Origin of the sequence: Argonema antarcticum A004/B2 (assembly GCF_023333585.1) — a bacterium.
GTDB lineage: Bacteria > Cyanobacteriota > Cyanobacteriia > Cyanobacteriales > Aerosakkonemataceae > Argonema > Argonema antarcticum.
The window spans coordinates 1-50,193 of record NZ_JAIQZN010000054.1; the positions used below are offsets into that span (position 1 = coordinate 1).

50 protein-coding genes and 1 pseudogene are annotated in these 50,193 nt (G+C 43.7%); 37 read left to right on the forward strand and 14 right to left on the reverse strand.

Features of this window, described 5'->3' with window-relative positions; translation table 11 throughout:
- Positions 1-70 precede the first annotated feature (70 nt).
- The 4 genes from LAY57_RS21365 to LAY57_RS21380 form a co-directional block, all read right to left on the reverse strand.
- Positions 71-817, reverse strand: coding sequence for a hypothetical protein (locus LAY57_RS21365; protein WP_249068870.1), 747 nt, complete (start codon positions 815-817; stop codon positions 71-73).
- Between the two features lie 330 nt (positions 818-1,147).
- Entirely contained in the window at positions 1,148-2,200 is a 1,053-nt protein-coding gene (locus LAY57_RS21370) for a D-alanine--D-alanine ligase family protein (RefSeq protein WP_249068914.1), read from the reverse strand.
- A gap of 377 nt (positions 2,201-2,577) precedes the next feature.
- Entirely contained in the window at positions 2,578-3,165 is a 588-nt protein-coding gene (locus LAY57_RS21375) for an HD domain-containing protein (protein ID WP_249068871.1), read from the reverse strand.
- The gene (locus LAY57_RS21380; RefSeq protein ID WP_249068872.1) at positions 3,143-3,979 is read right to left on the reverse strand and encodes a TIGR03985 family CRISPR-associated protein; all 837 of its coding nucleotides are present in this window, start codon (positions 3,977-3,979) and stop codon (positions 3,143-3,145) included. Before LAY57_RS21380 ends, LAY57_RS21375 begins: the two co-directional genes overlap by 23 nt.
- Before the next feature lie 299 nt (positions 3,980-4,278).
- Here LAY57_RS21380 and LAY57_RS21385 point away from each other — a divergent pair, with 299 nt between their 5' ends.
- The 18 genes from LAY57_RS21385 (at position 4,279) to LAY57_RS21470 (ending at position 21,107) form a co-directional block, all read left to right on the forward strand.
- Positions 4,279-4,584, forward strand: coding sequence for a CRISPR-associated protein Csx3 (locus LAY57_RS21385; protein WP_249068873.1), 306 nt, complete (start codon positions 4,279-4,281; stop codon positions 4,582-4,584).
- A 19-nt stretch (positions 4,585-4,603) separates the two neighbouring features.
- A complete protein-coding gene (locus LAY57_RS21390) occupies positions 4,604-5,176 on the forward strand; it encodes a hypothetical protein (protein ID WP_249068874.1) in 573 nt (190 codons plus the stop codon).
- Positions 5,177-5,237: 61 nt separating this feature from the next.
- On the forward strand, positions 5,238-6,548 hold the full coding sequence (locus LAY57_RS21395) for a PDDEXK family nuclease (RefSeq protein WP_249068875.1): 1,311 nt from the start codon (positions 5,238-5,240) through the stop codon (positions 6,546-6,548).
- Positions 6,549-6,561: 13 nt separating this feature from the next.
- Positions 6,562-8,202, forward strand: coding sequence for a Cas10/Cmr2 second palm domain-containing protein (locus LAY57_RS21400; RefSeq protein ID WP_249068876.1), 1,641 nt, complete (start codon positions 6,562-6,564; stop codon positions 8,200-8,202).
- 3 nt (positions 8,203-8,205) lie between these two features.
- Complete coding sequence (locus LAY57_RS21405; protein ID WP_249068877.1) at positions 8,206-8,922, forward strand: RAMP superfamily CRISPR-associated protein; 717 nt, start codon at positions 8,206-8,208, stop codon at positions 8,920-8,922.
- Complete coding sequence (locus LAY57_RS21410; protein ID WP_249068878.1) at positions 8,919-10,607, forward strand: RAMP superfamily CRISPR-associated protein; 1,689 nt, start codon at positions 8,919-8,921, stop codon at positions 10,605-10,607. The genes LAY57_RS21405 and LAY57_RS21410 overlap by 4 nt, the downstream gene beginning before the upstream one ends.
- Positions 10,600-12,159 (forward strand): RAMP superfamily CRISPR-associated protein, encoded by a 1,560-nt coding sequence (locus tag LAY57_RS21415; RefSeq protein ID WP_249068879.1) that lies wholly within the window; start codon positions 10,600-10,602, stop codon positions 12,157-12,159. The genes LAY57_RS21410 and LAY57_RS21415 overlap by 8 nt, the downstream gene beginning before the upstream one ends.
- Positions 12,160-12,230: 71 nt before the next feature.
- Entirely contained in the window at positions 12,231-12,683 is a 453-nt protein-coding gene (locus LAY57_RS21420) for a DUF29 domain-containing protein (protein ID WP_249068880.1), read from the forward strand.
- The gene (gene csx19, locus LAY57_RS21425) at positions 12,680-13,240 is read left to right on the forward strand and encodes a type III-D CRISPR-associated protein Csx19 (RefSeq protein ID WP_249068881.1); all 561 of its coding nucleotides are present in this window, start codon (positions 12,680-12,682) and stop codon (positions 13,238-13,240) included. The genes LAY57_RS21420 and csx19 overlap by 4 nt, the downstream gene beginning before the upstream one ends.
- A 2-nt stretch (positions 13,241-13,242) precedes the next feature.
- Entirely contained in the window at positions 13,243-13,818 is a 576-nt protein-coding gene (locus tag LAY57_RS21430) for a Uma2 family endonuclease (RefSeq protein WP_249068882.1), read from the forward strand.
- Between the two features lie 33 nt (positions 13,819-13,851).
- Positions 13,852-14,310 (forward strand): DUF29 domain-containing protein, encoded by a 459-nt coding sequence (locus LAY57_RS21435; RefSeq protein WP_249068883.1) that lies wholly within the window; start codon positions 13,852-13,854, stop codon positions 14,308-14,310.
- Entirely contained in the window at positions 14,311-16,419 is a 2,109-nt protein-coding gene (locus tag LAY57_RS21440; protein WP_249068884.1) for a TIGR03986 family type III CRISPR-associated RAMP protein, read from the forward strand. It begins immediately after the preceding gene.
- 95 nt (positions 16,420-16,514) lie between these two features.
- The gene (locus tag LAY57_RS21445) at positions 16,515-17,135 is read left to right on the forward strand and encodes a hypothetical protein (RefSeq protein ID WP_249068885.1); all 621 of its coding nucleotides are present in this window, start codon (positions 16,515-16,517) and stop codon (positions 17,133-17,135) included.
- 199 nt (positions 17,136-17,334) lie between these two features.
- Entirely contained in the window at positions 17,335-17,955 is a 621-nt protein-coding gene (locus LAY57_RS21450; protein WP_249068886.1) for a hypothetical protein, read from the forward strand.
- Between the two features lie 5 nt (positions 17,956-17,960).
- Positions 17,961-18,158, forward strand: a complete 198-nt coding sequence (locus LAY57_RS21455) for a DEAD/DEAH box helicase (RefSeq protein ID WP_249068887.1) — start codon at positions 17,961-17,963, stop codon at positions 18,156-18,158.
- A 109-nt stretch (positions 18,159-18,267) separates the two neighbouring features.
- Positions 18,268-18,984 (forward strand): SDR family oxidoreductase, encoded by a 717-nt coding sequence (locus LAY57_RS21460; protein WP_249068888.1) that lies wholly within the window; start codon positions 18,268-18,270, stop codon positions 18,982-18,984.
- Positions 18,985-19,113: 129 nt separating this feature from the next.
- Complete coding sequence (gene hppD / locus LAY57_RS21465; RefSeq protein WP_338022461.1) at positions 19,114-20,295, forward strand: 4-hydroxyphenylpyruvate dioxygenase; 1,182 nt, start codon at positions 19,114-19,116, stop codon at positions 20,293-20,295.
- 89 nt (positions 20,296-20,384) lie between these two features.
- The gene (locus LAY57_RS21470; protein WP_249068889.1) at positions 20,385-21,107 is read left to right on the forward strand and encodes an HAD family hydrolase; all 723 of its coding nucleotides are present in this window, start codon (positions 20,385-20,387) and stop codon (positions 21,105-21,107) included.
- Positions 21,108-21,173: 66 nt separating this feature from the next.
- On the opposite strand, the gene LAY57_RS21475 is transcribed toward LAY57_RS21470, so the two are convergent.
- A complete protein-coding gene (locus tag LAY57_RS21475; protein ID WP_249068890.1) occupies positions 21,174-21,788 on the reverse strand; it encodes a CPP1-like family protein in 615 nt (204 codons plus the stop codon).
- A 561-nt stretch (positions 21,789-22,349) separates the two neighbouring features.
- Here LAY57_RS21475 and LAY57_RS21480 point away from each other — a divergent pair.
- The 3 genes from LAY57_RS21480 to LAY57_RS21490 all read left to right on the forward strand — a co-directional run bounded on the left by LAY57_RS21480 (position 22,350) and on the right by LAY57_RS21490 (position 25,492).
- Complete coding sequence (locus LAY57_RS21480; protein WP_249068891.1) at positions 22,350-23,072, forward strand: response regulator transcription factor; 723 nt, start codon at positions 22,350-22,352, stop codon at positions 23,070-23,072.
- A gap of 329 nt (positions 23,073-23,401) precedes the next feature.
- Complete coding sequence (gene iscB, locus LAY57_RS21485; protein WP_249068892.1) at positions 23,402-24,673, forward strand: RNA-guided endonuclease IscB; 1,272 nt, start codon at positions 23,402-23,404, stop codon at positions 24,671-24,673.
- A 72-nt stretch (positions 24,674-24,745) separates the two neighbouring features.
- Positions 24,746-25,492 carry a response regulator transcription factor gene (locus tag LAY57_RS21490; RefSeq protein ID WP_249068893.1) on the forward strand — a complete coding sequence of 249 codons (747 nt, stop codon included), beginning with the start codon at positions 24,746-24,748 and terminating at the stop codon, positions 25,490-25,492.
- Positions 25,493-25,510: 18 nt separating this feature from the next.
- Here the strand turns inward: LAY57_RS21490 and hemG are convergent, their stop codons facing one another.
- From hemG to LAY57_RS21505, 3 genes are all read right to left on the reverse strand, one after another.
- Entirely contained in the window at positions 25,511-26,941 is a 1,431-nt protein-coding gene (gene hemG / locus LAY57_RS21495; protein WP_249068894.1) for a protoporphyrinogen oxidase, read from the reverse strand.
- A gap of 130 nt (positions 26,942-27,071) precedes the next feature.
- Positions 27,072-27,296, reverse strand: a complete 225-nt coding sequence (locus LAY57_RS21500) for a DUF2811 domain-containing protein (RefSeq protein ID WP_249068895.1) — start codon at positions 27,294-27,296, stop codon at positions 27,072-27,074.
- Positions 27,280-27,489 (reverse strand): hypothetical protein, encoded by a 210-nt coding sequence (locus LAY57_RS21505; RefSeq protein WP_249068896.1) that lies wholly within the window; start codon positions 27,487-27,489, stop codon positions 27,280-27,282. Before LAY57_RS21505 ends, LAY57_RS21500 begins: the two co-directional genes overlap by 17 nt.
- A gap of 321 nt (positions 27,490-27,810) precedes the next feature.
- On the opposite strand from LAY57_RS21505, the pseudogene LAY57_RS36575 reads away from it, so the two are divergent.
- Both LAY57_RS36575 and LAY57_RS21510 read left to right on the forward strand, forming a co-directional pair.
- Positions 27,811-27,963 (forward strand): annotated as a pseudogene (locus LAY57_RS36575) (hypothetical protein); the annotation flags it as partial.
- The gene (locus LAY57_RS21510) at positions 27,899-28,078 is read left to right on the forward strand and encodes a hypothetical protein (protein WP_420839108.1); all 180 of its coding nucleotides are present in this window, start codon (positions 27,899-27,901) and stop codon (positions 28,076-28,078) included. The pseudogene LAY57_RS36575 and the gene LAY57_RS21510, both read left to right, overlap by 65 nt.
- 7 nt (positions 28,079-28,085) lie before the next feature.
- Here LAY57_RS21510 and LAY57_RS21515 read toward each other — a convergent pair whose 3' ends face one another.
- A complete protein-coding gene (locus LAY57_RS21515; protein ID WP_249068898.1) occupies positions 28,086-29,762 on the reverse strand; it encodes an HD domain-containing phosphohydrolase in 1,677 nt (558 codons plus the stop codon).
- A gap of 507 nt (positions 29,763-30,269) precedes the next feature.
- Between LAY57_RS21515 and LAY57_RS21520 the strand changes: the two genes are divergently transcribed.
- The 3 genes from LAY57_RS21520 (at position 30,270) to LAY57_RS21530 (ending at position 31,746) form a co-directional block, all read left to right on the forward strand.
- On the forward strand, positions 30,270-30,521 hold the full coding sequence (locus tag LAY57_RS21520; protein ID WP_249068899.1) for a hypothetical protein: 252 nt from the start codon (positions 30,270-30,272) through the stop codon (positions 30,519-30,521).
- 118 nt (positions 30,522-30,639) lie between these two features.
- Positions 30,640-30,804: a hypothetical protein gene (locus LAY57_RS21525; RefSeq protein WP_249068900.1), complete on the forward strand. Its 165-nt coding sequence runs from the start codon at positions 30,640-30,642 to the stop codon at positions 30,802-30,804.
- A 150-nt stretch (positions 30,805-30,954) separates the two neighbouring features.
- Positions 30,955-31,746, forward strand: a complete 792-nt coding sequence (locus LAY57_RS21530) for a pentapeptide repeat-containing protein (protein ID WP_249068916.1) — start codon at positions 30,955-30,957, stop codon at positions 31,744-31,746.
- A 417-nt stretch (positions 31,747-32,163) separates the two neighbouring features.
- Here the strand turns inward: LAY57_RS21530 and LAY57_RS21535 are convergent, their stop codons facing one another.
- The 5 genes from LAY57_RS21535 to rsmA form a co-directional block, all read right to left on the reverse strand.
- On the reverse strand, positions 32,164-32,517 hold the full coding sequence (locus LAY57_RS21535) for a XisI protein (RefSeq protein WP_249068901.1): 354 nt from the start codon (positions 32,515-32,517) through the stop codon (positions 32,164-32,166).
- Positions 32,505-32,921 (reverse strand): XisH family protein, encoded by a 417-nt coding sequence (locus LAY57_RS21540; RefSeq protein ID WP_249068902.1) that lies wholly within the window; start codon positions 32,919-32,921, stop codon positions 32,505-32,507. Before LAY57_RS21540 ends, LAY57_RS21535 begins: the two co-directional genes overlap by 13 nt.
- A 164-nt stretch (positions 32,922-33,085) precedes the next feature.
- A complete protein-coding gene (locus LAY57_RS21545) occupies positions 33,086-33,436 on the reverse strand; it encodes a DUF3082 domain-containing protein (protein WP_249068903.1) in 351 nt (116 codons plus the stop codon).
- Positions 33,437-33,506: 70 nt separating this feature from the next.
- Positions 33,507-34,451 carry a 4-(cytidine 5'-diphospho)-2-C-methyl-D-erythritol kinase gene (ispE, locus tag LAY57_RS21550; protein WP_249068904.1) on the reverse strand — a complete coding sequence of 315 codons (945 nt, stop codon included), beginning with the start codon at positions 34,449-34,451 and terminating at the stop codon, positions 33,507-33,509.
- 349 nt (positions 34,452-34,800) lie between these two features.
- Positions 34,801-35,619, reverse strand: a complete 819-nt coding sequence (rsmA, locus tag LAY57_RS21555) for a 16S rRNA (adenine(1518)-N(6)/adenine(1519)-N(6))-dimethyltransferase RsmA (RefSeq protein WP_249068905.1) — start codon at positions 35,617-35,619, stop codon at positions 34,801-34,803.
- A 158-nt stretch (positions 35,620-35,777) separates the two neighbouring features.
- Here rsmA and LAY57_RS21560 point away from each other — a divergent pair, with 158 nt between their 5' ends.
- The 11 genes from LAY57_RS21560 (at position 35,778) to LAY57_RS21610 (ending at position 49,589) form a co-directional block, all read left to right on the forward strand.
- Positions 35,778-37,607: a peptidoglycan-binding protein gene (locus LAY57_RS21560; RefSeq protein WP_249068906.1), complete on the forward strand. Its 1,830-nt coding sequence runs from the start codon at positions 35,778-35,780 to the stop codon at positions 37,605-37,607.
- 227 nt (positions 37,608-37,834) lie between these two features.
- The gene (locus tag LAY57_RS21565) at positions 37,835-38,572 is read left to right on the forward strand and encodes a TIGR00266 family protein (protein ID WP_476727020.1); all 738 of its coding nucleotides are present in this window, start codon (positions 37,835-37,837) and stop codon (positions 38,570-38,572) included.
- Between the two features lie 19 nt (positions 38,573-38,591).
- Positions 38,592-39,269: a TIGR00266 family protein gene (locus LAY57_RS21570; RefSeq protein ID WP_249068907.1), complete on the forward strand. Its 678-nt coding sequence runs from the start codon at positions 38,592-38,594 to the stop codon at positions 39,267-39,269.
- A 99-nt stretch (positions 39,270-39,368) separates the two neighbouring features.
- Complete coding sequence (locus LAY57_RS21575; RefSeq protein WP_249068908.1) at positions 39,369-40,064, forward strand: TIGR00266 family protein; 696 nt, start codon at positions 39,369-39,371, stop codon at positions 40,062-40,064.
- Positions 40,065-40,898, forward strand: a complete 834-nt coding sequence (locus LAY57_RS21580; RefSeq protein ID WP_249068909.1) for a M48 family metallopeptidase — start codon at positions 40,065-40,067, stop codon at positions 40,896-40,898.
- A 183-nt stretch (positions 40,899-41,081) separates the two neighbouring features.
- A complete protein-coding gene (urtA, locus tag LAY57_RS21585) occupies positions 41,082-42,404 on the forward strand; it encodes an urea ABC transporter substrate-binding protein (RefSeq protein ID WP_249068910.1) in 1,323 nt (440 codons plus the stop codon).
- 81 nt (positions 42,405-42,485) lie between these two features.
- On the forward strand, positions 42,486-43,646 hold the full coding sequence (locus LAY57_RS21590; RefSeq protein WP_249068918.1) for an ABC transporter permease subunit: 1,161 nt from the start codon (positions 42,486-42,488) through the stop codon (positions 43,644-43,646).
- Between the two features lie 666 nt (positions 43,647-44,312).
- Complete coding sequence (gene urtC / locus LAY57_RS21595; RefSeq protein ID WP_249068919.1) at positions 44,313-45,488, forward strand: urea ABC transporter permease subunit UrtC; 1,176 nt, start codon at positions 44,313-44,315, stop codon at positions 45,486-45,488.
- A gap of 77 nt (positions 45,489-45,565) precedes the next feature.
- A complete protein-coding gene (gene urtD, locus LAY57_RS21600; RefSeq protein WP_249068911.1) occupies positions 45,566-46,321 on the forward strand; it encodes an urea ABC transporter ATP-binding protein UrtD in 756 nt (251 codons plus the stop codon).
- Positions 46,322-46,530: 209 nt separating this feature from the next.
- Positions 46,531-49,170 (forward strand): ATP-binding protein, encoded by a 2,640-nt coding sequence (locus LAY57_RS21605; RefSeq protein ID WP_249068912.1) that lies wholly within the window; start codon positions 46,531-46,533, stop codon positions 49,168-49,170.
- A gap of 185 nt (positions 49,171-49,355) precedes the next feature.
- Complete coding sequence (locus LAY57_RS21610) at positions 49,356-49,589, forward strand: hypothetical protein (RefSeq protein WP_249068913.1); 234 nt, start codon at positions 49,356-49,358, stop codon at positions 49,587-49,589.
- Positions 49,590-50,193 lie beyond the last annotated feature (604 nt).

A 50,193-nucleotide genomic window follows, 5' to 3' on the forward strand; every position in this document is an offset into this window, starting at 1 on the left:
CCACAGAAGGCAGAGCGGATGAAACTCGAAGCCTACACTATATTTGGTACTCCGAATTAGTGTAGGTACTTCACTTAGGTTTTCTCAACAGCGAAGATAGAGGCTGACGTTTTCGCAAATCCATACTTTCTGCCAATTTGGCCTTTTTCCCTCTTTCCCTGGCGTTGTTTGGCAATGAGGGCTTACCCTGCGTAACAGGGGGTAAACCGCCGCCCAGAGAATCTGCTACAGCTAAACTTGAGGGAGCCGATCGTTGGGGCGTCTTGACAGCAGGAACGGCTCGACGAGGTGAAGAAGCCTTCTTTTGCTCTTGCCGATCGACTTGGCGTTGGGAGTTAGAACGCTGTTTGAGTGGCTTACGAAGCTTGCGACGCCTACGAGAGCCTTTTAGCTGTTTTAAGATTACCCAGGAGCCTGTAGCACAACCTAATGCGATCGCACCAAACAACCACGCGGTCGGATTGTTCTGACTTCGATCCTCTAGCACTGTGTTCTCAGTAGCCACAGAAGCATCAGCTTCTGATGCTTCTCCTTTTTTTACATCACCGGGGTTAGTCAGACGGAGCATGGCAACGCTACCTGCCAATAGAATTGTTGCCAACAGGGCACTCCATACCAGTAGGGGACGTTTCTGAATCAGTTGCAGCAGGGGATTAACGCGAGTCGGTGGCGTGGTTTTTTTCCCTTGCCGATCGAGATTCCCTGTCCTGGGCCGCGATGATTCCTCCCCCACTCGCGCCGGTTCAGCACCACGCTGCCGTTGCGTTGCGGTTCTTAACGGGGGTGTTTGCTGCTGTGCAAGTTGGTTTTTTGCCATACCCACTCTTTAATACCTACACCTTATCCTCACAACGATTGTATGCGCTCGTGCAAAAGGTAGGCAACCATTCTAAGACGTATAACAAAAGTCAGTCATTCAAAAGTCACTCATTCAAATGCTTGCTGTGAATTGGTTCTGGCGTTTTAAGATGTCCTAATAGCCTTGACTGCTGCTATATAACACGGGGCATAGACTATATGTTAAATTTTGACCATTTTTGGCTCTTTCGGAGTTGTGATGCTTTTGTTGAAAAAATCACATTTTTATGCCTCTGCTCCTCTGCTCCTCTGCTCAAATAGCATAGTAAATCAGGAATAGCCCGTTTTTTCACGACTTATGCCGTTCTAACGCTGCTTGAATTAACTTGTCCGTTAATTCTGGGAAAGAAATACCGCTATGCGCCCATAGTTGAGGATACATACTCGTGGACGTGAAACCTGGTAAAGTATTAATTTCGTTAATCAAGACTTCGCCTGTCGCTTCAACGTAGAAGAAATCCACTCGTCCCAGTCCGGCTGCATCAAGAGCGACAAAAGCTTTTACGGCCATCTCTTGAATCTGAGCAGCGACATTTGGCGGTATATTCGCTGGAATGAACAAATCTGCTTTGCCTTCAGTATATTTAGTTTCGTAGTCATAAAAATCACTATTATAAGTAATTTCTCCAACTACAGAAGCCTGTGGGTTATCGTTACCCAAAACAGCGCATTCCACTTCCCGCGCTTGAACTCCTGCTTCTACAATCAGACGCCGATCGTAACTAGCTGCATTATCTAGCGCTTTTTCCAGTTCAGTGCGCGATCGCACTTTGGCAATACCCACCGACGAACCCAAATTAGCAGGCTTCACAAAACACGGATAACCCAACTTTGCTTCAATTTCATCGCATAGTTTCGGGAAAACACAAGGATTAGACCAAACCTGAGATCTGTTAATTGCCATATATTTTACCTGCGCCAATCCAGCGGAGGCAAAAGCTGTTTTCATAGCAATCTTATCCATACCCACAGCAGAACCCAATACCCCCGAACCGACAAAGGGAACTTGCATCAAACTCAGCAATCCCTGAATCGTACCATCTTCACCATTTGGCCCGTGTAAAATTGGGAACCAGACCTCCACCGATTCAGCTTGGGTGGGAAACTGCCAAAGATTTCCGTCGCTGGCAAATTGCTGGGGAACACCTGAATCCAGCACCTGTTGTGCTTTTTCCCCACCTTGCCAAAGACCATCTTTTTGAATGTAAAAAGGCAGAACTTCGTATTTATCGGCATTTTGTTCTGATTTAAGCGCTTTTGCGATCGCTTTTGCCGAACTGATGGAAACTTCGTGTTCTCCCGATCGACCCCCAAACAGCAGCCCCACTCGCATCTTATTCACCATTGATACCTCTGACACTCCTCTTCGCAGCTAGCCTATCACACCCGGAAAGTACCTCATACGGAATTCGCAACAATTATCCCCTTATTCTCTCCCTCTTCTTCTTGGCGTTCTATAGCGCTATCGCGCATGGCTAAAGCCTGACGGCATGAACACGCTAAGGCGTCTTGGCGGTTCGTTAAAAAGGGGGTAGTTAGCCCGGATTTGGTATCATATCATGTCCTTTAGCATCCTTATTGCATAGTAAGGACGGGTTTAGCTAGGATATTTATGAGCAGCAGAGTTTTTCTATAAACCCGCCCTACAAAACCTCAAACTATATGATAACGATGCGTAAGGACATCATATCACTCACCTGAAAAGCGCTGTAGCTGTTTTCAACTAGCAGCCTGAGTATCAAAACTTTCTAATTCCAATACTACTTTTTCAAACTCTTGCAACATCCAATGACGATCGCACTCACGATAAATTGGCAACAAAGCGCGATAAAACCACAAAGTTTGCTCTTTTCCAGCTTTAAACAAAGTCCAGACTCGCTCGCCATATTGATGCAATGAAGCCAAAAGAGAACGAGCATTGTGCAATTTATCTGCTAGAGAAACGAATCGAACGGAAGGCGAACTCACTTGCAATTGACGCAGATAACGTTGTTTGCGTTCCATCCAAGGTGGTTTGGGAATTACTTCCGATTCAGTGCAACCTTCCACAATCGCGAGAACTTGTGCCCCAAATTGATGGAGAATTTCTGATTTAGTTCGATCGCCTCCACGATCTTCCAAGCTGTCATGTAATAGAGCTGCGATCGCATCTTCTTCATTTCCCCCCGCTTCTAATACCAAAGCCGCCACAGAAAGCAAGTGAGCAATATAAGGAGTGCCATCAACTTTGCGAATTTGGTCGGCGTGCAAGTTCGTGGCATAAACTAAAGCATCTGCAAATTTCTCAGTCAGAATTGGTGTTTTCATCCTCATTAAACTCCTGTAAATACAATTGTGCTTCTGCTGCTACTTCCCGCGCTATTTTATGGCGTAACTCCCAAGGTAAAAGCACTTCACCTTTAGGTCGCCAAGAGCGCAAGCGTAATTCCACATTTGTATCGCCATCGCGATAGTATGCTTTGTAATAAGCATCTTCACGAGAACGACAACCAATCGCTTTTAATAAACTATGCTGCTGGTTTAAGTTGGGAGTTTGTTGCTGTATTAAGCCGATAGCTTGCTGATAGCTGATGGATTGAAATGTTTCATGGCGAAAAGTCTCTCGAATGTAGCGACGAGCGAAAGAGCGATCGAATCGTAATATCATCCACTTGGGTTCGAGGTAAAAATCAAATCCCCAAGCTGCGGCAATTTTCTCTTCAATTTCCTCTGGTTGAGGTAACTGTTTGGGATAAGACTGACGCAAACAGCGAGGCAAATTAAGATTCTCCCATTGCAAAGGCTGCATCCGTATAATGCGGTCTAAGCGATAGTTGTACCACTCACCTTGTTGAGTGGGAGTTTCACCGAACGCACAGAGATATATTGCTCGTTGTACATAGTAGATACTAACGGGATAAACAATACATTCAACCTTTTCTCTTACTCTGGCACTTTGATAAGTTAATTTCACTGGCGGAACCGGGTTTTGTTCCCACAGTTTTCTTAATTGATATTGCCAATCATCTACTAAATCGATCGTACTTTTGGGAATTACATAATCTAGGTGTAAAAAAAACCTTTGTACGCCTCTGACCTCTCGCGAGTGATTTTGGGCAATATTTGCCAGTTCTGGATGCAAAAAATTAAAGGAATATTGACTGGTTTTTATGGATTCTGATTCGCGATCGTTTTCGAGCGGATACTGAGGAAATTGAGAGACGCGGTAATAGCGTTGTTCTCGATATTCCAGCCAGCAGTAGGTTTTGCTTGAGGGAACCCCGCGCCAACCATTGCAGGAGGGGGATATAGGGCCGATCGCGAAACAGGGAAGCCGACATCATCGCTACAGAAGAAATTTAATTTTAGTTTAATTTTATTGGAAAAAGCCGCTTCCAGTCAGGTAGTATGATGGGTTTATTCGTGAATCCAATTCCCACCATGACTACTTACAAAATCGAGCTAGAAGGCGATGTGCTGAAAATAAACTTTGGCGAACCCGCCCAAAATGACCAAATTGTGCGCGATGCAGCCGCCCGGTTGGATGAAATGACGACAAACGGAGAACTAAAAGGGGGTGCATTGCTGAAAATTAATGGCCCAGCTTCATTACCCGTGGCTTGCGTATTAACGCACAAGGTAGCACATTTGTATGGTGCAATTAGTGTTTTCGATCCAAAGTTGGGCAAATATGTGGTCTGTATTACTCATAATCCAGCTTACAAAGTTGGGGATTTGATTGATTAATTAAGGTGAGCGATTAGTTATGAAAATTGTACTTTGTGGCCCGCCTCATTCTGGAAAATCTTGTTTAAGGGAAGGGTTGAAACAGGCGATTCGTCGGGTTGATGGTGCGCCTTATCCCTATGTGATTACTGCTTGTCCTGATGGGGAGGGAGCGTGGTTTTCTGAGACTGTAGGACGAAACCCTGATGAGGCCAGACAATTAAAAATGGCTTATAAATCTCAGTTCACAAACGACTTTGCTGCGGTGAGAGCGAAATGGGTGAAAGATTGTTTAGAGCCTCTGACGTTAGTTGATGTGGGTGGCAAGATCGATCCCAAAAATCGCCTGATTATGCAACACGCTACTCATGCGGTTATTTTAGCGGGGGAGATGGCTAAAGTTGCCGAATGGGAAGGGTTTTGTAGGCAGCTAAATTTGAAAATTATTGCGATTATTCACAGTGATTATGAGGGGAAGTGTGATGCGATCGAATGTGAATCTCCTATACTGAGGGGGAGCGTTCATTATTTGGAACGGGGGGAGGATGTTTCAAGTCGTCCGATGGTGCAGGTGTTGGCGAGGGTTTTGGTGGGGTTGAGTAATGGGGGGTGAGCGGTATTGCGTTTTTGGAACCTGAATCGTTGTTATAATTTACCTAAGTTTGGAGGTATCTATGAACAGTAACAATCCGTTAGAGTGGGAAAAGCATCAAGTCGATCATTTGTTTTTGTTGATTGGGGAGAATCCTTTACCGAATTATGTCGCGGCTCGGACGCTACTTCAAGTCGGTGGTAAGGTATATCTTGTAGATACTACTGGCACGAACCCAACAGAACCAGGTAAAGAAGGTCCATCACAACGACTGCGAGAAATCTTAGGTCTTAGCGAACAAGACAGAGTTCCCCTAGAGGACAATGAATCAGATGCCTATGAAATTAAGAAAACAATCACAGCTAAGGTTAAAGAAATTCAAGAAAAAGATAAACAAGATTATCCTGGCGAAACAAAACGTTTTGGACTCAACTATACAGGCGGAACAAAAGCAATGGCCGTTCATGTCTATCAAGCATTACTAGAACTGAAACTTTCACCTGAACCTGTCTTTAGCTACCTCGATCCTCGTAGCTTGAAAATGCGTATAGATCATCAGAATACACAACTAGATGTCTTAGAAGATAAAGTAAAAATATGGTTGGATATATCGTTTGAAAAGCTATTTGATTTACATAACTTACGGTGGAACCCTGATGATGAACCGATTAAAATTCCATGCTTAACTGAAGCAGCTAAAGATTTGGTTGATTTATATATTAACCAACGAAACTCAGTTGCCGAAGGATACCGCAAATGGCGTGAGGACATACTAGCAAAAGAAGCCAAGTACCAAAATAGACACTGGCTATATGAAAATCAACTAAAATCTGTCTCACTTGATTTGAGTAATTTACCGTCACCAATCCAACAAGTTTTGAAGAAAGGACTAAATCTGAGCAGCAATCAATTGGACTTAAAAGTTGCTAAAAGCTATGGATTTAATAAAATTAGTCAATTTTGTGAATGGTTGAATTGTGGTTGGATAGAGCATTATGTACTCTGGCAAGTTCAACAAATTAGAAATATTGAAATTAATGAAAGTGCAATGTCATTCCACATTGAAGATTCTGATAACCCTAATGCAAATTGGGACAAGTTTGAATTTGACGTTGCTTTTCGACGTGGTTATCAACTATTTGCGTTATCTTGTACCACTGCCATTTATGATGATACTTGTAAGGAGAAACTTTTTGAGGCTTATATTCGAGCAAGACAACTCGGAGGTGCAGAGGCAAGAGTAGCTTTAGTCTGTCCGCATAACGATCCGGCTCGTCTGGAAAAACATCTCAAGATTTTGATGCAAGACAAAAAAATAGCTGTTTTTGGGCAAAGGCATCTTAAGAAGTTGTCAGAAAACATTTCTAAGTGGATTGAAGGTCAGTCTTATTAATTCAGGAGTCGCTATGAGTGAATATACAGCAACAGTGATTGATACAACAGGAATTCAGAAATATGTCTTTGGCAGCAACCGACTTAAAGAAAATATCGGCGCTTCTCATTTAGTGAAGTTGGCAACGACTCAATGGGTTAAAAAGTGTCTTGAGGAGCTTTTTCCTAGCAGTGTTTATATTCCTGACGAAACCAAAGATGAAGTCAAACCTAGAATCAATACCGATGAAAATATCAATGCTGAATTAGTTTATGCAGGTGGTGGCAATACAGTTTTGCTGTTTAGAAGTGTGGAATATGCAAGACATTTCACCCAAAAGCTAACCAGAAAAATACTCAAGGAAGCACCGGGACTGAATATTGTTATTGCTCACCAGCCTTTTAACTGGGATACAGACATATTACAGCAAGTTATTGAGCAAGACTTGATAAAAGGGAAATTGGATGCTCAAAAGAGACAACCCAGAACATCCGTTCCATTGCTAGCTTTAAGCGTAACAGCTACTTGTAAATCAACTGGGTTAGTAGCAGTAGAGGATACTGATGACAAATATGGAATCCCTAAAGGAGAGGGCTATCTTGCTTCAAGAGAGATTATTGCCAAACTCATAGCAGCAGATGAGGCTAATACTGAACTAAAAGAAATGCTCTTTGAAGGAAAACCCAGTAAGTACAAAGTCGCTCGTGATGTCGATGATATGGGTCGAACTGAACAGGAAAGTAGCTATATTGCTATTGTTCACGCTGATGGTAACAGAATGGGTAAGCGATTTGAAGATTATGTAAAAGAGGAGTGCGATCGCGTTAATTCAATCCCAGAAAAGAATGAAAAATGTATTATGGCCATGCGTAAACTGTCTTGGGCAGTGAATCAAGCTGCAAGTAAAGCAATAAAAGAAGTTGGTAAGCTAGTTATTAACACAATTGAGACAGGAAAGTTTACGCCGAAGGACAATTTTTTACCATTTCGTCCGATTGTTTATGGGGGTGATGATGTTAGCTTTATCTGTGACGGGCGACTTGGATTACCACTAGCAGTTAAATTCTTGAAAGAGTTTGAGAATTTGACTGAAAACTTACCCGATGGAAAAGGTAAAGCTACAGCTTGTGTTGGTATCGCCATAGTCAAGACTCATTATCCCTTTTCGAGAGGCTACGAGTTATGTGAAGCACTATGCAGCAATGCCAAAATCTTTGTCCGAGACAAAATAAAAACAGGCAACCGCTTATGGACAAAACCATTATTTTCTGCTATTGATTGGCATATTGCTGCTAGTGGGGTGTTTGGCTCCATAGGTGAAATTAGAGAACGAGAGTATCAAGTTGACCAAGGAAAGCTAACAATAAGACCTATGCGATCCCACGAATACGGCGATGACTGGCTGACTTGGACTAATTTTGCAGAAGTTGTTAAAACTTTTAATGAACAAGAACCCTGGAAAGATAAGCGTAATAAAGTCATTGCTTTGCGAGAAGTGTTAAGAGAAGGTGAAAACGCAACAGAGCAGTTTCTTAATGCTTATGGTATTGAGGAATTACCCGAATTTTCTACGAAAGCTAATTCATTAATGAAAACGCAGGGATGGTTGGATAAAGTTTGTTACTACTTCGATGCCATTGAAGCAATGGAATTTTACATTCCATTAGGAGAATAATTTATGTACGCAATTAAAATTAAACTATTGAGCGATACAACATTTGGACGAGGAGATGGAGTCGCAGGATTAATTGATTCAGAAGTAGAACACGATCGCTATGGTTTTCCCTATTTGAGAGGACGCACACTCAAAGGATTGCTAAGTGAAGAATGCGATAACTTAGTGATTTTGATTCCAGAAAGTCAACGTCAGCGTTGGTTAGAAGCAAGAAATACTTTGTTTGGCGAACCAGGTAGCACCGATAAAACAATGGCAAAAATGCACGTCGGTGATGCTTGTTTACCTTCGGACTTACGAGAAGAAGTTGCATTTCAACTTCAAAAAGAAGAAGACAAAAAGCGCAAGGATCAATGTTACAAGCCCTCTGTAACCTCTACAGATATTCTTGCTTCCTTAACTGCTATCCGCCAACAAACCGCGATCGATCCTGAAGATGGCGCACCTGCGGAACATAGCTTGCGGTCATTTCGAGTTGTAATACGCGATCCTGTCGATGCAGCACCGAGTTTTGAGGCTCCTTTGTTCTTTGATGAAAACCCTACACCAGAAATGCTGGCACTTTTGGGAGTCGGGACGCTGGCACTTCGACGCATAGGAAGTGGACGCAACCGAGGTAGAGGCCATGTACAATGCACCCTGCATTACAGAGACAAATCCAAGAATATTAATGAGGACATTACTAGAAAATTTATTAACTGTTTTGAGGTACTTAAATGAAAGCCATTACTTTTTTGATCCATACACATCAACCAATTCTTGCTACATCATTACAAGGCGATCCAAACAGTGATGTTTCTTATCCTTATATTCCTGGTAGCATGATTCGCGGAATGTTGATTAGTCGGTATTTAAGGGAACATACAATCCCAGAAGCAGACATTTTGGATAACACAGAAGTAACGCGATTATTTTTTGACAGTACAACTCGTTATTTGAATGCTTATCCTTATATTGCCAATAACTCTGACAGTGATGACAAGAACCGCTGTTTGCCTATTCCACGTTGTTTGTACAAAAATAAAGGAATAGAATTTTCTGAGGGGGAAGAGCAAGAGGTTTATGATTTTAGTCAAAATAAACCTAATGATGACGATTTTTCACCCAAATCATTAGGAGAGGATATTTTTTGTAGAGTTGAATACAGGGATATACAACTCTATAAGGTTAAGCGTAGAATTAACATTCACAATCAGCGCGATCGCAAACGTGGTAGAGGCACTGATGGAAGTGGTGCAGTATTTCGCTACGATGCCATTGATGCAGGTCAAACTTTTCAATCCGTCGTTTTATGCGATTCTGAAAAAGATGCTGAAATCATTAATTTATTACTGACTCATCCACAGGAGAAAGAACAGATTAACGCTTGGCTAGGTGGTTCTCAAAGTGCCGGTTATGGTCATGTCACAATTGAATTATTACCTGATGAAAATAACTGGAATGAGGTAAAAGATGAAAATAACTGGAATGAGGTAAAAATTGATTGGGAAGACAGGAGTGAGCGCCAAAATAATTTAACCATTACTCTTCTGAGCGACACAACTTTACGCGATGATTACGGTCAAAATACAACCGCTACTCAGGAACTTGTCAAGGTAGTTTCTGAAACTTTAGGAGTACAGCTTAAGCATATAGATACCTATGCCACCAGCACAATTGTGGGAGGATTTAACCGTAAATGGGGTTTGCCCTTACCGCAAGTCGCAGCTTTTGCAGCAGGAAGTGTTTTTGTCTTCAAATCAGAACCATTAGAGTCTCAAAAAGTTGATAATTTAGAAAGACAAGGGATAGGAGAAAGGCGAGTTGATGGTTTTGGTCGTATTGTCTTTAACTGGTTAAGAGAAGAAAGCACTTTTTCGGCTATTAAAATAGACTCTACAGCAAATTCTAAACCAGAGGAAAAACCTTTAAGTCCAGAATCTCAAGAAATTTCTCAAAGGATGGCAGAAAGACTACTGAGGCAAAAATTAGATGAGTTACTACTAGAAAGGTTAGAAGCTAATACCCCAAAAGATTCTACTAAAATTTCCAATAGTCAACTGTCAAGGTTGATGATTGTAGCCAGAAAAGCTTTGGCTGAAGGCAAGCCAGATCCACTTTATGAATTACTTGGTAGAGATGAAAATTCTGATAACTTGACTAAGACTGCTCGTACTCAGTTTAAACAAACTGAAATGAGCAATGGGAAAAAATTAGATGAGCAAATTAGAGACTGGTTAAAAAATCCTGATATTTGGATTCTTTCGGCTTGGGGGTCAAGACCTACAGTTAGAAATAGACCGAGAGTTACTATTGCTCAACAATCAGAAATTCTGGATGATAATAACCAGTTATCACTAGAGTACACCCTCCGTCTGATTATTGCAGTTACTAAAAAAATGATGAAGGATAAAAACAATGACTAAACTCTATAGAACCGACCATCGAAATATTATTAAGCGTATTATTGTACGCGGTACTTTGGTGCTTGATACACCAACTTGTTTAGGCACAGGAGATGCAGATAGTCCCACCGATTTACCGTTGCTGCGGGATAGCCTTGATGATAAATATGCTTTGCTCACAGGTTCATCAATTGCTGGTGCATTAAGGAACTATTTACGGGAAAAAAATAAGGGATATGGAGAAAGCGATCGCCGTTATGATCGAGCAGTTTTACTATTTGGAGATCTGTTCTCTTATAAGGATGAAAAAGATAAAAGTGAACCGGAAAAAATTAAATTAAGGGAAGATGATACCCAAAGTCCTTTAATTATTGATGATGCGATCAGCACTAAACCCATCCAATCCGAACTCAGAGATGGAGTAAAAATCAATAGCATCACTCGTACTGCGGCTGATAAAGCTAAATACGACTTAGAGTTACTGCAAGCCGGAACTGAATTTGCTGTGTGTTTTGAATTGTTGATTGATAAAAAAGAAGAAGATAAAAGCAAACAGGACGTTTATGAAGCTGAGTTATGCAAAGGATTAGCGATCGCACTCCAAGGCTTAGAACCTAAAAATGGTTCAAAAAGTGGCGAAATTTGCCTTGGCATGAAAAAGCGGCGGGGTTTTGGTCGCTGTCATGTTAAAGAGTGGCAGGTTTGGAATTTCGATCTAACAGATGCAAGCGATCGCATGGCTTGGTTACTCTTCGATCGCGAATGCACCAACAAGCTACCTGTTGTTACAAACAAAATCGCTGATGCTTTAGGGGAGGTATTAGATGAGGGAGAAGATCGGCGCGATCGCTTCCTCATCCACGCCACCTTTAAATTAGTCGGTTCTCTCCTAATTCGTTCCGGTCAAGCTGCAACCGGACGCGCTCCTGATGTTGTACACTTGAAATCTTATCGACCAGATAAGCCCAATCCAGAATCAGTATTATCCGGTACGAGTTTAGCAGGAGTATTGCGTCATAGAGCAGAACGTATTGTCAAAACATTGGGTAGTTGTTCGCCAATTGTCGATAAGTTATTTGGTTATGTTGTAGGTAAGCAATCCCAAGCTAGCCGTTTAGTTGTTCACGAAAAAGTTATTGAAAAGGCAACTGAGTTAGTGCAAAATAGAATTGCGATCGATCGCTTTACAGGGGGTGCATATCATGGAGCATTATTTGACGAACAACCTATTTTTGGTGGTGATGAAACTTGCGTCACAATTGAATTAGAGTTGCGTCAGCCAAAAGAGTATGAAATTGGGTTATTATTGCTATTAATCAAAGATTTGTGGACAATGGATTTACCTGTAGGGGGTGAAAGTAGCATTGGACGGGGACGTTTAAAGGGAATCAAGGCAGATTTAATTCGACATCATCCAAAAGAGCCGAAAGGATGGACAATTGCTGAAGCCAACGGAAGTTTACAAGTTATGAATTTAGCAGATCCAAAACAGTCAGAAGATTTAGTCAAAGATGAGCTAGAAAGATTTGTTAAAGCTTTGCTAAAAGAATTAGGAAAAGAGGTGGAAGTATGAGTGAAAACACAAAGCGATCGCAAAGCCCATCCAAGATACCAATCACAAAATACTATGGAGGTTGATAGACAATGCAAACTGAAACTAAAATATCTCTTTACGAACGGGACTTTGCTTTATGGATTGAGGATGTGACAGCAAAATTAAAAGCACGAGATTTTGATAATCTTGATATTGATAATGTGCTTGAGGAGATCGAAGCTTTGGGAAAATCACAAAGACGGGAGGTTAAAAGCCGTTTACAAACTTTGCTAGCACATATTTTGAAACGAATGTACGTTGACAGTCCATTAAATTATAATGGCTGGGAGCGAACAATACGAGAACAGTGCAAAGAATTAAAACTTTTGTTTGAACAATCTCCGAGTTTAAAGGGATACTATACAGAAGTTTTTGAGAACGTTTGGCAGTCGTCACTGTCTGAAGTACAGCAGGAGTATAAGAAGACAGAATTTCCTGAAGTGTGGCAGTTTAGCAGCGATGTTGATAGTGTCCTAAATGAAAATTTCTGGGAGGAGATATGAAACCAGAAATTATTACAGATTGTGGCGAACGGCAATTTGCTAGTAACGACGCTCTAAAAAAATGGCTCACCGATTACCACCTAACTTATTTATTAGCTCATGCTGATGATGGTGTAATTTGGGGACGCTTTGATAATGGAAAGTTAACTATTGCTAATGAAGTATTTACTAAGCCTGATTTCTATTTTCCACCGTTACGGTTATCGACTCTGCAACAGTGTCGCATTTTTGGACAGCAAGGTGAAGTATTGCTCTGGAAGTATGGGGAAAAGTGGAAATGGCGATTTATTGGTAATCCACAAGAAGACTTTATACCAGAGTCTCAAATACTTTGGGGAACTCAACTAGAAGAAGAACCTAAAAATGGTTTTACATTAGTTTCAGATGGTTCTCAAGGTCTAAAACACGCTGTCCCTTTAATCAATATTCCATTTAGTCCAGACAAAAAGAATTTATATCGCCCGATTCGTTTAGAAGTTCGTCACTATATCGACTATGATGATAGTGGAGTGGCAAAAATTTATCTGAGTCGGTTAGTTGATTTACGAGGAACCTAATTATGATCGCGAATCCTCAAGACTATCAAAAAATGACGGCGGAAGAATACCTAGAATGGGAAGCAAAGCAGGAACTTCGCCATGAATATGTTGATGGCGAAATCTTCGCGATGACAGGGGGGAGTATTCCTCATAACGACATTGCCCTGAACTTCTATAGGGCTTTATATCCTCATCTGCGTCAGAGAGGCTGTCGAGTTAATGTGTCGGATGTGAAAGTTCAGGCTAATCAAAACAGTCGTTATTTCTATCCTGATTTGGTTGTTAGTTGTCACCCTGATGACTTAAAATCTCGTCAATTTATCAATTATCCTAAAGTTATTATTGAAGTGCTTTCCCCTAGTACAGCAAGTTACAATCGCACTAAAAAGCTAAAATATTATCGTCAGATACCGACTTTGCAAGAATACGTCTTAGTGGACTCAGAAGAAATAGCAGTTGAGGTTTATCATCGGGGGGAAGGGAAAATGTGGCATTATTATGAGTATGCAGAAGGGGATGCGATCGCATTACAAAGCATTGAGTTTGAGTGTGCGATTGATGTGGTGTATGAAGGTGTTATATTCGGTAATGAATAAGAGTTATGGATTTAATTATGTACGAAAAAGATTATGAAGAAAATGATTCCCAAAAATGATACTCTTTACGAGCAAGATTTTGTGGCTTGGTGCGAAGATACTGCGGCTAAACTGAGAAGACGGGATATTGATAACCTAGATTTTGATAATTTGATTGAGGAGATAGAAAGTTTGGGAAGAAGCGATCGCCGGGAATTGAGAAACCGATTAATGGTACTACTTGCTCATATTCTCAAGCGGATGTATGTCAATAGTCCTGAAAATTTCAATGGGTGGGAATTAACGATTATCGAACAAAGGCGACAAATTCGAGATTTATTAGAAGAATCCCCCAGTCTCAAACCTTATCTAGTAGAAATATTAGCTAAAGTTTGTGTTAATGCTTTAGAGAGTGTTCAATTTGAGTATAAACAAACAGAGTTTCCTGATAGCTGGCAATTTGATGTTGAAACTGATGTACTTTTATCTAAAAAATACTGGGAGGAGCAATAGATGAGTCCTAAGCATATTAACCATGTACCAGAATCAATTCCAGATCGAGACGGAAAAAGTATTCCGCGCCGTGCTGTTGCACCTTACAACTTTGTTGAACTTCCTGAAAATATAGTTCCAGCAGAGCCAATACCAACACATAACTGTTACCATGATAACCGTCATACTGGTACAATTAAGTGTACCTTAACTACTTCATCACCGTTGTACATTCGCTGTGGAATGTTCCAGGATGACTTTGCTAAGTTTGGTGGTAAATCTGATGAAGAGTTAACGGAAGAAGAAGAAAAGGAAAAAAGTAAAAATCTTGCTCCATTCTTTGAGAATCCTGCTAATCAATATTCTACTATCCCTGGTAGTAGTTTACGCGGTATGCTAAGGAGTTTAGTGGAAATTATTAGCTACAGCAAGATTGATAAAGTGGCAGATAAACAGCTAATTTATAGAGCTTTTGCTGACACTACATCTTTAGGAGAATTTTACCGCGATCGCTTACTACAAGAAGAAGGCGAACGTCAGTATTCTTTTCTAATGCAAGCTGGTTATCTGATTAAAACTCAACAAGGTTCTGGCTGGGCAATCCAACCAGCTAAGAATCTGGTTGAAGGTACATCTTTTGTCAAGATAGATATATCACAAATTAAGAATTTAGTGAAATCTCGTTGGCATGAGATCAAACACGCTAGCAAAGTAACTGTTCATGTTGAGTCAATGACTTGGCATCCTCATAAAGGAGGATTTATCGAACTGTACTATGCAAAAGCAGTGCCACCATTTGGACATCACTCAAAACACCAAGGAGTTTTGGTAGAAACAGGTGGAATGCCAGGAAAGAAAAAAATGGAGTGTGTAATTGGTTTACCCGATGATGACGCTCAACTAATCCACATTCCAGATTATCCAGAGTCAATGATTCAGGACTATAAAGAGCAGCTAACAAAAGAGCAGAAAAAGCTCCTCGGTAAAGATGGTGTTCTAAAACCTATGCACCCTGTCTTCTATCTAATGGAGGAAGGCAAGCTGGTATTTTTTGGACACACAATGATGTTTCGCTTACCTTACAAGGAATCGATCAAAAACTTTATTCCCGAACCTAACTATAAATTTCTTCCAGATTATTCTTACAATTCTCCAACTCTCGATTTAACAGAAGCTATTTTTGGATTTGTTAAGGACACTAAACAAAAGGAACATCAGGCGCAAGTTGGAAGAGTATTTATCAGTGATGCCAAGTGTCAAAAACCTGCTGCTGAGGACATCTGGCTTAAAGGTAATGCCATTCAATCAATACCTCTCAAAATCTTGGATACCCCTAAACCTACAACATTTCAGCATTACTTAGTTCAGGATAGTGATAAACCGGAGCAATTAAGACATTATGCAAGCTCATCTAAAGAAACAATAATTCGGGGTCACAAAGTCTATTGGCACAAAGGGAATGTAGGAGAAAGTAAAATTGAGGATAAAAAATCAAGCCGCACAGATATTAAGCCTATCAAAGAGAATGTATCTTTTGACTTTACTATCTGGTTTGAAAATTTAAGCGAAGTTGAGTTAGGTGCTTTGTTGTGGGTGCTAAATATTGCTGCTGACAAAAATTACCGCTTATCGCTAGGCATGGGTAAACCTTTGGGAATGGGAGCAGCGCAGATTATTACATCCGAGTTTTCATTAAGTATCCGTCATCATCGATACACTCACCTGTTCCAAGATTGTAATTGGGAAACAGGGAATAATTTTAACATTGATCCTAATGAAGTTAAAGAAACTTGTTTACAGAAGTTTGAGGATTACATTCTCAAACATACTGAAGCTCAATCTAAACATTTACATGATGTGTCGCGAATTCAAAGCCTTTTAAAAATGCTGCGTTGGCCTGGTGTTGCAGGAAATTCAAGCCGATACATGGAAATTGAGCGTAAGCAACAACCTTGTATTGGCAAGTTAGGAACAAATGGCAAAGCTAACGAATATAAAAGTCGCCCAGTTTTGCCAACACCTTCTCAAGTGATAAAAGACGATCAAAAAAAAGACTATCCAGGTTCTTCACCATCTTCAGGAGGGAATAATTCTGCTGCTTTAGCTAGACCACAAAAACTCAAGCATTGAAATGCGATCGCACCCTTAATTCCCCATTTCATTAAGTTCGATCGCACCCTTCCAATTCTGCTAAACTATACTCAGACTTAATTTAGGAGTCCAATATGTCTTTCAGCAATTACAAAAGCATCAGCGCAGTCCTCAAGGAATTTCAAATCACCTACACCGAAGCAGATTTTATAATCGAAACCCCCTTTAATATTCCTCAATACTTTCGCGAAGACTTGCAATTTGTAATGAGAGAAGGAGTCGTTAATAACTCAGAGTTTGCCATTTGTGAAAACTTGATTTATCCAGTCCTTAAAGAAACATGGAAATGCTATTTCCAGAAATTAATTTTGTGGAGTCACCAATCGTTAAATTATGATGAAAAATTATCTGGCTTTCCAGAATATATTATTGCCAAGCGATCGAAGTTGGGGAAAGTTGTTTTTGAACAACCCTATCTGCTTTTAGTTGAGGCAAAACAGGATAAGTTTGAGGAAGGATGGGGACAATGCCTAGCTGAAATGGTGGCAGCACAACGACTTAATGCAGAACCATCACTTATTGTTTTTGGAATTGTCTCTAATGGAAAAATGTGGCAATTTGGCAAACTGCAATCTAATGCCTTTATCCAACATACTATTCCTTATAGTATTTATGAATTAGATCAACTTTTTGCAGCAGTTAACTACATTTTTCAACAGTGTATTTTACAGTTAGATGAACTGGTAGCGGCTTAATCTAGCAAAGTAATAAAGCGCGTAGGCGAATCGCACCCTTAATTCCCCATCTTATCAAAAGCGACTGAATGCTGAGGTGATATAGTTAGAATTGAAAGCAATAAGGGAAAAGCGATACCTGCGGCTGGCTACGTCTACGCGCTCTAAACCTTTTAAAATTAAATCAATAGACGATCGAAACCATTTATAGGAGGTAAATATGTCTTTCAGTAATTACAAAACTATCAGTTCAGTTCTTAAAGAGTTTCAGATTACCTACACCGAAGCCAATTTCATGGGTGAAATTGAGTTTAGCATCCCAGACTATTTCCGCGAAGACTTAGAAACAGTTATGCAAGATGGAGTAGTTGATAACTCAGAATTTGCCATTTGCGAAAACTTAATCTATCCAATTCTCAAAGAAGTTTGGAAACACTATCGCAGCAACTTTGTTTTGTGGAGTCATCAATCCTTAATTTGCGACCAGAATCTTTCAGGCTTTCCTGAATACATTCTAGCTAAACGTTCTCCTTTGGGAAAAGTCGTGTTTGAAAAGCCATATTTTTTATTAGTTGAGGCAAAGCAAGACAAATTTGATGAAGGATGGGCCCAGTGTCTAGCTGAAATGGTGGCCGCACAGAGACTTAACGAACAACTACAGATCGTCATCCTTGGTATTGTTTCCAATGGACAATTCTGGCAATTTGGTAAGCTTGAATCTAATATTTTCACTCGCAATAAAACTTTTTACACAATTCAGGAATTAGATAAGTTATTTGGGGCAGTAAACCATGTTTTTCAACAGTGTGAAATACAGCTAAATAATCTCGTGAATGTTTAATTATAATGTTACCTATCAACCACCACTTCCACACCCTCACCGGCTTTCCCCCCCGCCAATTCCAACTCCAAACGATCGCACACCTCCTCGATCGCCAAAACATCCTCCTCCGGGCCCCCACAGGTTCCGGGAAAACCGAAACCGCGATCGCACGCTTCTCATCTTGCGAAACTAGAGTCAGACTTAATTCGAGAGGTCAATAGTACTAACGATACAACCGGACACGATGTCACTGGATTCCTCCCAGAAGCTGCTCTAGGCTAAGCCCAAGCAGTATGATAATGAAGACGGTGTAAAGAAATGTAAACAGCTATGCAGGACAAAGTGGTTGTTGTCGTTGGCGCAACTGGTGGTATTGGTTCAGCCTTGACGCGCAAACTGGCACCGATGGGCACGCGCTTGGTGCTGGCAGCGAGGGATAGCAGCCGATTAGCGACCCTGGTATCCCAACTTGGGGTAACTGAAGGAGAACAAGTTTTGACCGTGCCGACGGACATTACCAAGCCGCAGCAGGTACAAGCCCTAATGGAGAAGGCAGTTGCTCAATTCGGCCAAATTGACGCCTTAGTTAATGCCGCCGGTGCCGGTATCCTCAAACAGTACAACAAACTGGAACCAGCAGACTTGGATGCCATGCTCGACCTGAACTTAAAAGGCAGCTTCTATACCAGTCAAGCGGCGGCTGAAGTGATGAAAGAGCGGAAATCCGGCCATATTTGCAATGTGGTGGGAATTTTGGGCAAGCACTCGATGGCAATGGCGGCGGCTTATTCTGCCTCTAAGTTCGGTGTCGTCGGTTTTAGCAAGTGCATGGCGGAGGAACTGAAGCGGTTTGGGATTAAGTTTACCTTGTTTTACTTTGGTGGCGTCGATTCTCCCTTTTGGGACAATGTGAGCTTGAAGGTTGACAGGTCAAAAATGCTTAGTACTGAAACTGCCGCTGATGCTATTTTGTTTGCTCTTAGATCTGAGCCGCAAGCTGTGCCGATGGAAATTAATATTCAGCCAGAAAGTCATTTATTTTTCTAATCGTTCGTTATAACCTCTCTCCAGAGAGATTGAAATCAGGAGAGTATGCTGGGAAATTCCATAAGCGCGATCGCATTTCCTTAACCTACAGGTGCTAGTCAACTCCTATTGCGACTGGTTGTAACAGCCGTGAAAATCAGGAAAGCAACGCCTAGACCGATCGCTACTTCCTCATCGCACAATTATATGCAGATTGACCACGTTCACTTCTATGTAGAAAACGCTCAGAAATGGCGTGACTGGTTTGTTCTTCAGCTCGGCTTTCAACGCGCAGCAGGTGATGCCAGCAACCACACTAGCACGGAAGTGGTCAAAAGTGGCCCCGTATACTTTGTGATCTCCTCACCCCTCACATCTGCCAGTCCTGTTGCCGATTATTTGCGCCGACATCCTCCAGGTGTCGCCGATGTCGCTTTTCTTGTTGAGGATGTGGAAGTAGTCATAGCCCGGTGCATCAGTCAGGGCGTTAAAGTCCTGCAACCCATCCAGCCACAAAAACAGGGTAAGCAATGTCTCAAGCAGGCCAAAATTGCCGCCTGGGGCTCTCTAAGTCACACTTTGATCGAGCGAATCGGGTATGACAGAGGGGAAGAGTGGGAAAGTCAGTATTTCAAAACTCAACAATCAACACTGTTCGGGTCGGAAGTTCCATTCACTGGTATCGATCATGTGGTGCTGAATGTGAATGCTGGTGAGATGAAGCGTGCGGCTACCTGGTATGAAAATATACTGGGATTTCGACGCCAGCAGACATTTGACATCCAGACTGAGCGATCGGGCCTCTACAGTCAAGTGATGGTTCATCCGAGCAGCTCGGTACAATTTCCCATAAATGAGCCTGCATCTGCCAATTCTCAAATTCAGGAGTTTCTGGATATCAATCGAGGGCCAGGAATTCAGCATCTCGCCTTGAAGACGCCCAATCTCGTACAAGCGATCGCCCAACTGAGAGCTTCTGGTGTCCCATTCATCCAGGTTCCTCCTACTTACTACAGCCAATTACAGCAACGACAGCTACTGCCTCTATCGACGGCAGAATTGCAGGAGATTGCCAAACAGGAAATTCTGGTAGATTGGGAAGTATTTTCTGCCCAATTGACTGAGCAAGCCCTACCCCTACTGCTTCAGATTTTCACCCAGCCAATTTTTTCCTTGCCGACTTTCTTTTTTGAGCTAATTGAGCGCCGAATTTGTTATATCAATGGCCAACGACGGCAGGCTCAAGGATTTGGGGAAGGCAACTTTCGCGCTTTGTTTGAAGCGATCGAACTAGAACAGATGAAGCGAGGCAGTTTAGAGGCTAGGGGCTAGGCGAAGAGTGGGGGAGTGGGGGAGTGGGAGAGTGGGGGAGAATCACCAATATGGGATAATCTTATCAAAAATTAACAATTCTTGTGACCATGTTAAGACTTATTACTGACTTCGACGGGCCGATAATGGATGTTTCGGAACGGTACTACCAGGTTTACCAATTCTGTTTAGAAAAAATTCGGGGTAAGGATGGGCTAGTGCGACAGCTGTCCAAAGCGGAATTTTGGCAGATGAAGCGATCGCGCATTCCTGAAAAGCAGATTGCGATCGTCTCCGGATTAGACGAACAGCAAGCCCAAGAATTTGCCCAGCTAAGGCGGCAAACCGTGCATTTACCGGCCTATTTCCCCTACGATGGACTGACACCGGGAGCGGTAGAAGCCCTAGAAAAAGTGCAGCAGGCTGGAGTTGATTTAGCCGTTTTAACCATGCGCCGAATCGTGGAGCTGGACTACGCCTTCAATCGCTTTGACTTAGGCAGATTCTTTCCAGAAAATCGGTGCTATCGGCTCAGCAATGACTACGTTAAGACCCGCGACATCGACGACAAACCGCTGCTGATGGGGCGAGCTTTAGCAAAACTGCCACCAGCCTCAGATACCTGGATGGTTGGTGACACAGAAGCCGATATAGTGGCCGCCAAAACACATGGGATCAAGGTAATTGGGGTTTTATGCGGCATCCGCGATCGGGCCTCACTAGAAGCCTACAATCCCGATGCGATCGTCCCCGATCTCAGCGAAGCCGTAGATCTAGTTCTGAATCAATCCCGGCAACAAAATCAGCACTTACCCATTTCCACGGGAAACTGAGCTTCAAACTGAAGCCCTTTTTTCAAAAGAGACGCGATTAATCGCGTCTGTACTGCGCCTGAAGTCTTACTTCAGAAAACTGGTCACCAACCAGAGGATGACAAAAGTTATCCCGGCAGCAATTGTTTCCGTTGCCAAAGGGATATTTAGAAATTGAGTTTGGAGTAAAGCGTTAACCGCCGCCCCCAAGGCTAAACCAGCAGTCAAGCCCAAGAGAGACATTAGCACGGCTCGACCCAGTTTATTTTCCTTCCGAGTGAGAAAATAAAGGCTGGTTATTACTCCCAAGGCCAATGTCAAAGATGCCACAGGCGGAGAGTAAAAACTCACACCAGCCAAGGCCAGGAAAACACCAGCGGGCCACAAAACGTCCGCTCTGGTGGGAGTATCGATCAGCCCTTGCAGCCATGCAGCGGACTGCTTGACGGCGGCTGGTGGCGTACTAGCGGGAGCCTGAGTTAAGCGCTCAGCAAAGCGAATGCCTTCTGGAACCTTTATTTTTCCTTCCTGGCGCATTCGCAAACGTTCCATCAGAATCGCATCGTAGGCCGTTTCGATCGCTTCTTGTCGTTTCGGGTCGCTACTGTACTCAGCCGTCAAGCGACTGCGAGCCGCTTGAATTTCCTCGAAGGTCGCGTCCTCGTTTATTCCCAATTGCTTATAGGGATTTTCAGCACTCATTTAAAACCTCCAAGACATCCCATCTTGCCACAGATCCCGATCGACCCCAAACTGGTTGCGCTTTGACACTTCTCGATATTCTGACACCACACGGCTAGTTCCAGCTAGCGGTTGGTTGTTGACCGATCGTCAAAGCGATTACTCCTGCAAGTAGTTTAGCTTGATACCCGGAACACGATCGGTTACCCGTTTTCCCGCAAGCCCCAGCTAGTTACTAGCATGACAAATTTCTAGGTTATACTGGCGGCTTGCTCTTAACGTCGCTCGATTGCCCTAGTAGGGCGGACTCAAGTCAACTAGAACTATATTTCAAGCCCATGCTGTAGCCTATGGGATGATAATGCGTAAGTCCTGACTTCGATCGATTATCGAAAGTATAGCCACCAGGTAGGGCATACTAATGCTGGGCTCATATAAAATCCTTTAAAATGCTGAATACACAATTAATAGGCGAATCTGTCCCCAAGCCTTGCTCGCTATACTTGTCCCCCAAAGCTCGCATCCAGCTTTTCAGTTCGCTAATTTATCCTCAACTTTAACTTTAACTGTGAAGTGGTGGCCATGTCTCTCGCCAAGATTCTTGTCGTTGATGACGACCCTGCGGTCCGAAACTTAATCCAGCGGTTCTTGAGTAAGCAAAACTACCAAATGGAGTCTGCTGTTGACGGGAAGACAGCCATAGCGGTGTTTGAGCAATTCAACCCAGACTTGGTAATTCTGGATGTGAATTTGCCTGATGCAAATGGCTATAACCTCTGTCAAGAAATGCAGAGTCGCACTGGTGTATTTGTGCTAATGCTAACAAGCCGGACAGACGAAGCAGATAAAATTACGGGATTTTCCAAAGGTGCCGATGACTACATCACTAAACCTTTTAGTCTAAGTGAATTGGGAGTCAGAGTTGCAGCTATCTTGAAGCGCCAGCGGATAGTCACTACTGCGGAACTACAACGTATCATATTTGACCAACTGATGATCGATCCGGTGCGTCGAGAGGTAACGCTCAACAATCAGAGCGTGCCCTTAACAGCCTTAGAGTTCGATCTGCTACATTTTTTAGCCAGTCATCCAGGTAAGGTTTGGCGTCGAAGCGAGCTGATCCAAGCTGTATGGGATTACGAATACGTAGGAGATCAGCGGGTGGTAGACGTTCATATCGGCCAAATTCGCAAGAAATTGGAAACCGATTCTGGGCCGGATAAAATGATTCGGACGATTCGGGGTGTTGGCTACCAGTTTGAGATTCCCGATCCCACTGAAGAAGCAGACAAATCTCAGCCGTGACACGCTTCGGTTTCTGGCTCCTTGTGGGCCAGGTTCCTATTTTTGCTTTTGAAGTTTCGACTGTGCTGCTTGAGACCCTACCGTCAACCACCCACCACTAATCGGAGTACCGATATAGTGGAGGCTTGAAAGAGCCTAGTTGACCAGTCTAAGTCTTAACTGACTACGTTTAAGGCAAGCGTTAAAGACCTACCAGAGAATGCGTTGCTAGTTCTCTGCACTAGAACTTAAAAGTTAAACAGGTTTAAGGGTTAAGCCAGTGCTTTTAAGATAGTCACCGACCTTAAACATTGACGAAGCTAATATCACCCCGAAAGGGAGGACTTAAAATGTCTAATTTTGTTTTTGTACTTGATACCCAGAGACGGCCACTTAATCCAATCCAACCAGGACTAGCTCGTAAGTTGTTAGCCAATGGTAAAGCGGCTGTTTTTAGGCGGTATCCATTCACCCTAATTCTCAAAAAGGAAGTAACAGCAACTCCAGAACCAATCATCTTAAAAATAGACCCTGGTTCTAAGACAACTGGCATAGCTTTAGTTCAAGGAGAAAAAGTGATTTTTGGGGCTGAACTAACCCATCGGGGTCAAGCTATTAAAGCTAGTCTTGAATCTCGACGCTCAATACGCTCTTGGCGACGAAACCGCCATACTCGCTACCGTAAAGCCAGGTTTCTAAACCGTAACCGTTCTAAAAATTGGTTGGCTCCTAGTCTCCAACATCGAGTTGAAACCACATTAACCTGGGTAAAAAGACTAATTAAACTTGCACCTATTAGCTCAATTGTTCAAGAGCTTGTAAGGTTTGATTTGCCACAGGTAGAAAACCCTGAAATCTCAGGCGTTGAATATCAACAAGGTACTTTATTGGGTTACGAGGTTAGAGAATATTTACTCAATAAGTGGGAGAGGAAATGTGCTTATTGCGGTATTGAAAATATACCGTTACAAATAGATCATGTTCATCCTAAAGCTAAGGGCGGGTCTAATCGAATTTCCAACCTCTGCCTTGCTTGTGAAAAATGCAATACTAAGAAAGGAACTCAGAATATTGAGCAATTCCTAGCTAAAAAGCCGGAGATTTTGAAACGCATTCTTTCTCAAGCCAAACGTCCACTTAAAGATGCAGCAGCGGTGAATTCAACTCGTTGGGCGTTGTTTAACCGACTTAAGGAAACTGGTTTGCCTGTTGAGACAGTCAGTGGCGGTTTAACTAAGTTCAATCGCACTCAATTAAATTTGCCTAAAACCCATTGGATTGATGCGGCTTGTGTTGGACAAGTTGTATCGTTGGAAATTCTAACAAGCAAACCGTTGTTAATTAAGGCTAATGGACATGGAACTCGCCAAATGTGTCGCACCGATAAGTTTGGATTTCCATCTCGTTATGTTCCAAGATTTCAGTTTGTTAAGGGTTTCCAAACGGGTGACATCGTAAAAGCGGTAGTTACTTCTGGAAAGAAAATCGGCACTTATGTCGGTCGTGTTGCAGTTAGATCGACAGGTTCATTTAATATTTCTGCATCAGAATTGGTGTCGGGGATTAGCTACAAATATTGTTCAACTATTCATAGAAAGGATGGTTATTCTTATGCAGCATAAACCTTGCCCCCCTTTTCCTCCCACCACTGACAACCGTACAGGTACAGTGGGGGTCTCCAAGGGGGAATACAGATGAAAACCGACGTAGCTCGCAGAAAGATCCTTGTCGTTGATGACGACCCAGCAATCCGAAATTTAATCTATCGGTTCTTAACCCAGAGCAAGCAGAACTATCAAATAGAATGCGCCGCCGACGGTAAGAACGCCTTGGAGGTGTTTAAGCAATTCCAGCCTGACTTGGTGATTCTGGATGTGATTTTGCCTGACACGATCGGTTTTAAACTCTGTGAGGAAATGAAGAACCGTACAGGTGTGCTTGTAATGCTACTGACAAGCCTAACAGACGTAAAATCTCAAATTATTGGATTAGAATCGGCTGACGCCTATGTTACCAAGCCTTTTTATGTGGAAGTTCTAGAAAAACAAGTGCAGGCTCTTTTGCGGCGAATCCACCCGACCCCGACTCCTGCACAACAGCAGGTTCTAGTCTTAGAAAAGCTGGCAATCGATCCTGTGCTACGGGAAGTCACCCTCAACAATCAAAGCATACCTTTAACTACATTAGAGTTCGATCTACTGTATTTTTTAGCCCGTCATCCGGGTAAAGTTTGGCGGCGCAAGGAGCTGATTCAAGAAGTTTGGGGTTACGAACACGCAGGAATAGAAGGAGCAGAAGACCGCGTTGTTGATGTTCATATCGATCAAATTCGCAAGAAGATTGAAGCAGATGCGAGTCAGCCGACATTAATTCACACAGTCCGAAATGTCGGCTACAAGCTTGTGGTTCCCAATTCTACTGAAGCTTTAACAGGTTTGTAATTCGATCGTACCTATCCGCTAGTCCAAAGGTGCTAGCTGCAAATGTTGGCGAACTTCCGCAGATAGCTCAATAGCCCGCTTAACGCAGTCTCCTAGCGAAACGCCATCAAAGTAGTTACTACACAGGAATAAACCGGGAAATTGTTCTATAGCTTGATTAACTTGCTCTAACCGCTGGAGATGCCCCAGAGTGTACTGAGGAATCGCCCGTTTCCAAAGATGCACGGCGAGAACTTTTGGTGGTACATCTTCTTTAAGGAGGATGCGGTAAAGGTCTTGATGAACAGCTTGAACAATTTGCTCATCGTCTAAATCGCCAATTTCAGGATCGGTTGCGCCGCCAATAAAGTTGGTTAGCAGTTGCCATCCTTGGGGAGCGCGACCTGGGAATAGACTGGAAGACCAGATAGTGCCAAGGGTACGAATGGACTGACCGCGTGGAATTAAGTTGCCGAAGCCACGTAGAGGTTGCTTTAGGGCAGTTTGTGGATAAGCGACGACAACGCAGGCTACGGGAGGATAAGGAATTTCCCTTAAAACTTGGCTTGCTGTTGGTATCAAAGGTTGCAGGAGGTCAGCTGTTACGTAGGCGGGTGTGGTAAGGACGATCGTGCGAGCTTCTACCTGTTCAGGTCCTGCGGGTGTATCAAATTCTGCTATGTATGTTTGACGATCGCTCTTTTGCAGCTTCTTCAGGTGCCAGCCTAGTTTAACGGTATCGCCCAGATGAGATGCGATCGCTTGCGGTAAAGCGGAAATACCCTGCTTAAAGGAGCCTAATTCCCCAGGCCGAGTTTTGGGAATGTTGGGGTCTTGGGGCTTCACCTGTTTCTTCGTTCCCCGACGTTGCAATATAGCTCCTGCCAACAATCCTCCACCAATTTCGGAAAGCTTGACAATTCGCCGAAAAGATGCAGATGCACTCAGTCGATCGGGATCGCCAGCATAAACGCCGGAAACGAAGGGAGCCACCAGTCGCTGGGTTACTTCTGCTCCCAGATGACGCTGGAAGAACTGAGCGATCGTTTCCTCTCCCCCTTGTTCAGATAGCGCCATAGCCGGTGCTACAAACCCCAAAGCGCCCGTCAGTGCCCGTAGCTTGCCTTGCAAGGTGAGTAGCTGGGAACTTATGGCTGTGGGAGGACTCATCGGTACCGCGAGCAGTTGCCCTTGCCAGTAGACGAAACGAGGCAATTTGCGATCGGCCAGCACCAACTCTTGCTCCAGTCCCACATCTACAGCCAAGCGAAGTAGTTCTGGCGTCGGCGCAAAGCTGGTGGGGCCTTCTTCCCAGATAAATCCCTCAGCCATACCTGTGGTGATATTTCCACCAACTCGTCCCTGACGTTCGCACAGTAAAATCCGCCGCCCGTCTTGCTGCAAGGCGTGAGCTAGGCTCAGACCGCTAATTCCAGCCCCAACAATTAAGGTATCTAGCACGTTTGTCATTTGTCAAAAGTCATTTGTCATTGGTTATTGCAACTGCAAAGGCGGTTACGACACTATATAAATGCTCAAAGCAAGGCGGGGTATATGTTTGTACTAAAGCCGAAGCACTTTGCTACATTGCAAATAACTGTTATACAGAATTTCGGAACAGTGTTTCAAGATATACCTGGGCAGCTCTACGATAGCTGCGCGACGCTTCTGGGGTGTTGCCACCCCCATTTTGCAGCAAAAATAGGGATAGAGCAGCAGTAAAAACCCGGTCTTGATCCCAATCTGGATGACTTTCCAAATAGCTTTTGAGCGATTCGTGCAGTACTTCAGGGATTTCGGCCAGCATACTAACGTTTGTGTTCATAAACACCTCCAGAGAAGAGGGGGTGAGGGGGGGAGTGGGAGAGTGGGGGAGCGGGAGAGTGGGGGAGCGGGAGAGCGGGGGAGCGGGAGAGTGGGGGAGCAGAGGAGAAATTTTCTTGACCACTGACAACTGACCACTGACAACTGACAACTGACCACTGACCACTGACCACTGACCACTGACAACTGACCACTCAAAACTCTTTGAGTCCCCAGTCCCCGATCGCCTTATAGGTCAGCCGCATCATTGTCTGCTATTTGGGGGTGGGTTTGTCAATGCTGCGAAATGTTACAAATGTCTTGACATAAACAAAAAGGCTACGAGCCAATAAGCTTTTCAGCCTGTTTTTCGTTACATATCTTTACTAAAACTCAGCATATCCGGGCTGCTCAAGTGTTTGTCAAAGAAATCCCCAATCGGATAGAAAGACCGCATACGAACGTTGAAACCTGTGGAAAACTACGGAAGTTCTGTGGAAAAGTTTTGACAGCTTTGGGGAAAGGTTGTGGAATCTGTGGGGAAAATTTTGGCAAAAGATAAGAATTGCAAAAAATTAGTCAGTGGTCAGTGGTCAGTGGTCAGTGGTCAGTGGTCAGTGGTCAGTGGTCAGTGGTCAGTGGTCAGTTGTCAGTTGTCAGTTGTCAGTGGTCAGTTGTCAGTTGTCAGTTGTCAGTGGTCAGTTGTCAGTTGTCAGTTGTCAGTTGTCAGTGGTCAGTGGTCAGTGGTCATTCTCTCCCCCAGTCCCCCAGTCCCCCAGTCCTTCCCTAGCCCCTAGCCCCTAGCCCCAGATTAAGCAGCTGAGTCTTCTTCAACAGTGAAGGTGTGACCCAAGATCCCGAACACCTGACGTTGGGCGAAAAGCTCTACCAAGTCGCTGTTGATTTTGTTTTTGTTGACTTCTTGTCGAAGAATTTGTAGGGAGGTTTCGACGCTCAATCTGCGCTTGTAGGGACGATCGCTTGCGGTGAGGGCGTCATAGATATCGGCAATTGTCAAAATCTGAGTTTGAATGGGAATATCTTCGTGTGTTAAGCCTTGAGGGTAACCGCTACCATCCAGCTTTTCATGATGTCTGTAGGCAATGAGGGGTAGGTTTTTGAAATGTTTCGTCCAGGGAATGCGCTGGAGAAATTTGTAGGTGTGGGTAACGTGGGCTTCGATCTCTAAACGCTCTTCGGGTGTGAGGTTGCCTCTGGGTACCATTAGTTGAGTCATCTCTTCTAAGGAAACTAGGGGCTTTAACTGTCCGTCGATATCTCGATAAGTATACTTCGACAGTTCTGTCAGTTGAGCGAGAGCTTCTTCAGAAAAAGCCTGAAATTCGTCGGTTTCCCTTGTTTCTGGTTCATTGACATCTAATAGCAGTTCCCAAAATCGAGTGAGTTTATCGATCGCTTGAGCCAGATGGGTATCGAATTTTTGTTGTTCTTGGCAATAAGGACAGCCTATTTCAGAGGTAACATCAGTAAGATGGCGATGATCGAGCGACCCCAATAAATGCTTGAATTTAGCTTGAGCTACTTCCATTTCCAGGGTTCGCTGGGCTATAGCAAAGCGGTGACGAACGATCTCTAGTTGTTCGGGGTAAAGTTTTTTCTGCTTTCTCAAGATGGCTTCTGGGACGCAAACTTTGCCAAAGTCGTGCAAGAGTGCAGCGTAGTGAATTTCTTTGATTTGGCGATCGCCAAAATAAATCGATCGCAGGGAACCAGCGGTAACTAAATTTACTTCTTTACTCAGACAAACAACCAGTTCGGCGACTCGCTCAGAATGACCCGATGTCGTCGGGTCCCGCATTTCAATTAGTTCTACAGAGGCTTTGACAAAGCTCTCGAATAAGTTTTCGATGCTTTCTTGCAGATTATTGCGTTCAATAGAAATAGCCGCCTGAGAAGCAAGCGATCGCACAATCCGTTCTTCCCACTCGGAATAGGGCTGGGTTACTTTTGTCACATTTTCTGGAGTGATAACCGCATCCGGTTCGACCTTGCGATTGATTAGCTGAAGTACCCCAATTACTTCCCCATACTGGTCTTGCATTGGCAATACCAAAACCGAACGAGTGCGGTAGGAGAAGTCGCGATCGAAACTGTCGTCTAGGTCGTAAGGGACGTCCGATGGTAAATTATATGCGTCCGGCAGATTTAAGCTTTTCCCAGTCAGCGCCACATACCCCGCCAGACTTTTGTGGCTCAGGGGCATAGCAAATTCTTTTAAATCTGCGTTGGGTTGAGAAGCATTCTGCGCCGCCTTAAACAGCAACTTAGGAACGGCATCGCTCTGGTCTATCAGATAGACGCTGCCAGCATCGCTATAAGTAATTTCCCGACTCTTCGATAATATTAAACTGAGCAATTCCCCCAAGTTCTGGCTGCTCGAAAGGGCTGTGCCGATCGCCAAAAGTTGCTCGATCGGTTCAACCCGTTGAGTCGATTCTTGCGGATCTTTGTGGTTTTCGCAGGGCATGAGCTGGGAATCGAGAAGGATCATGTATTTTCACCCTAATATCACAGTCAGGCTGGCTATGAAAGCGTTCTTGTTTTGACTAGAAGGCTGGAACAACCCAGTCACAGAATTTTCTCCTAATTGACATCCTCTTACTGCTCAGTCAAAAGGAGTATTGCGGAAGATCCCTCTTTGGGCTTGCTTGTCACAAGCTGTTGCTAGCCCACGCAACTTGGCGTGGATTAGCTGAGTGTTTAACTTTATTATTCATCTTCCAAGCTAGCAAGATTTCTCCTGTATCGGTGAAGAAAAGAGCTATTTGGGAGGCTAATCTGCGACTTTTAGAGAGGTTTTACTCAGAATTGTAAAGTTCTAAGACACTTAGTTGACTAAAGTAGAAATTTTTCTGTAGCGTAAGTTACAGAAGCAATTTAATTTTAGACCATTGGCTAAGACCGCTTCGATCGAAAGCTTGAGGAGTCGATCGAAAGGGCTTAGCAGCAGTCTGCTTACCAAGGCAAGAAAATTATGAAACTCGACATCGATAAGCTAGAAGTTGTTAGAACGCCACGTTTCCAATCCTACAATTGGGCCATAGAAACCCAAACGCTTCCTTTGGAGGAAGAATTCCAACCGTCTACATGGGTAAAACTTTTAGAGCTTCCTAGCCCTTTGAGTTTTGACGAAGCACTTCTTCTGTGCCAGTGTTCGCAGAGAGAGTGGTTAGCCTGGATTCCCGATCATGGAGAAGTTGTACTCCACACTCGTCAATTTTGCTGAACCCGTTAGCTTCCAGAACACCGATTCAGTAACCGGGTTTCTTTGGTTGTCAAGGTCGATATAGCCACCGTCACATCGGTTAGGACAGTATTAAACGCTTCTTCGCAAGGCGGAGACTGTGTTTATACTAAAGCCGAAGCACTCAGCACTCAGCACTTTGCTATATTTCGTTCCTCCAACCCAAGAAACCCGGTTTTTAGTTCTCACCCTCAAGCTGAAATGGCGCAATTACGTTGAGACGACCGGAGGGTCGTCTTTATTTTTTGGCAACATCCAAACTTGACCAGCTGCTGCTGTGGCAGACATTTTGCCGATTTTTGTTTATGATGTGGAAAGCAAGTGAGGGGTGTCACCCCTCATCCCAGAAATTAAAGAATATGAATCGCGGTTTTCAGTCCAAGAAACTTCGCGGTCTGGTCTAAGTGGTAGGAATATGGCTGGAAATAGCGCACATATCAAACGATTGCTCGAAACCAAACAATGCCAAGGGGGTGACCTGAGTGAGGCAACCCTAGTAAGGCTGAATTTGAGTGGTGCTGACTTAAGCGGTGCCAACTTGATTTTTGCGAATATGAATGGTGTCAACTTGAGCGGTGCTAACTTAAGCGGTGTCGATCTTAGTTTTGCTAACCTGGTTTCGGCGAATCTGGTTAATGCTGACTTAAGTGGAGCTGATTGTAAGGGGCTAAACCTTTTTGACTGTCAGATGAATAATGCCAACTTGTGCGGTGCTGACCTGGGGTTTGCCAATTTGGTGAACGCCAACTTGAGTGAAGTCAACCTCAGCGGTGCTGACTTGGATGGTGCTAACCTGATTGGGGTTAATCTGAATCGTGCCAATCTCTGCGGTGCGAATTTGGGTGGTGCTAATTTGGGAAATGGGAATTTGGTGGGTGCTAATCTCTCTAATGCGACTCTGTGTGATGCCCGTTTAGTGGGTGCCGACCTGAAAGATGCAAACTTGAGTGGTGCGGATTTGAGAGATGCTAACTTGTTGAACGCCAACTTGAGTGGTGCTAACTTGTTGAACGCCAACTTGAGTGGTGCGAATTTAGCTAATGCAAGGTTGGATGGTGCGATCGGACTTTATCGAGAAGAACCGATTGTGGTTAAGCAGAATGAGTCGCCAAGGTCAGGTATGGCTTATGTCACTTTTTCCCAGCCCGGTTTGTATGCCCCTGCTAGTAACGGCTTCAGCCTGCCACGTCCGGGATTGCCATCGTGAACTATCTACACCTAACTTATCTACGTTTAGACGATCGCACCGCAGGTGCGATCGTCTAAACTCCAGTTACTTAGGGTGTGGGCGTTCAGGCGAGCGGGCAAAGACGGCTGTAGTACCGCTGCCGTCGCCGACGAATAAGAACGTTACTACGTCTATAGCAATCACAATTTTTACAGTAGAGGCGAGTGTTGGTACACCGCCTCTACTGGAGCGGTTGATTTTTTGAAAATTCCTTAGCGATGGGGCTCTTCCGTACTTATAATAATTTGGCACACTAAGTACGGAAGAGCCGGGTAACTTAGGACTTTCGGAGGAAAATATACCAAAATTTTTCCCGTCCAACTGGATAATGGTAGTACCTTGAAATTGGTAATAAGCTGTTAGGCGATCGCTACTACGGTAAATTTTTGTTTCTAATCAAGCTGTAGCAAATTCTGTGAAAGGTCGCTTACTGGGATGATGAAACCCTAAAACAATATCACTCTTAGGAATTTCTGCTGCCAATAAATCGTCAACTACACACAAATCAGTCCAATCTTCTTCAACCCAAATTTTGCCATCTTTAATGCGAAGATACATAGTAATGTAACGTATCCGTTGTTTGCCTTCCCAACCAGAGTGAAACCATAGATATTGATCTCGTTCTTCGTCAAATGCAAGACGATTATCTGACTCTAATTCATCTAGCGTAAGCTCTCCCTTGACCGTCATTTCATAATATCCAGTTAATATTTTTTTAACCGTACTGCGATAGTATTCTAGTTTATCCATTGCCTAATTTCCTCTTTTTCCATTTCAACTACTATTAAAAGAAGCTGATTCTGATGAGTAACTACTTGTACAGACTTACGTTGAAAGAACTCTTTGTATACGACATCATCAATTGCCAAATATAGCGTGTATTCTGGAGCGGTGAGTTGAATGAGATTTCGGTATACAATGTATTGACCTAGTGCGGCATGAAAATCATACATTAGCGAACGCCCAACAAAGCTCTTAATTTCAATAACTATTTTTTGTCCCTGACGTTCGGCTGCAATCGGCTTTTCGGCTGCTAAATCCGCATATAGCCCAGCATCCTCATATTTGATCAAGTAGGGGTCAGCCGTAATTGTCCAACCGTCTTTTATTAAGGCATTTTTAACGGCATTGTGGTAGATATCTTTGGCAGGCATACTAAAAACAGTGCAGAATTCACCCAACAATTAATATAAACCGTTTTTGTTTGAAATTCTCTTCTGGATTCTAGCATAGGAAAGGATAGCGATCGCAGCATTTTGAGTTTTGTTGCGATCGCCCCCTAAAACCCAACCACCCCCACTCGACTAGCAAATTGGTATTAACTTTGCGGTGGGGTAGGCTGGTTTTTGAACTGTTGAATGAAAAGTTGAATGCCTAAAGCGACAAGACCGATCGCGATTATGCCAAAGATGACGGTTGCCAAGGTGCTGACGCCGACGACGAGGGTGCGAACGGCAACGGTGATATTAATAACAGTGATGTTGTGGGATTGAATTGGTTTGGTGGCAAAGCTTTGGGCAATGGAAGCGGTGAGGGAATAAAGTCCGGTCGCCATTGCACCCGCAATCAGGGAACCTGTTATACAACGTAGGGGAGTCGCTGAGGTGGAGTCGGTCGATTTGGGATTTTCGATCTGGGATTTGGGATTGGGGGGAGATTGGTCAAGCATAAGCTTTAAGCTCGTTTTGGGATTTTGGATTAGCAGGAGACTACAGAGTTTGAGTTTTTGATAATTTAAGTCAATTGGCAACGCGAATGCCGTTTGGGCTAAATTGGGCTATCCAGAAGTCTAGATCGGGGTTGGCGATCGCATTCTCTACTTCTGTTTGTATTTGTTGAGCTTGGGGAAGGGACTCGGTGAGGGCAAAGACTGTGGGGCCGGAACCTGACATCATTGTGCCTAAAACCCCCGTGCGTTGGAATGCTTCTCGCAGTTGCAAGACTTGAGGATAGGCTCTTAGGACGACTTTCTCTAAGTCGTTGTAGAGGCATTCACCGATTTTAGCGTTATCTTTATGAGCGATCGCATTTACGAGGCAACCAGAATTTACCTTAACAGAACGGGCTTCTGCACTTTCGGTGTTGCAGGCATAAGTATTGCCAAATTGTTTTCGGTAGGTGGAGTAAGCCCAAGCTGTGGAAACTTCTAAACTGCGGTATTTAGCCAATATCAGGTATAGATGATCTAAATCGGGTAAGGGGGAGAGCTTTTCGCCGCGTCCTGTGGCGATTGCAGTTCCGCCAGCGACGCAAAAAGGCACGTCCGAACCCAGTTGAGCTGCTATTTCCTGCAATTCCGACTGAGTTAAGCCCAAATTCCAGATCAAATCCAAGCCTACCAAAACTGCGGCTGCATTTGTAGACCCGCCAGCTAACCCAGCTGCGATAGGAATCCGCTTGTCAATCTCAATTTCCACGCCGCCATATTGTGCAAAGGCGTCAGGGAATTGGTCTATCATCAGTGTGGCGGCTCGGTAAGCGAGGTTCGTTTTGTCTTGCGGTACGCCGGGATGGTTGCAGTGAATGCGGATGACATCGGTACCGTTAGAGCGCAGATCGATGCGATCGGCTAGATCTATACTTTGCAGTACCATTGCCAGCTCGTGATAGCCATCCTGGCGATCGCCCAGGATTTCCAGATATAGATTAATTTTGGCTGGGGCAATTAGGGTGTAGGAGCGCATTTCTAGTCCCTAGAAAAGTCAAAAGTCAAAAGTCAAAAGTCAAAAGAAAAAGGGGAAAAGGAACGAAGTAATTGCCTGCTCTCCCACTCCCCGCTCTCCCACTCTACGGGCTAGGGGCTATAAAAGTCAAAAGTCAAAAGTCAAAAAGGGGCTAGTGCCGCTACGCGGAAGTCAAAAGTCAAAAGTCAAAAGTCAAAAATCCTTTGAGTGTAAGGCATTTAACTACTTCTGAACTGGTGGATTATTTCTGCCGCGCTGCACTAGGGGAAGAGAGGGGCTAGGGAAGAGGGAACTCTTAAGAGAGAGAATTTTCTTTCTTTTGACTTTTGACTTTTGACTTTTGACTTTTCTAGGGGCTAGGGGCTAATCTGTTACTCAATTCCATCCACTGAGCGACGCTGAGGTCTTCGGCGCGGACTTGGGGGTTTATTTCTAATTGTTCCAGTAAGTTGGTCAGGCGATCGCGTTCTACTATACTTTTCAAATTATTTCGCAACATTTTGCGCTTTTCGGCAAAGCTAAGTTTAACCAAATTATCCAGGAATTTGGGGTCACTGGCAGCTTGTCGGGTGTGGGGACGCAACCGCACTACGGCAGAATCTACCTTTGGCGGCGGCTCGAAATCTCTTGCTGGTACGTGACAGACTAACTCGCAATCTGCTAGATACTGCACTCTGACTGACAATGCGCCAAATGCTTTCGACGACGGTTTGGCATATAGCCGTTCTGCCACTTCTTTTTGCACCAGCAGCACGATTAGCTCGAAGGGTTGGGGATTTGGGTTGGCGATCGTACCTAAGAGTTTTTCCAGAATCGGCCCGGTAATATTGTATGGGATATTGGCTACAACTTTATTAGGATTTTGGAAAGCGGGCAAGTTAGCCAGATTAGCAGCTAAATCGATGCTGAGGACATCGCCTTGCAACAGTAAGAAAGTTTCAGTTTTTCCCAACTTTTTAGCTAGTAACTGGCACAAGTCGCGATCGATTTCCACGGCGACGACAGTTTGAGCTTGGGGCAATAAGCGGCGTGTCAGGATGCCAGTGCCGGGGCCAATTTCCCAAATGCGATCGCTTTTAGTAATTTCTGCCGCTTTCACAATCTGGTTTAGGGCTTTATCACTCTTGAGCCAGTGCTGAGCGAATTGTTTGCGAGGTGAATGAGTCATTCGATTTTGGATTTTAGATTTTGGATTTTAGATTGAATTGCCGCTGGATAAACATATTTTTACAAAATTATTATCGTATTTTACCTGAGCGGCAGACACGATCGTTGATAATAATGAAAAATTAGATTTATCCAATTATCTATCTAAAGGCGGTACTTATGTCAACTTCATCTATCCTTGAACCGCGCACGATTAGCAATAGTGAGGGGCAGGCTGAATTCAACGCGCTTTTCAACAATAATCCACAGACGGCTGATGATGCCGCCTTAAAACTGAAGGTTTATTGGAGCAAATGGGCTGTTGCCTTTGATGCCCAGTGGTTTGAGCCTACTGAAACTAACGCCAAAATTTTGACTGGTAAGAAGCTTCTAGAAGAGGTAGAACAAGCCAAATTCAAGGTTGCTGATGCGATCGCACTTGCCCTGGATGGAAAACAGGTAACAGCACCAGTTACCCCTGCTGTCAACCCAGTGAATAACGATGAGGCTGTGGCAGCTTTTTACTCAATCTTTAAAAGCACGCAAATCGCCGATAAAGAAGTGGAAAAACTCATTGCCAATTGGGATAAGTGGGCTGACGCATTTGGCGGACAGTGGTACGCAGCAGAGCCTTACAATGCAAAAGTTGTAGCTGGAAGGTTGATTGCCAAAGCGATGGATGATGCGAAAAATAAAGTTACTAAAGTTATAATGCAAGCCATAGATGGCAAACAAATTAGTCCCTTTTCCGAGCCAACAAATAACAAAGATAATCAGCCGATTCCTATTACAGTGAATAAGCTAGAACAAGCAAAAGACAGGGTGCAAATTTTTAAGGATTTGATGAAAATAGAGATTAACATGAATGCCAGCGCTGATAAGTTAGCGTTTTTATATAGAGGTGTTCAAAGTTCGCCATACAAACAAGATATTAAAGACTATCCAGAGCGTCTCAAAGCCAAGCCAGATCGTGATAACGTGGTTTCCTACGGGGAAACAGTTGTGCTGAAAGGATCTGACAAAACGGTAACGTTTACTCCCTATCCAGAAGTAGGAAAAATGCCAGAAATTGACCAGCAAGGATTAGACTTTCTGCATAGCGATATTCAAGAGGCGTGTGTTTGCGTTGGCAGTTTTGTAGAAAATAAGATTAAGGCACACTGGTTAGGAAGAAATGCACTTACCAAAGGTCAATTTTGGAGTAGTACTAAAATCATCCCTATACTCAATGTTGTGTGTAGAGTAAATGCAAATTCACCCGATACGGATATCGACAATTGCGTTATTAGAGATCGAGATCGACGCAAAAGAGATCTGCCATTTTATGAGTTAGTATGGGATGTTGTAAGTTATGGCGATCGCATAGCCAGTTCCAACTCATTGGCTGCTATGTTCAAACGATTCGAGACTCGTCCCGGATTGGAAAATTGGGTAAAAAAGATTACCGGCAATCCTAATTCGGATTTCCGTGGCAGCTACGGCGAACCTGCTTTTATTTATAGCCCAGAAGTCTACGATCTAAAAAAAAGAAAAGTTTTGCTAATTCCCGCATCAGAGGGTTCTACAGGAGAAAATCTCCTCACGACCTACGATTTGACTCGATTTATTTCCATGCTAGGATGGCATCATCACATAACTCAGGCAGCCCGGTTTCCCAACGCACAATGGGTAAGTCTTGAAAGCTGTATTAGAGCGATGGGTACAGATGCTTGCCGCTACACTGATGTGGCAATCAAAACATTAGGATTGTCAGGGTTTATCAGCTCGCCAGTAATTATTTCTAAATTGGGTAATGGTTACAGCAGTAGCAGAAATAGATATGAATTTGTGTATGTAGCGCTGATACAATTTGTCGATGAACTTCCCAAAGCGGAGGGAAATCCTGCTAAATTGAGAACTGTGAGCATGGCTTTGCGGGGAGCTAGTCGCGATGCAGTTCAACTCGATGCTAGAATGGCAGTAGAAGTCACAGAGATTTTGCGCCGAGTCGTGACGGAGGAACTGGCTTGATATTTATAGCAAAGTGCTGAGTGTTGAGTGCTGAGTGCTGAGTAAAAACACAGTCCCCGCCTTGCTTTGAGCGTTTAATACTGTCCTAATGTATTCGCGTAGCGCTATATATACTTTTTTAAAGAAATCTGGACAATGGAAAAATTTCTGCCAAACTGACAGATATTGGTATAGCAGTTGCCAAGGCGATTAGGACAGTATTACAGGCGCAAAGTAAGGCGGGGACTGTGTTTTTACTCAGCACTCAGCACTCAGCACTCAGCACTTTGCTATATCTGCCAAAAGGAGAAGATTTACCAGTGAAATATGAAATTCGCTATAAACCAGCCTTTGCTGCTATCTTTGTTACTCTCAGTCCCGGTGAGAGTATGACAGCTGAAGCAGGAGCAATGACGAGTATGGATGGTCAGATGTCCATGAAAACCGAATTTTCAGGTGGCTTTTTCTCAGGATTGCTTAAAAAATTTTTGGGTGGTGAATCCTTATTTGTCAATGTATTTACCAATCAAACTCAGCAAACTTTAAATTTAGTATTGACGCAATCAGCTATTGGCGACATTGGTTGTATCGAACTGCGAGGCGAGCGGGAAATTTGTTTTCAACCGGGTGCATATATTGCCCATAGTCCTGGTGTAAAAATGAGCGTTCAGTGGGCAGGTTTTAAAAGTTGGCTATCAGGAGAAGGGCTGTTTAAGCTGAAATTAAAGGGTAACGGTCAGGTGTTTTTTGGTGCTTATGGTGGTATTACAAAAAAACGCATCAACGGTGAATTTATTGTCGATACTTCTCACTTGGTTGCCTACGATCCGGGAATTAAGATGAATATTGGGATGGCTGGTGGCTTGATTGGTTCTGTAACATCAGGCGAAGGATTAATAAATCGGCTTTCGGGGGAAGGAGAGATTTATTTACAGTCTCGCAGCATTGGTGGTTTGGTTAAGTATTTACGTCCGAAAGTGTTTTAAAAGTTGAGGTTGTCAATAAATGAATGTAGAACTTTTGCATCAACCGGATAGCGCGATCGCTCGCGTTACTTTGAAAGCCGGAGAAGAATTAGTTGCAGAAGCTGGCTGCATGATTGCCATGAGCGGCTTCATTAATGCCAGCACCACTTTGCGACAAGGCAAAGGAGGAGGAATTCTGGGCGGACTTAAACGTTTAGTTGGTGGTGAATCCCTATTTTTAAGTGTTTTTCGTTCTCCTACCGCTGGAGGCGAAGTATTTCTCGCCCCCAAACTAATGGGAGATATTTTGCAATATCAAATGACGGGGAATGGTTTAGTCGTGCAGTCAACATCTTATCTTGCTAGCGAATCAGATGTTGATATTGAATTGGGATTTCAAGGCTTTAAATCTTTATTTTCAGGCGAATCACTTTTTTGGTTAAATATCAGCGGTTTTGGTTCTGTATTGCTCACTTCCTTCGGTGGTATTTATGAAGTAGACGTGGATGGTGAATATATTGTTGATACCGGACATATTGTTGCTTTTGAAAAGAGTCTGAACTTTAAAATTACCAAGTCAGGTTCTAGTTGGGTGGGTGCGTTTTTAGGTGGAGAAGGATTAGTTTGTCATTTTCAAGGTCAGGGCAAAGTTTTTTGCCAAACCCATAATCCAGGGGCTTTCGGTAGTTTGGTTGGCTCTCAGCTACCGCCAAGATAAGGTAGATAATTTACGATTTGAGATTTTTTATTTCAGATTTTAAATCTGAAATAACTAATGATAAATGACCAATTACTAATGATCGAGGACTAATGACTAATGACTAATGAGATTGTTTACACGGTTGAGCATTCGCCTGCTTATGCTTCTCTGCGTCTGGACTTGAAGGCAAATCAAACAGTATTGGTTGAATCTGGCGCAATGGCGGCAATGGACCCCTGGATTAAAATGAAATCGAAAGTAAAAGGGGGTTTAATGAAAGGTATTGGTAGAATGGTGAGCGGTGAGTCGTTTTTTGTGAGCGAGTTTACTGCTGAAGGAAAACCTGGGCAGTTATACCTTTCGCCTGGGGTTCCTGGAGATGTGCAGCATTACTATCTCAATGGTAATGCTTTGATGATTCAATCTTCTGGTTTTGTTGCTGCTAGTCAAACCGTTGAAATTGATACGAAGTTTCAAGGAGTTAAAGGATTTTTTAGCGGTGAATCTTTGTTTCTGTTGCGGGCAACTGGTCAAGGTGATATTTGGTTTAGTTCCTATGGAGCAATTGTAGAAATTCCTATAGACGGTGATTATGTAGTAGATACTGGTTACATTGTGGCGTTTGAAGATACTTTAAATTACCAGGCTGAAATGCTGGGTGGATTGTCCTTTAGAGGGCTAAAAACTGGTATTTTAGGCGGTGAGGGATTGGTCTGTCGCTTCAAGGGTCGCGGACGCTTATGGATTCAGTCTCGCGAGATTTACGGTCTGATCAATTTCTTAAATCCTTTCCGCCCAACTAAGAGTAATTAAATGTCTTCTTCTTTTCCAAGCGAACCCCCTTACAGCAGTCGCAATCCACCGCCCAATAACCGCCAGTTACTAACTCTTTTGGGACTGTTTGTTGGGTTTATGATCGGCGTCATTTGGTTGCTGGGGTTATTAGCGGATAATTTAATTGGATGGATTCCTCCCAGTGCGGAACGACAGTTAGGTGCTGTGTTTATTCCTAGTTTTGAACGGTTAGCTAAACCTTCTCCTGCACAAGATACGCTGAATCAATTGCTGGAAAGATTGGAAACTAAATTGCCAGCACAGCAGCGACTGGAACGTAATTATCGAGTGTTGTATGTTCCAGATTCTACGGTGAATGCTTTGGCGCTACCGGGGGATGCTATTGTCATTTACTCTGGTTTAGTGGCAGGGGCGAAATCTGAAAATGAGTTGATGATGGTGTTGGGGCATGAGTTAGGTCATTTTGCTCATCGGGATCATTTACGCAGTTTGGGGCGAATTTTGCTGCTGAAAATAGCGATCGCTTATTTTATCGGTGATGCCGATTGGTTACGATCGACTGCTGCTGCTAGTGTGGAAGCTGTGAGTCGATCGCATTATTCCCAATCTCAAGAAACTCAGGCAGATCAGTTCGGTTTGACTTTGTTGCAGCAAACTTACGGTCATGTAGCAGGAGCGACAGATTTTTTCGCCCGGTTGATGGAAAAAGGAAATACTAACTTAGCGTTTTTGTCAACCCACCCCGCACCAGGCGATCGCGTTGCCAAGTTGGAGCTATTGATTAAACAGCAAAATTATGGTGTCGGTACGCGATCGCCTCTTCCAGCCACCCTAGCCCAGCCAAAATCTTAATATGACACTCCCCGGCCTCTCACACACGGGGTTTTCATCATTTCCCTTATAAAAATAAACTTTGCCAACAACTTAATTTTTTGTATCAGCCAACACTTATTGTTAAACGTAAAGAGTAATAGTATATCATGTCCGCTAAGTGTATCTATCATTTAGCTGATTGTGCAAGGAGTAGTGAACGGCATGGCAAAGCGATTTAATCGGCGTAAATTTCTCTTGTATGGTTCAGCCACATTTGGAACCAGTCTTCTTCTCAAAGCTTGTGGCGGCACCCCAACGACTACATCCACTCCAGCTAGTCCAACAGCAACCACATCTCCCGTAGCAACTACTAGCACTGCTGCAACAGACGCCATCAAAGTGGGAATTTTACACTCTCTCAGCGGCACGATGGCAATTAGCGAAAAAAGTGTCGTGGATGCCGAACAGCTGGCAATTGAAGAGATCAACAAAGCTGGCGGCCTCTTGGGCAAGCAGATTCAAGCAGTTGTCGAAGATGGTGGTTCAGACTGGCCGACTTTTGCAGAAAAAGCCAAAAAACTGATCGAGCAGGATAAAGTAACCACCATTTTCGGCTGTTGGACTTCTGCTAGCCGCAAAGCCGTATTGCCGGTTTTTGAAGAAAAGAAACATATGCTCTGGTATCCTGTCCAATACGAAGGCCAGGAGTGTTCTCAGAACATTTTCTACACCGGCGCAGCCCCCAACCAGCAAATTGAGCCAGCAGTTGATTGGTTGTTGGAAAATAAGGGCAAAGAATTTTTCTTAGTTGGCTCGGACTATGTGTTTCCGCGCACCGCCAACACCATTATCAAAGCGCAGCTAGCAGCCAAAGGTGCCAAAACCGTTGGTGAAGATTACTTACCGTTGGGCAATACAGAAGTCACCGCCATCATCACCAAAATAAAACAAGCTTTGCCAAAGGGCGGAGTCATTTTTAACACACTCAATGGTGATAGTAACGTTGCCTTCTTTAAACAGATGCAGGGTGCCGGATTAGGGCCAGATAAATATCCTGTGATGTCTGTAAGTATTGCTGAAGAAGAAGTCAAAGCAATTGGTGTTGAATATCTCAAAGGTCACTACGCTTCATGGAATTATTTCCAAACTGTCGATACACCTGAAAACAAAAAGTTTGTGGCCGCTTTCAAAGCAAAATACGGTGCTGACAGGGTGACCAACGACCCGATGGAAGCAGCATATATCATGGTTTATCTGTGGAAACAGGCAGTTGAGAAAGCTAAGACAACGGATCTAGAAGCAGTGCGAAAAGCTGCTTTAGGCCAAACATTTAATGCCCCCGAAGGTAAAGTGACCTTAGACAATAACCATCACTTGTCCAAGTTTGTGCGGATTGGTGAGATTGCGGAAGATGGGTTGTTTAAGATTGTTTATGCCAGCAAGGAAGCCGTTAAGCCAATTCCTTGGAATCAATACGTTGCTGATACCAAGGGCTATGCCTGTGACTGGTCCGATCCTGCCAAAGGAGGTAAGTACAAAATTTAAATAGTAGTAGTAAGGTGGGCAGTGTTACTCGTTCCCAGGCGACCGCCTGGGAACGAGAATAAAATCGCGGGAGGTAACGGTGTGCTAGCAGGATTATTTGATGGCATATTTAACGGCATTAGCATAGGCGCGGTTTTATTAATGTCAGCGCTGGGACTAGCTATTGTCTTTGGTTTGATGGGTGTGATTAATATGGCTCACGGCGAATTAATGATGCTGGGAGCATACACAACATTTGTGGTGCAAAATGGTTTCAAAATTATCGGTGGCCCTTTGTTTGAAATCTATATCTTGTTTGCTCTGCCTATGGCATTTTTGGTGGCGGCTGTTGTAGGATTAATTTTGGAACGGGGAGTGATTCGGTATCTCTATGGGCGACCTTTAGAAACATTGCTGGCGACTTGGGGAGTTAGCCTGATTTTGCAGCAGTTTGTCCGCAGTGTAAGTTGGGTGCTGGTAATTGACATTGCTCTGTTTTGCATCCTATTTTTTGGTGCTTTGTTCATTCTGTCTAGACGCCCGGATTTTGAGCGAATTCGCAATTGGGTAATAGCGGTGATGTTATTGCTTTCGGGAGCGATTTCTGCGGTTACTGGCGCATTGTTAAGTCAAACTTTTAAACTCGCAGTCACCAAACCCTGGTTTGGGGCTCAAAATGTTGATGTAACTGCACCAAGATGGTTGCGTGGCGGTTTACCTTTGGGGGATTTTCAACTGCCTTATGCGCGGCTGTTTATCATGGCATTAACGATTATTTGCCTTGTCGGTATTTATCAATTTTTGCAACGCTCTGTCTGGGGATTGCGAATTCGTTCCGTAACCCAAAATCGCACTATGAGTGCTTGTCTTGGTATTCCAACTCAAAAAGTTGATGCTCTCACATTTGCGCTTGGTTCTGGTTTAGCTGGGGTAGCTGGATGTGCTGTGAGTTTGTTGGGTTCTGTGGGGCCAAACACGGGACAAAACTACATTGTGGATACGTTCATGGTTGTGGTTGTGGGCGGTGTTGGTAAGTTGGTGGGTAGTATTGTAGCGGCAATGGCGATCGGTACGCTCAATTATATTATCGGTTCGGGAACTTTGGCTTCGCTGCTAGCCCCGATCCCGCCTCTGGTTGATTTTTTCAATTTCTTTGCCACAACGAGTATGGCAAAAGTGATGGTATTTGCGCTGATTATTGCGTTTCTGCAAGTGCGACCGGCGGGAATATTCCCACAAAAAGGACGAACGGTTGATGCTTAAAGAGTTTTGAGTTTTAAAACAAATAAGTTGGTTTGATGATCAAGAGAAAGGGAGATTGGAAAAATGAAAGAGGAGGAGAACGAGAGAAGTAGGAAAATATACCACTTTCCTCGCGTCAGAAAGTCAGAAGGGGAGAAGGAGAGAGCGGAGGAAGTATCAACAGATCCCAATGAGTCAATGACTGCATCTTCTGAGCAAATCTCCCCATTGGAAGAACAGGAAATGCCTGAGAAAGAAAATGGGGTAAATCGGGAAATAACCAGCTTGAATAGCGGCCAAAAGTCAGATAGGGAAAAGGTAACAGAGCAAGCAGTCTCAGTAGATATCAACGATCGCATATCCGCATCTCTTCCGCAAATACCGCCATTAGAAGAACAGGAAATACCGCAGGAAGAGAACGGTAAAAATCTGGAAATATCCAATTTAAGTGGCGAAAAAAACTCAGATAGGGAAAAGGTAACAGAACAAGCAGTCTCACCGCATATCAGTGAGCAGATATCCGCATCTCCTCCGCCAATATCCCCGGAAAAAGAGGAAATGTCTGAGGAGGAAAAGTGGGAAAATCAGAAAATATACCACTATCCTCGCGTCAGAAAGTCAGAAAGGGGAAAAGCAAGAAATAAACAATTTTCCCACTCTACTACTGTGCCACTATCCCACTCTCCCATGCAACTACCTCGATCGCTCACTCAACAGCAGCGATCGCTCTTAATTGAAGCGGGTGTTGTCGCTGCGATCGCATTCATCCTCATATTCATAATGCCACCACTACTAACAGTGTTAGGGCAAGCATTTCGCGTCAGCTTGTTAGGGAGATTTTTAGCTTTAGCAATTGTCGCCCTGGGCATCGATTTAATCTGGGGATATACGGGAATGCTTAGCTTGGGTCATGGTGTGTTTTTTGCACTGGGCGGTTATGTCCTAGCCATGCACCTGAAATTGCAAATTCCCGCCGATGCCAGCATTCAATTACCGGAATTTATGACCCTTTACGGGGTAACAGAATTGCCTTGGTTTTGGAAACCGTTTTATTCTTTCCCTTTGACTGCGGTAGGTGTATTTATTATACCATCAGTGCTAGGTGCAATACTTGGATATCTAGTATTTCGCAACCGTATCAAGGGTGTCTATTTTTCCATTTTGACGCAAGCAGCAACGATTGTATTTTTCAACTTTTTTAACGGTCAGCAAAAACTTTTCAATGGCACCAACGGTTTAACGGATTTCAAAACTTTGTTGGGAGCTAATGTGAGCAATAATCAAACGCAGTTTGGTTTTTACACGCTCACAGTGCTGTTGCTCGCAGGTGCTTATGCTCTCTGTCGGTGGTTGACAAGCGGACGGTTTGGACGCTTATTAATTGCTCTCCGCGATGATGAACCGAGAACTCGCTTTTCAGGTTACGACCCCACGGGCTTTAAAGTGTTAGTGTTTGCGGTTTCTGCTGGTTTGGCTGGTATTGCGGGTGCTATGTTTACAGTCCAAACTGGTCTGGTTTCGCCGAAAGCGATGGATATCGCCTTTTCGATCGAAATGGTGATTTGGGTAGCGGTGGGAGGTCGCGCTAGTTTGGTGGGCGCGGTGCTGGGAGCGATCGCAGTAAATTTTGGCAAGAGTATTTTGAGCGAACAATTCCCGGAAGTTTGGCTATTTTTCCAAGGCGCACTATTCCTAATTGTGGTAACGGTGCTTCCCGATGGTGTGGTGGGTTGGCTGCGAACTGAGGGAATTGAAAAAATGCGATCGCTATTTGGACTCCGCAAGTACGCAGTCACATATCCCAGCCTAGAAGAAAACCCAGAAGTACAGATCGAACGGGAAGAATTAGAGACTGAGGATTAGGCAATTTTAGATTTTAGATTTTAGATTGAAATTCAATCTGAAATGACCAATGACCAATGACCAATGGCTAATAACCCATGAGCGGAAAAATATTAGAAACTGAAAACGTAACGGTAAGTTTTGATGGCTTTAAGGCGTTAAATAACCTGAATTTCAGTATGGACGCCGGGGAATTGCGCGTAGTGATCGGCCCTAACGGTGCTGGCAAAACAACCTTCCTGGATGTAATCACCGGCAAAGTGCAACCAACTGTGGGACGAGTGATGTTTAAAGGGCGAAATACTCAACGCCTTTCCGAACATCAAATCGCTCGTTTGGGAATTGGTCGCAAGTTCCAAACTCCGCGAATTTACCTCAACCTGACGCCCCGCGAAAACCTGGAACTTACCTGCAACCGCAATAAAAATGTGTTTGCAACTCTGTTTGGGAGTCTCTCTATTAGCGAACAACGGACTGTGGCAGGTTTGTTAGAAACAATTGGCTTAAGTGCCAAAGCGGATCTCAAAGCTGGGTTGCTTTCTCATGGGGAAAAGCAACGTTTAGAAATTGGGATGTTAGTGGCGCAGTCGCCGGATTTGTTGCTGGTTGATGAACCCGTCGCCGGTTTGACTGATGAAGAAACTTATAACATTGGGGAGTTGCTACTCGCTTTAGCCCAAAGTCATTCCATTGTGGTGATTGAACACGATATGGAATTTGTGCGCCAAATTGCTCGGAAGGTGACGGTGCTGCACGAGGGCTCGGTGCTGTGCGAAGGGACTATTGAGGAGGTGCAGAACGATCCGCGTGTAATTGAGGTGTATTTGGGCCAACAGTCGGAGACTGAGGAGTGATAACTGACGAGGCGGTCAGCGCATCCAATGTTCCAGGGCAAACGCATCTTGTCAAGAATAACTTTTAATCTCAATAAGCTCAGTTTTAATCTCATTTAAACTGGAGTTCACCCTGCGGGGGAACTCCAGTTTAAGTATTGTTGACGAATAAGAAATAACCGCAGCAGTCAGTGTAGATGTGTAGTAGGTAGACCGAAATAGCAAAACCTATGAAAGCACTTCATTTTAAGAAATGGTTATTAGAACCTAACCAAACACTCATTCATCTGAAAGCAAGGCTGCTCTTGGTTATATTAATTGCAGCAGGGTTTACGGGAAATTTCTTTCGTTTTCCAATTTTCTTTGGAGTTGATTTTCTCTTTGGCAGTATAGCTACGTTGATTATTGTACGCATATATGGAGTTTGGTGGGGAACAGCAGCAGCTTTCATTGCCAGCAGTTACACCTACTTTGCTTGGGAGCATCCATTCGGCATTATCATCTTCACTTGTGAAACTCTGTTTGTGGGACTGTTCCTCCGTCGGCACAACCAGAACATACTGCTGTTGGATGGAATGTTCTGGCTGTTAGTGGGTATGCCTATGGTTGTAATTATTTACTCCACATTTCTACCTGTAGATCTGACCCAACTTTTGCTGTTAATGTTTAAACAGTCTATCAACGGCATTTTTAACGCTCTTGTTGCTAATCTGTTGCTCCTCGGTTGCTCGCAGCAAAACTGGACTGGTTTACAAGGAGTCAGAACGACCCTATCTTTGCGAAACATCCTTCTGAATTTGTTAGTTGCCTTTGTGTTTTTTCCATCTCTTACATTAATGATGATGGACTCACAGGAAGCCGTTCGTGAGATAGAAACGAGAATTCAAACAAACCTTCAGGTACTCTCTGTAGATATGGCAGCCCAAGTGCAGCAGTGGTATCAACAATCTCTTGGATCGGCTAAGGAGCTAGCGCAGTTTGTGGCAGACTTGGAAAATACTTCGGCATCTAAGCTGCAACAAAATGTAGAATTGCTGCAACGTTCTCTGTCTCAATTTCAAAATATGGAAGTAGCTGATGCAACTGGCACCATTCTTGCTGCCTATCCTAGCAGCCTACCTCATTCTCAAATTGGCTCAAATATTAGTAATCTTCCACTCTTTAAGCGTGTTAAAACTGACCGCCAACCTTACTTAATGGATGCTCAGATAGATCCTGTCTCTAAAACACCTGTCGTCGCTCTGGGCGTACCGATACAGAAGGGTAAAGATTTCAAAGGACTGGTATCCGGCAACCTCGCTCTGGCCTATCCTAATCAGCTTTTTCATAGGAAGGCTAAAACGCAGCCCCTCCAGATTACTCTCGTCGATGCAGGAAACAATATACTGGCCAGTACAAAGCAAGACCAGAAATTTCTGCACCCATTTGATATTCGTCAAGGAGGAGAACTTCGCTCTGTACGAGGAACTTATCACACAATGACTCAATGGTTACCCGTTAGTAAGAATATGCCTCTAGTCGTGCGTTGGAAAAAGTCTATTTTCTATGAAGAAACAACGATTGGAAACAACTTACCTTGGAAATTAATCATTGCTATTCCTGCTGCTCCTTTTGTTACAGATGTACAAGAGCCGTACATTAGTCGATTAGGCATCCTGTGGATTATTACTGCCCTGGCGCTGCTTTTAGCAACGATTGTCAGCTACTGGTCTACAGATCCACTGCTTAAACTCGCTCGCGTCACAACTAACCTTCCCGATCGCTTGTCCGATCGAGAGCATATCCATTGGCCTCAGAGCTGGGTAACCGAGATCGATCTCTTAATAGGCAACTTTCAAGTCATGGCGAGTAGTTTAGAGCAGAAATTTCAGGAGTTATGGCAGCTCAACCACAATTTGGAGGCTGAGATTGTTGAACGTCAGCGAGCTAGTGAGGCGCTGGAATCTTCTGAAGCTCAATTGCGCGTGCAGACAAAGCAACTTCAGCAAGCTCTTCACGAACTGCAATGCACCCAATCTCAACTCATTCAGAATGCCAAAATGTCTTCTTTGGGACAACTGGTTGCAGGGGTGGCTCATGAAATCAATAATCCGGTAAATTTTATCTACGGGAACTTGACCCCTGCTCATGAGTATACTCAAGACCTGTTGGAATTGGTAGAGCTTTATCAACAAGAGTATCCCTATCCTAGTGCCAAACTGGAAACTGCGATCGCAGACAAAGATTTGGAATACTTGGCTGTTGACTTACCCAAGCTGTTAAACTCGATGAAAGTTGGAGCCGATCGCATTCGCGAAATTGTTCAGGCATTGCGGAACTTCTCGCGTCTTGATGAAGCAGAACTGAAGGAAGTCGATATTCATGAAGGAATCGATAGTACCCTGATGCTCTTGCAAAATCGTCTCGAAGCGAAGTTAGAGCGTCCAGAAATTAAAATCATCAAACATTACAGTTCTATTGCTAAGATTAAGTGCTATGCTGGTAAGCTCAATCAAGTTTTTATGAACATCCTTAGTAACGCCATCGATGCTTTGGAAGGAATTGGGAGTAGCGGCAAGCAGATGCAGTCAGCCTTAAATTTTCAATCCTCTACTTCAACCTCCATACCTTATATTGAAATAAGCACTGAAATATCTTTTTCTGACCGCGTTATTATTCGCATTCGTGACAACGGTCCCGGTATGACTTCTAAGGTAAAAGAGCATCTCTTCGAGCCTTTTTTTACGACGAAACCAGTCGGCAAAGGAATTGGTATGGGGCTATCAATCTCTTATTCAATTGTTGTCGAGTGCCATCAAGGACAATTATACTGTCTCTCTGATGAAGGGCAAGGAGCAGAGTTTGTAATTGCTCTGACAGCAATTTACTGAATATACTTTGCCAAAAAAAGTTTGCTTTAGACGCCTGGTTTACGGATAGGTGGTTCACTCCTTGCGGAATATGCAGATTATCCCTCTTTTGTCACTCTGAGTAGAGGATATCCTCAATTGGAGAGATGGCAGATCAATTTAGAGTTTGCTGTTGTTAAGAGTAGTCATTCTGAGTGAGGAGCTATATGCAAGATACAACTGTTAGACCTGAGCGTAGCGCGAAGCGCATCACTAGGAAAAATCTGGTTTCCAGCCTGCTGATCGGCCTTGGGCTCGGCATCCTTGCAGGCGCACCCCTGGGCTGGTTTACGCATCGAATTTATGCCCAGCAACGTGCTGCCCAGGTTCTGCTTTGTCGGCAACAAAGTTTCGGAGTGTCTGAAGCCGAATTGCAATCCCGCTGCGGCAGCGTCTATTAAAGCTTTGACCCTTGCAGTCAAAGCTTTGACCCTAACACTACCGCAAGATTGGGAGTGTCAAGAGTGATGAAGATGCCGTAGCGTAGGTCGCACTAACATGGCAGTGACCCCAAAGTTGGGCTTGAGGGCAACTACGGCTGTGAGTGTTACCCAATAGCCTCTGGGCACTTGCAATAGCGAGGCTTTGTAATTGAGCGATCGTCACTACCTGGTTAGAGGATATAAAAATTAGAAGTAGGGCTGCTCCAATCCATGACCTTTTGATCTGTCCTCATTTCTGTAAGCGCGATACTTCCTGTAAACGAAGACGGAATCTTCTTTCTGGTTTTGTGTAATAAATATATTGTTGAAACTCGACAGATCCAGTTGCGCTTGTGTGGACAAAGGCCAATTTACCTTTTGAGACACTTAACTGGAAGGTGGTTTTTATAGTAGCATCATATCAAGCTAAAAAAATGGATATAAAATAACGACCTTAGAGCTTCTTGAAATGCCAACATGGTATATAATTTATGATAGTTTGGGCGATATATAGCAACCGCCAGGGCGATTAAGCCAACTCCAACTGTTACATGAAGTCCATAATCCCTTACGGAGTAACCTC

What these genes read in the sequence shown, in the direction of transcription:
- LAY57_RS21365 (WP_249068870.1), bottom strand. Translation starts at nt 817, where the DNA reads ATGGCAAAAAACCAACTTGCACAGCAGCAAACACCCCCGTTAAGAACC.
- LAY57_RS21375 (WP_249068871.1), bottom strand. Translation starts at nt 3,165, where the DNA reads ATGAAAACACCAATTCTGACTGAGAAATTTGCAGATGCTTTAGTTTAT.
- LAY57_RS21385 (WP_249068873.1), top strand. Translation starts at nt 4,279, where the DNA reads ATGACTACTTACAAAATCGAGCTAGAAGGCGATGTGCTGAAAATAAAC.
- LAY57_RS21390 (WP_249068874.1), top strand. Translation starts at nt 4,604, where the DNA reads ATGAAAATTGTACTTTGTGGCCCGCCTCATTCTGGAAAATCTTGTTTA.
- LAY57_RS21395 (WP_249068875.1), top strand. Translation starts at nt 5,238, where the DNA reads ATGAACAGTAACAATCCGTTAGAGTGGGAAAAGCATCAAGTCGATCAT.
- LAY57_RS21400 (WP_249068876.1), top strand. Translation starts at nt 6,562, where the DNA reads ATGAGTGAATATACAGCAACAGTGATTGATACAACAGGAATTCAGAAA.
- LAY57_RS21405 (WP_249068877.1), top strand. Translation starts at nt 8,206, where the DNA reads ATGTACGCAATTAAAATTAAACTATTGAGCGATACAACATTTGGACGA.
- LAY57_RS21410 (WP_249068878.1), top strand. Translation starts at nt 8,919, where the DNA reads ATGAAAGCCATTACTTTTTTGATCCATACACATCAACCAATTCTTGCT.
- LAY57_RS21415 (WP_249068879.1), top strand. Translation starts at nt 10,600, where the DNA reads ATGACTAAACTCTATAGAACCGACCATCGAAATATTATTAAGCGTATT.
- LAY57_RS21420 (WP_249068880.1), top strand. Translation starts at nt 12,231, where the DNA reads ATGCAAACTGAAACTAAAATATCTCTTTACGAACGGGACTTTGCTTTA.
- csx19 (WP_249068881.1), top strand. Translation starts at nt 12,680, where the DNA reads ATGAAACCAGAAATTATTACAGATTGTGGCGAACGGCAATTTGCTAGT.
- LAY57_RS21430 (WP_249068882.1), top strand. Translation starts at nt 13,243, where the DNA reads ATGATCGCGAATCCTCAAGACTATCAAAAAATGACGGCGGAAGAATAC.
- LAY57_RS21435 (WP_249068883.1), top strand. Translation starts at nt 13,852, where the DNA reads ATGAAGAAAATGATTCCCAAAAATGATACTCTTTACGAGCAAGATTTT.
- LAY57_RS21440 (WP_249068884.1), top strand. Translation starts at nt 14,311, where the DNA reads ATGAGTCCTAAGCATATTAACCATGTACCAGAATCAATTCCAGATCGA.
- LAY57_RS21445 (WP_249068885.1), top strand. Translation starts at nt 16,515, where the DNA reads ATGTCTTTCAGCAATTACAAAAGCATCAGCGCAGTCCTCAAGGAATTT.
- LAY57_RS21450 (WP_249068886.1), top strand. Translation starts at nt 17,335, where the DNA reads ATGTCTTTCAGTAATTACAAAACTATCAGTTCAGTTCTTAAAGAGTTT.
- LAY57_RS21455 (WP_249068887.1), top strand. Translation starts at nt 17,961, where the DNA reads ATGTTACCTATCAACCACCACTTCCACACCCTCACCGGCTTTCCCCCC.
- LAY57_RS21460 (WP_249068888.1), top strand. Translation starts at nt 18,268, where the DNA reads ATGCAGGACAAAGTGGTTGTTGTCGTTGGCGCAACTGGTGGTATTGGT.
- LAY57_RS21470 (WP_249068889.1), top strand. Translation starts at nt 20,385, where the DNA reads ATGTTAAGACTTATTACTGACTTCGACGGGCCGATAATGGATGTTTCG.
- LAY57_RS21475 (WP_249068890.1), bottom strand. Translation starts at nt 21,788, where the DNA reads ATGAGTGCTGAAAATCCCTATAAGCAATTGGGAATAAACGAGGACGCG.
- LAY57_RS21480 (WP_249068891.1), top strand. Translation starts at nt 22,350, where the DNA reads ATGTCTCTCGCCAAGATTCTTGTCGTTGATGACGACCCTGCGGTCCGA.
- iscB (WP_249068892.1), top strand. Translation starts at nt 23,402, where the DNA reads ATGTCTAATTTTGTTTTTGTACTTGATACCCAGAGACGGCCACTTAAT.
- LAY57_RS21490 (WP_249068893.1), top strand. Translation starts at nt 24,746, where the DNA reads ATGAAAACCGACGTAGCTCGCAGAAAGATCCTTGTCGTTGATGACGAC.
- hemG (WP_249068894.1), bottom strand. Translation starts at nt 26,941, where the DNA reads ATGACAAACGTGCTAGATACCTTAATTGTTGGGGCTGGAATTAGCGGT.
- LAY57_RS21500 (WP_249068895.1), bottom strand. Translation starts at nt 27,296, where the DNA reads ATGAACACAAACGTTAGTATGCTGGCCGAAATCCCTGAAGTACTGCAC.
- LAY57_RS21515 (WP_249068898.1), bottom strand. Translation starts at nt 29,762, where the DNA reads ATGCCCTGCGAAAACCACAAAGATCCGCAAGAATCGACTCAACGGGTT.
- LAY57_RS21520 (WP_249068899.1), top strand. Translation starts at nt 30,270, where the DNA reads ATGAAACTCGACATCGATAAGCTAGAAGTTGTTAGAACGCCACGTTTC.
- LAY57_RS21530 (WP_249068916.1), top strand. Translation starts at nt 30,955, where the DNA reads ATGGCTGGAAATAGCGCACATATCAAACGATTGCTCGAAACCAAACAA.
- LAY57_RS21535 (WP_249068901.1), bottom strand. Translation starts at nt 32,517, where the DNA reads ATGGATAAACTAGAATACTATCGCAGTACGGTTAAAAAAATATTAACT.
- LAY57_RS21540 (WP_249068902.1), bottom strand. Translation starts at nt 32,921, where the DNA reads ATGCCTGCCAAAGATATCTACCACAATGCCGTTAAAAATGCCTTAATA.
- LAY57_RS21545 (WP_249068903.1), bottom strand. Translation starts at nt 33,436, where the DNA reads ATGCTTGACCAATCTCCCCCCAATCCCAAATCCCAGATCGAAAATCCC.
- ispE (WP_249068904.1), bottom strand. Translation starts at nt 34,451, where the DNA reads ATGCGCTCCTACACCCTAATTGCCCCAGCCAAAATTAATCTATATCTG.
- rsmA (WP_249068905.1), bottom strand. Translation starts at nt 35,619, where the DNA reads ATGACTCATTCACCTCGCAAACAATTCGCTCAGCACTGGCTCAAGAGT.
- LAY57_RS21560 (WP_249068906.1), top strand. Translation starts at nt 35,778, where the DNA reads ATGTCAACTTCATCTATCCTTGAACCGCGCACGATTAGCAATAGTGAG.
- LAY57_RS21570 (WP_249068907.1), top strand. Translation starts at nt 38,592, where the DNA reads ATGAATGTAGAACTTTTGCATCAACCGGATAGCGCGATCGCTCGCGTT.
- LAY57_RS21575 (WP_249068908.1), top strand. Translation starts at nt 39,369, where the DNA reads ATGACTAATGAGATTGTTTACACGGTTGAGCATTCGCCTGCTTATGCT.
- LAY57_RS21580 (WP_249068909.1), top strand. Translation starts at nt 40,065, where the DNA reads ATGTCTTCTTCTTTTCCAAGCGAACCCCCTTACAGCAGTCGCAATCCA.
- urtA (WP_249068910.1), top strand. Translation starts at nt 41,082, where the DNA reads ATGGCAAAGCGATTTAATCGGCGTAAATTTCTCTTGTATGGTTCAGCC.
- urtC (WP_249068919.1), top strand. Translation starts at nt 44,313, where the DNA reads ATGCAACTACCTCGATCGCTCACTCAACAGCAGCGATCGCTCTTAATT.
- urtD (WP_249068911.1), top strand. Translation starts at nt 45,566, where the DNA reads ATGAGCGGAAAAATATTAGAAACTGAAAACGTAACGGTAAGTTTTGAT.
- LAY57_RS21605 (WP_249068912.1), top strand. Translation starts at nt 46,531, where the DNA reads ATGAAAGCACTTCATTTTAAGAAATGGTTATTAGAACCTAACCAAACA.
- LAY57_RS21610 (WP_249068913.1), top strand. Translation starts at nt 49,356, where the DNA reads ATGCAAGATACAACTGTTAGACCTGAGCGTAGCGCGAAGCGCATCACT.